The sequence below is a fragment of the Cellulomonas sp. P2_B4 genome, assembly GCF_056404795.1.
The window spans coordinates 336,138-390,013 of the sequence record NZ_JBFUDI010000005.1 but is presented as its reverse complement, the minus strand read 5'-3'; the positions used below and the strand labels follow the sequence as shown (position 1 = coordinate 390,013).

Below are 53,876 nucleotides of genomic sequence, written 5' to 3'. Positions count from 1 at the left end.
CCCACCGACCCGCACGTCCATCCGCGCGACCGGGCAGGTGAACCCCTGCGGCCCCCACCACCTGCGCACGGCTTCGGAGTCCGTCCAGGCAGCCCACAGGACGCTCGCCGGGGCGTCGAACGCCCGCCGCACCTCGAGGTCGGTCATGACGCCAGCGCCTGGTCGAGGAGGGCCATCGACGAGCGCGTCCCCGACTCCAGCCCGCCGGACGGCACCCACCGGTCACGGTCCTCCACCGACGCGAACAGCGACACCGACGTCAGCCGGCACCCGGACGCGGTGGGCTCGAACGTCTCGACGAGCAGCTGCAGGGCGCCCGGCCCGCCCTCCTCGAACTCGAAGGTCGACACCAGCCGGTGCGGCGCGCTGACCTCGTGGAACACCCCACGCATCGGGTACTCCGTGCCGTCACCGCGGGTCATCACCAGGCGCCAGCGCCCCCCCACGCGCAGGTCGTGCTCGTCGACGACGACCGCGAACCGGTCGGACCCTTTCCAGCGCGGCATCAGCTCGGGGTCGGTGTAGGCGCGGAACGCGATCTCCGGCGGCGCGTCGAAGTCGTGCACGACGACGACGTCCTGCCGCCCGGGCTCGATCATCAGCTCAGTGGTTCCCATCGAGGTTCTCCTCGTCTCTCCGCAGTGCGGCGATCTCACGGTCCAGGGCGTCGAAGCGCTGCCGGAAGGCAGCCCGATGGTGCTCGAGCCAGTCGGTGGCGTCATCGAGCGCGTCTTCCCGGAGCCGGCTCGGACGCCACTGCGCACGCCGGCCCCGCGTGATCAGGCCGGCCTCCTCGAGCACGCGCAGGTGCTTGGAGACGGCCTGGCTCGTCATGTCAAACGGTTCCGCCAGCTCGGCAACGGTCGCCTCGCCCTCGGCCAGCCGGGCGAGGATGGCCCGGCGGGTCGTATCGGCGAGGGCGGCGAACGTCGCGCTCAGCGCATCCATCTGTGAAACCTTCTGGTTGTGTAACCGGTTGGTTGGATACTGTCCCTGGCGACGGCCGTTCGTCAAGCGCATCCGGGAGGCCGGAGGCGCACCGGGTCGGGGAGTCCGCGAAGGTCCGCGGCAAGCTCGTTCTCACCGTCGGCTGACCTGCTTGACCCCGGAGGTCCTCGCTACGGTGGCCAGGTGGTTCCCCACCGGCCTGCCGCTCCTTGGTCGGCCCCACGGCTCGCGGCAGCAGTCGCCACTCTGCTCTGGCTCGGCAGCGCAGCGGTCAGCGCCTATTGGGCGCTCGGCGGGGACGGCCTGCTCGACACCGTCGGCGGCGAGATCGAGGAGTGGGGACGCCGACGGACCGCGAGCGTCGCCGTCGTGCTGTGGCTCGTCGTCGCGCTCAAGGCCGGCGTCGCGCTCGCCGCACCCGTGCTCGCCGGGCCCCCGGGCCGGTTCCCCGGCTGGATGACCGGCCGTCTCCCCCGCACGCTGGGATGGATCGCCGGGATCGTGCTCCTTGGCTACGGCGGCGTCCTCACCGCGGTCGGCCTTCTGGTCCAGGTGGGCGTCATGCACGCGAGCCAGGACAGCGACCAGCGGGCCCTGGCCTGGCACGCCTACGTGTGGGACCCGTGGTTCGCCCTCTGGGGACTGGCTCTCGTGACCAGCCTCTGGTTCAGCAGGCCCGGCGCCGCCGGTCGAGAGGTCGCCCGACGAACGTGACGCCAGCGCTCGGCGCCTTCGACGACCACGATTGAAGCTGGAATGAGTTCCGTAGGTGCAGTGACCGAGGACTTGGACACGTACATGAGACGACGGCCGTCTCACCTACTTGTCCGGTCGCAGGTCAGCGAGGTGGGCGTCGGACAACCCGGATGAGTTCCTCCAGAAACTCGCCAGCCTCTCCAGCCGCCCGGCACCGGCCCGTTGAGGGTGTTGCCACCTTGCGCGAGAATCGCGCCATGGCGCTGACCACCCGGATGCTGACGCCGGACACGTGGGACGACTTCGCTGCGCTCGTCGAGTCGAACAACGGTGTGTGGGGTGGCTGCTGGTGCATGGGATTCCATCCGGGCGGTTCCACCGGGACGCGCCAGGGCAACCGGGACGCCAAGCAGCAGCTCGTGCAGCACGGTGCCGTGCGCCAGGTACTGGTCTACGACGAGGAGAGATGTGTCGGCTGGTGTCAGTTCGGCACCCCACCGGAGCTCCCCAACATCAAGAACCGCCGCGCCTACGACGCTGAAGCGCAGGATCCGCCCGACTGGCGGATCGGATGCATCTTTACGAACTCGAAGGACCGCGGCCACGGGATCGCTGCGGCCGCCGTGCAAGGGGCCCTGGACGAGATCCACCGCGCCGGCGGCGGCGTCGTCGAGGCCTACCCGGAACAAACGGCGGATCGACCCCCGCAGCGAGGCGCATATCTCCACACCGGATCCGAAGAACTGTACGAGCGGCATGGATTTGTGAGGGACCGGCGCATCGCCAAGTGGCGGTGGGTCATGCGCGCCACCCTCTGACTCATGAGCAGCCCGCCCGTCAGAGCTCGGCAGGCGGAACCCCTCGCCAGTACCCACCGCCCCGTCACCGCGACGACGACTGCTCGCTCGGGCCGGCATGCGATTGCTCCTGCACGTCCTCGACCTCCGCCCGCTAGCGTGGGTCGCCATGTCGTCCGAGCCCGCGATCACCTTCGTCCGACCTCCGCAGCTGACGGCGCGAGCGCCTTACGCCTACGCGGCTGTTGCCCGGCCTGGCCAGCTCGTCTTCACCGCGGGAGCCTGCCCGCTCGACGCCGACGGCAGGACGGTCGCTGTGGGCGACGTCGCCGGACAGGCCGCACAGGTCATGGCGAATCTCGTCACCGCGCTGCAGGCCGCCGGCGCGCAGCTGACCGACGTCGTCAAGACGACCATCTACGTCGCGTCGTCCCAGCAGGCCGATCTCGGCATCGCCTGGCACGTCGTCCGTGGTGCCTTCGGCACCCACGACGCCCCGAGCACCCTGCTCGGCGTCAACGTCCTGGGTTACGACGACCAGCTGGTCGAGGTCGAGGCGATCGCGATCCGTCCGAGCGCGGTCTGAGATGACACGTGACCAGGCGCAGTCCAGGACTCCGGGGCGGATGGGCGGCTCGCCCGAACGACCCGCGCGCTTCTTTGACAGTCCCGAGGAGTTCGGTGCCTGGCTGGCACTGCACCACGACACGGAGACGATGCTGTGGATGGGCTTGAAGAAGAAGGGCGCGGCTGATCGCGGCCTGACCTGGGAGCTAGCGGTCGTCGAGGCGCTGTGCTGGGGATGGATCGACTCGGTCTCGCAACGCATCGACGACGAGTCCCGGCGACAGCGCTGGACCCCTCGCAAGAAGACGTCCCACTGGAGCCGGGTCAATCTCGATCTCGTCGAGAAGCTGCGCGCCGAGGGGCGGATGCAGCCGAGCGGGTTGGCGATCTGGGAGCAGCGCACCCGCGAAGAGGCGCCCTACAGTCACGAGCGACCGTGGGCCGGACTCCCGGACTCGTTTGCCGAGGAGCTGGCTGCGTCGCCGGCGGCCACCGCGTTCTGGGAGGCGTCGACTGCGACCTACCGCAAGTTCTGCGCCGTGTGGGTCACCTCAGCCAAGCAGGACGTCACCCGCGCCCGCCGGATGGCACAGCTGATCGAGTGCAGCGCCGAGGGCCAGCTCGTGCCGGGCCAACGCTACGGCGACGTTCCGGCGTGGTTGGCGCGGGCCGCCGCTGCCGCGGCTGAAGCGCGATGAAGCACAAAAGCCTGCGTCCTACGTCGTCGAGAATCCTCTTGCGGTCGGCACGCCCCACGCGCAACGGTCAGGGCGTGACCGTCCCCCCGCGCCTCGCTCCCCTGCTGGCCGAGTACGACTTCGCCAGCACCCGACTCCTGCAGCGCCTCAGCGGCCCCTGGGTCGACAGCGGCGACGACGAGCAGGTGGTGGTCGAGCCGCTCACGGACGCGGAGCTCCTCTGGGAGCCCGTCCCCGGCGCGTGGACCATTCGCCGGCAGACGGACGGGCCTGGCGGCCTCGGCGCGACGAGACTCGTCGGAGCGGGCGAGTGGGGCCACGACGGGGGCCGCCCGCACCCCTGGCCGCCGCCGGTCACGAGCATCGGCTGGCGCATCAACCACGTGGCCAAGACGCTGGCGGGCCGCGCGGACCACACCGACGGCACCCACACCCACACGGAGGCGTCCGACGAGCCGCAGGGCACAGCAGCGGGAGCCGTCGCGGGGCTGACCGCAGCGGTCGCGGCATGGCGCGCGACACTCCTGGGAGCCGACGACGCCGCCCTCGACACGGTCGGCTACAGCACCTACCCGAACGGCTCCGACTCCGAGGAGACCTTCCTCGACGTCGTCTGGTGGATGAACCAGGAAGTCGTCCACCACGGCGCTGAGATCGCCCTCCTCAGGGACCTGTACATCCGGCTGGCGTGACGCGCAGGTGCGCCCTAGTCCGCCTGGCTGAGATGCACCATGGCGTCATAGAGCTGCTCGTCCGTCATCGGCGGTTCGGGGATCGGATGTGCTCCCTCGGCGCGGTAGGCGTCGAGCATGAGGTAGAGAGGGCGCCGCCACGCCGTGGGCGCCGTGGAGCTGGTTGCGTCGATGATCCGCCCGTTGGACCAGATGAGGTTGACGATGTCGGCCCGTGTGATGTCGAGGCGTGCCGCGCCGGCTCCTTGTGCTCGGGCGAGCACGTCCTCGATCTGCTGGCACATCTGATCGTGGATGGACTCGGTGACAGCGTTGCCGGGAAAGCGTCGGGAGAGGAAGTCGTTGAATCCTCGGTCGCCCGCCTGCACCGCGAACAGGTTCTCCAGATAGGCGACGAAGCCATCCCACGGATCGTCGATCCCCATCGCCTCGTCGGCGCCACGGAGGAACTCCTCGAGCCGCGGCCTGAAGGCGGCCATGAGCAGGTCCAGACGTGTCGGGAAGTGGCGATACAGGGTGCCGATGGCGACCCCGGCGTCGCGCGCGATCTTCTCCAAGGAGGCGTCCACACCGTGCGCGGCGAACTCGCGCTGCGCCGCATCGATGAGCTTGGCACGGCGCTCGCGAGCGTCGCGGCGTAGCGGCCTCCGCGTCTGCTCGATGTCGCTGGTGCTCACCCGCCGAGTCTACGGGAGGCACCCCTCCGGAATATCCTGAGGCATCCCTCCGGTTAAGCGGGGACGGCCTCAAGGGCCAGCACCGATCCGGTATGCACGCCGGACACCACGGAGGGACGATCATCATGACCACGATCAGCATCATCGGCTCGGGCAACATGGCCACGACCATCGGCGCCCGGGCAGCGAGACACGGCCACTTGGTCGAGATCATGAGCCGGGACGCCGCCAAGGCTCGCGCGGCTGCCGACCAGATCGGCGACGGAGCCACCGTAGGGACGTTCGGCGCAAGGCCGGCGGGCGACATCGTCATCGTGGCCGTCCTGTACGCAGGCGCGGTCGACGCCGTCGCTCACTACGGCGATGCGCTGGCCGGCAAGATCCTGGTCGACATCACCAACCCGTTCAACGCCGACGCGAGCGGGGTCGTGACCACGCCCGGCAACTCGGTCTCCCAGCAGATCGCCGCCGCCGCGAAGGGTGCGCACGTCGTCAAGGCGTTCAACTCGATATTCCGCGGCGTCATTGCCGCCGACAAGCCCTTGGACGTGCTGTTCGCCGGCGACAGCGCCGACGCGAAGGCACGCTTCGCGGCCTTTCTGACGAGCTTGGACATGCGCCCCCTCGACGTCGGAGGGCTCGAGATGACTCACGTCCTCGAATGGGCCGGCATCCTCCTCATGGGCCTGGCGCGCAACGGCGCGGGCTTCGACGTCGCCTTGAGTGCCGAGGTCGGCTGAGCATGGCGGCGGGTCCGCGCCGCGTCAGTCTCTACGGGAAGAGGGGCTGACCGTCGTCGGACGGTTGTCCGCCTGCAGGTCGCGCGGTGACCCGATGAATTCCTCCAGGCCCCGCGACCGCTCCCACTGCTCCCTCGTGACCTCGTACCGGAAGCCGCCGAGCTCGGCGCCCTCGACCGCCATCATGTCCTCGGGCGTCTCCAGCGTCTGCGTGACCACCATCCCGACCTTCTCCATCACGTGCTGCGAGGCGCGGTTCAGCGCCATCGTCTCGCCCCACACCATGCGGACGTCGAGGTCGGTGAACGCCTTCGCGAGCAAGGCCGCGGACACCTCGGTGGCCAGGCCCCTGCCCCAGGCGGCCTGCCGCAGCCGGTATCCGAGCTCGGCCTCGTCCAGCGGCCCGTCGCGCTCGGGACGCAGGCAGAACCACCCGATGAACGCGCCGCCCGCCGTCTCGTACGCCGCGAAGAGGCCGAAGTCGCCGGCCCACCGGTCGTAGCCGGCGAGGATGCTCGGCATGCCGAGATCGCGGTACACCTCGAGCGCGGTCGGCTCGCCTCCGGACAGGTAGCGCATGACCGCGGGATCGCTGTCGAGCTCGGTCAGCAGGTCGGCGCCGTCGGCGCCGAAGCGGCGCAGCGTCACACGTTCGGTCTGCAGGTACGGGTCCACGGCGGCAAGGATGCCCGAACAGGACGGGGTGAGCACGGCAATTCTCGCGGTTGGCCCCGGAGCGCAAGAGGCGCCAGTGCGGAGCCCGAGTCGGTGTCGTCAACAACCGCGACCGACCGCTTGTCGGTGTCGGACGACGGTGGGAGGGTGCCCGCATGACGGAGGTCCTGCTGCTGCACCACGTCCTCGGGCTGACGGACGGGGTCCGCGCGCTCGCCGATCGCCTGCGCTCCGCAGGCCACACCGTCCACACGCCGGACCTGTGGGACGGGCGGGTGTTCGACAACCTCGCGGCCGGCATGGCGCACGAGGAGGAGACGCTCGGGTGGGACGAGATGGTCGCCAGGGCAACGGCCGCGGCCGAAGGGCTGCCCACCGACATCGTGTACGCGGGCATCTCGATGGGGGCCGTGTACTCGCACCTGCTCGTCGCGAGGCGACCGGGAGCACGCGGCGCCGTGTTCCTCGAGGCGTGCACCGGCCCGGACGACTTCGGTGGCTGGACGCCCGGCGTCCCGTTGCAGGTGCACGGCCACACAGGCGACGAGTTCTTCGGCCCCGAGGCGGTCGCCGACGCCGAGGCGAAGATCGCGATCGCGGGGTCCGGCGCCGTCTACGCCTACCCCGGCGACACACATCTGTTCGTCGACAGCTCCCTGCCCACCTACGACGAGGCGCAGACGGATCTCGTGGTGGAGCGGATGCTCGAGTTCCTGGCCGACCGCTAGGCGCGCCCGGCCGGTGCGCCGGACTCGCTGGCGGCAGTCCGGACGCTGGATACTTGCCATATTGGAAAGTTCGATCCATACTTTCCAACATGGAAAACATGGACCCCGCTGCGGCGGCCGCCGCCCTCGACGCGTCCGACCGGGCGCGGTCCGCCATCGCACGCTCGGTCCAGGTGCCACGCGGTCACGACGTGCTCATCGGCGCCGCGGTCGCGGTCCAGATCGCTACGGCGGTCATCGGGATCGCGAGTGCCGACGACGTCGGAGCGTCGGAGGGGTCCGTCCTCGGCTGGGTGGCCGCCGGTGTCGTCGTCTTCCTGGTCGCCGCGCTGGTCGAGGTCGTGCGGTTCCGTCGGCTGAACGGGGTGCGTCTCGACGGGTTCACGGGCCGGGTCGTCCTGGGCACCGACCTGTGGGCGTCGCTCTCGTACGGTGGCGCCGCGATCGTCGCCTACGTTGCCGCGGACAGCGGGCTCTGGTGGCTGGCCCTGCTGGTCTCGTCCGGGGGCGGCGCCGCCTACGCGTTGTGCGGCCGGCGCTGGATGCGCCGCTACCGGGAGGTTCCCGAGCGCGGGCTGCGGACCGAGTCGAGGGTGCTCCTCGGTCTCTACCTCGGCGTCGCGGTCGTCGCGCTGGGCCTGCTGGCCGCGAACTCCCGATGAGCGCAGCACTCGACCCGCTGATCAACCCGCCCGCGCGGCTGATGCTGCTGTCCATGCTGACCGCGGTGTCCGAGGCGGAATTCGCCACCGTGCGCGACCAGCTCGACGTCAGCGACTCGGTGCTGTCCAAGCACGTGTCCGCACTGGCCGCCGCCGACTACGTCGTGAGCCGAAAGGGAGTGCACCGCGGGCGCCGCACCACCTGGATCGCGCTCACTCCGACGGGCCGGACGGCGCTCGGCGTGCACGTTGCGGCCTTGCGCGCCGTGATCGACGGCATCCCGGCGGGCTGAGGCCCCGGCCCTCAGGCCCGTTCGACGCTGTCGGCCTGCGGTCCCCGATCGCTCTGGCGCACCTTGTAGCGGACCCGGTCGCCCTCCTCCAACGCGTCGGCGCCGCGGACGACCGACACGTGCACGAACAGGTCCGCGCCCCCGGCGTCCGGGGTGATGAACCCGAACCCGCGCTCCGCGTCGTACCGCGCGACGACTCCCTCGCCGCCGCGCACGGAGCCGGCGGACTCGCTCGGGGCGCCGTATCGACCGCGGCCMGACGGCGCGGGCGGCGCACCGCGACGTCCCGAACCGCCGACGAGCCGGACGTTGCGGGCCTGCGGTCCCTTGTCGCCCGCGGCGGCGTCGAACGTCACGCGATCCCCGTCGGACAGCTCGGTCAGCCCTCCGAGCAGCTCCCGGACGTGGACGAAGGCGTCCTCGCCTCCGGCGTCCGGGGTCACGAACCCGAAGCCCTTGTCCGCGTCGTACCAGGACACGGTGCCGTCGGCTCCGTCGGACGCCACGGCCCGTGCGGCCTGGGCCCCGAGCGGGAGCAGGTGGTCCGCCTGCGGCCCCTTCTCGCCGTCGACGACGAGGAACGCGACCCGCTGCCCGTCCGTGACCACGCCGCCGCCCACGATGGCCGAGCTGTGCACGAAGATCTCCGCGCCGCCGCCGTCGGGCGTGACGAAGCCGTACCCCTTGCCCGGCTCGTACCAGGAGACGGTGCCGAGCACGCCCAGGGGTGCATCGGGCGCGTGGTCGCCGATGACCCGGACGCGACGAGCCTGCGGGCCGCGGTCTCCCTCGCCCAGCTCGAACTCGACGACCTGCCCCTCTCGGAGAAGCCGCGGTCCGCCGTCGTCGAGGATCTCGGACGCGTGGACGAAAAGGTCCTCGGCCTCGTCCCCGAGGGAGAGGAAGCCGAAGCCTCGCTCGGCGTCGAACCAGCGGACAGTTCCCTGGGGCACGGGTCACTCCTTGTCGAGGCAGCAGGTTGCTGTCACCAGTCTCCCCCGACGAGGCCGCGGGCAGGTGCCCGACGTGGGTCCAGCTCGTCGGCAGATGCCTCAGAACATCGACGCGAGGGCATCCGTGATCGCTCGTGCGTCGCCGTCGAGGAGCGATCTCGCCCGTTCCGGCGGCTCCGACCTGAGGATCCAGCCGTCTCCGTCGAAGCGAGGGATGACGTGCAGGTGGAAGTGGAAGACCGTCTGAAACGCGGCTTCGCCGTCGCAGAGCAGGAGGTTGATCCCGTCGCAGCGCAGGGGTGATCGTCGCAATGCTCGCGCCATGTCGTGACCGACCGACCAGACGTGAGCGCTCGTGCCTCGATCGAGGTCGTCGAGGCCCGCGGCGTGGGTGCGTGGGACGACGAGAAGATGTCCGGGCGTGACGGGGTTCAGGTCCATGAAGGCGACGACGGTCTCGTCCTCGTACACCACACTGGCCTCGGCCCGTCGGGCCGCGATGGCGCAGAAGATGCACCCTTGTGCCACCGATGTCACGTCGTGCGTCATGCGTCAGCCGCCCAGCGCCGGTGGGTCAGCCTGCTGGCCCTCGCCGCCCTGCTGCAGATCGGGTCGCTCGACCGGGCCCTGCGGCGTCGGGAGCTCCGCGAACAGGTCACCGAGCTCGCCCGACGTCGGCACGCGGACCGCGTCGGCGGCCGTCCGCAGGGTCTCGGGGTCGACGCCGTCGCCCTCGAGCAGGATGTACGCCTCGCCGCGCTGGACGGAGCACCGCAGGACCGCCGCCGCGGCGTCCGGCAGCTCGGCACATCGGGCGACGCTCGGGTCGGTGTGCCGATCGGTCGTCAGCGCCACCGTGCGCCCCCCGTCCTTCGTGCCGTAGGTCGCCGACATGCCGTCGTCGCCCATGACGCCGACGGACTGCGGCCAGAGGTCAAACCCGTCGACCTCCGTGACGTAGACGAGCTCGGGCGCGATCCCGACGTACTCGGTCCGGGCGGCGATCTCGGTGGGCTCAGCGGGATCGGTCGCCGAGGCGGCTCGTCCGGCACACGCCCCGAGCGCGAGCGTGAGCATCACTGAGGCGACGGCGACGGCGACGGCGACGGGGCGGGCGTGGATCACTGAGGCAACTTATCGGGGAGTGAGTCCGTCGGCTTCGTCGAGGCACGTGCGGGCCGTCGCTGTACCGGCCACGTCGCTCGCGGTGGCTCAGGCGTACGCGACGACGACCTGGTCCCGGCCGGCGTCCTTGGCGGCGAGCAGGGCCAGGTCGGCCGCGTGCAGCGGATGGTCACCGGCGACCAGCGGCCCGACACCGACGGACACCGTCACCTCGAGGCCTGGGGCGAGCTCGCCCCAGGCACGCCGCCGCACGAACTCGTGGACGCGCCGCGCGACGGTCTGTGCGGCCAGTCCCCCGTCGCTCGGCAGGATCACGAACTCGTCGCCGCCGTACCGCGCGACGACGTCGCCGCTGCGCGACGCGGCCCGCAGGATCTCCGCGAGGGTCTGCAGGACGAGGTCCCCGACCGAGTGGGACCAGGTGTCGTTGATGGCCTTGAACTGGTCGATGTCGACGAACACCGCGTACGCGCCGTCCGCGGCCGAGGCGAACGCCTCCGGGAGGACCCGGCGGTTGGCGAGCTGGGTCAGCGGGTCCTGGCCGGCCGCCCGGCCGGCTCGAGAGGTCTCCGAGGCCAGGCGGCGCAGGTCGTGCCGGTCCCGCAGCGCGGAGTACCGAGCCTCTCGTTCGGCCCACGCGCGCCCGAGGGCCGCCTGCGCGGTCTGCCGCCACAGGTCCATCGCGGGCTGCGGGCCGTGCTCGGCGACGATGAGGTCGGCCAGCTCGGCTCGAGCGGCTCCCGCCCACACCTCGCGGCTCGGGCTCTGGGTCGCCTCGAGCACGGCGTGCAGCTGTTCGGCCGCTGCGCCGTACTCCCTCGCCTCGACGTGCGCTCGGGCCAGGACGAGCCCCAGCAGGTGGGTCTCGAGGAGCTCGGGGCGCGCCGAGAAGCCCTCAGCCGCGCCACGGGCCCGACTGAACGCCAGGTCCGGCTCGCCCAGGTGCAGCAGCGCGTACGCCTCGATGACGCCGGCGCGGGCCTCCATCGACGGCTGGGACGCCCTCTGCGCGAGCCGTCGCATGCGGCTTGCCCTGCTGGCGGTCCGCGCGAGGTGGGCGTCGGCCTCGTCCACCCGCCCCTGGGTGAGCAGTGCGGTCGCCCAGTAGGCGCTCAGCATCGCCATCTCCTGCGCGACCAGGAGCTGGAGCTCGGGCTCGTCCTGCCGGGTGATCGCGCTGAGTGCGGCCTCCGACTGCTCGACCAGGTGCGCCGACCGCATCGCCAGTGCCACCGCCATGCTCGCCGACAGATGGCCGTAGCTGTCGGCCGGGATGTCCTGGAGCAGCCAGTCCGCCTCTGCCGTCGCGGCGATCGCCACGCTGTGCTCGCCCAGGCTGTTGCTCGCCTCGGCCACCATGGCGAGCGCCTTGGCGCGCCATGTCGGCATGGCCGCCTCGCCCAGGCTCGTCAGGAGAGTCTGGGCAGCAGTCACGGCGGCCCGGTGCTCGCCGAGCTCCTGGAGGGCGATCGCCTCGATGTAGCGCAGGTAGAGCGACGTGAGCCAGTCGCCGGCGGCGTCCGTCACACACACCCACTGGCGGCACTGAGCCACGGCCCGCGTGGAGAAGCCGTCGAGGTAGCTCTGGTGCGCCACGTCGGAGAGCTCGTCCAGCGGGCCGAACTCCGACACCAGGACCAGCTCGCGGCTGGTGGCGCCCACTTCGGTCGGAGGCATGACCCTCCCGGCGAGACGATGGCTGACCGTGCGCCGGCGACGCACGAATGACTTATCGGCTCGAAGGCCCGAGCTGTTGAACGATCTCGCCCGCTCGCACGGGTGATCCACCCGCTACCCGGCGAGTTCCCGGACCGCCTCGGCGAACACCGCGAGGTGACGGTCGACGTCGGCCGCGGTCGTCGCCGGCGACATGAGCGCCATGTTGTGGAACGGCGTCAGCAGGATCCCCCTGTTGGCCAGGAAGAGGTGGAGGAAGGCGTCCAGGTCTGGGTCCGCAGCGGCGGCCGAGGCCCCGCCGTCGCGCGGCGCAGGTCGCGCGAAGCGGTACTCCGCCCGGGCGCCCAGCTGCACCACGGACCAGGGCAGGTCGTGGGCGTCGATGGTCTGCTGGATCCCGGCCGTGTAGCGGGTCGCGAGCTCCACCATGCCCTCGAACGCCTGCGCGGTGAGCACCTCCTGCAGCGTCGCCCGCATCGCCGCGAGCGACAGCGCGTTGCCCGCGAGCGTGCCGCCGACTCCCCCGACGTCCACGATGTCGGCGGTACCGCGAGCGACGCAGTCGTGGACGGCGTTCGCGACGTCGGTGCTCAGCCCGTACGCGCCGCTCGGGATGCCGCCGCCGATCGACTTCCCGATCACGACGATGTCGGGAGCGAGGCCGTCGCGCTTCGTCATGCCGCCCGGGCCGGCGGAGAACGTGTGGGTCTCGTCGATGATGAGCAGAGAGCCGTGCCGGGTGGCCAGGGCGCGCATCTCGTCGAGAAAGCCAGGATCCGGCAGGACGATGCCGATGTTGGTGAGGGCCGGTTCGGTGAGGATCGCCGCGACGTCCCCGTGGGCGAGCTCGCGGTCGAGGGCGTCGAGGTCGTTCCACTCCACGACCCGGGTGGTCGTCGTCGGATCCACCGCGGGGCCGACGTTGCCGGGACGGACCTGGGGAGTGCCGTCCGGCCCGACCACGACCAGCGACTCGTCGACCGTCCCGTGGTAGCAGTACGAGAACACGAGCACGCGCGGCCTCCCGGTCACCATGCGCGCCAGCCGGATCGCCCAGCGGTTCGCGTCGGTGGCGGTCAGCGTGAAGGACCACTGTGGGACCCCGAAGCGGTCGGCGAGCTCGGCCGCCACGGTCTCGGCGTCCTGCGTCGGCATCATCGTCGTGATGCCGCCCTGTTCGGCGATCCGTTGCTGCACCGCACGAACGGTGGGCTCCGGCGAGTGGCCCGCCATGGCGCCCGTGTCACCGAGGGCGAAGTCGACGTAGTCGAGACCGTCGACGTCCGTGATGTGCGCCCCGCCGGCCGTGCTGAACGCCAGGGGAAACCCACCTGCACCCATGTTCATCCAGGTCATGGGCACCCGGCCGAACAGGTGCTCGGCGCGATCGCGCAGCGCCGCTGACTCCGGGTGCAGAGCGCGATAGCTCTCGACCTCTCGCTCGAGCAGGGCGGCCAGGCGGGTGCGGTCGACGGTCGTCACGAGGGCACGCTATCGGTCGCGACCTGCCCGTATGCCTTCCCAGGCCACCCTCGTCGGCCGCGTTGGCCGCACCAGGGCCGGTGCGGGCTCAGGCGGGGCGATCACTCAGTCGGCCGGCCCGTCCCAGGTCCACTTCGGGATCGTCAGGCCCGCGGGCACGTCGTCGGCCGACGACTCGTAGCGGGCCATCGTCGTGGTCGTCGCCCACGCGAAGTAGTCACGCAAGGCGGCGGCCAGGCGCGGGTCGGAGGTGAGCCCGACGTCGTCGAGCGCGCCCTCGAAGCAGGCGATCGCGCAGCGGTCCATCTCCTCGTGGGGGCCGTTCCCGCTGTGCATCCGCACCACCGACGACTCGTCGCCGTACCGCTGGGAGTACTCGTCGGGACCGCCGAGCGCCTCGACCCAGTAGGCCGCCAGCCGTTCGGTGTGCTGCGGGTGGAAGCCGTGACTGAACGCGTGGCTCACCACCTCGTCGGCGAGGACACGCTCGTGCCAGGCCTCGGCGAGCCGGTAGAGCCCGTCGTGCCCGTCGGCGGCCTCGAACAGACTCGGCATAGGACCACTGTGGCACCGGCGACCGGCGACGACCAGGCACGTGTCACCACCACGCTCGGCACACCCGGTCTCGCTCCCGGGGCCGCTGCGTCGGCGCGCGAACGCAGCACGCACCGACAGTGCTGCCTTGTCGGGCCTTTCGGCCCTGTGCCGTCGTCTGGCGCCGCACGAGGATCGAAGACGTGAACGCACCTTGGTGGCGAGTCGAGATCGCGCAGACGGACGGCACGCTGAAGACGTCCGACGAACCCGACGAGGACCTGCTCCCGCCGTTCTTCGACTAGCGACGACCGCTCAGCCGCGGTCCTGCGAGTAGCGCGGTCCGGTGTCGCCGGCACCGATCCAGAAGCTCGAGTTGTCGTAGACCAGACGGACGCCGTGCGTCAGCTCGCACTCGCGCGCGAGGCGACCGACGGGGTAGCGGGTCCGGCACTCACCGCAGTGCAGCGTCGTGTCGTCCTGGGCCATGGCGCACCTCCTCCGAGGGTGGCGGCCAGCGGGGCGTCGGGCCGCTTGCACTTCATGGTGAGACCTGAGCACGCCCGATCGGGCGGAACGTGAGACAGGTCACCGTCGCGCGCGCGGTCCGGACGAGCACGTCGACGATCCCTTGAACCCCTCAACGCACGGTGGCCCGTCCTCCCCGGGTTCGGAGCGCGGAAGGGGTCAAGGGGTACCGACGGCCCCTGCCTCGACGGCTGCTGCGGGCCTAGCGTGGAGCGCATGACGATCCCCACCCTCACCCTGAACAACGGCGTGACCATGCCCGCCCTCGGCTACGGCGTCTTCCAGACCCAGCCCGACGAGACGATCGCGGCGGTGCGCTCGGCGCTGGGGGTCGGGTACCGGCACATCGACACGGCGGCGGCCTACGGCAACGAGCGCGAGGTCGGGCAGGCGCTGCGCGAGTCCGGGGTGCCGCGCGACGACGTCTTCGTCGAGACGAAGGTCTGGATCAGCGACTACGGGTACGACGCGACCCTGCACGCGTTCGACAAGTCCGCGGCCAAGCTCGGCATCGAGACGATCGACCTGCTGATCCTGCACCAGGCGCTGCCCAGCCGGTTCGACCTCACGATCGATGCCTACCGCGCGCTGGAGACGCTGCTCGCCGACGGCAGGGTCCGCGCGATCGGGGTGTCGAACTTCATGACGAACCACCTCGACGACCTGCTCGCCGCGACGACGGTCGTGCCCGCGATCAACCAGCTCGAGATCCACCCGTACTTCCGCCAGCCGGCGGTGCTGGCCGCCGACGCCTCTCACGGCACCGTGTCCCAGGCGTGGTCCCCGATCGGCGGCATCACGTTCTACCGCGACTCCGGGCACACCTCGACGCTCGAGGACCCGACGATCGGCGCGATCGCCACCGCGCACGGCAGGACGCCCGCGCAGGTCATGCTGCGCTGGCACCTGCAGCAGGGGCGCTCGGCGATCCCGAAGTCGGTCACCCCGTCGCGCATCGCGGAGAACTTCGACGTCACCGGATTCGACCTCACCGACGAGGAGCTCGCGACCATCGACGGCCTCGAGACCGGTCACCGCGGCGGTCCGGAGCCCGAGGCGATGACCCTCGAGGCCTTCGGCCGCCCGATCCCGGAGGCCTGATCAGCCCTCGAGCTCGCCCGCGAACCGGCGCACCCGCTCGGCCATCGCCGCCGGAACCTCCGCGACGGTGAAGTGGCCGCCCTCGGGCAGTCGCTCGAACACGCGCAGGTCGCGGTAGAACCGCCGCGCGACCGACTCGGGGTTGTCGTGCTCGTGCCGCTGCACGAAGACCGCCGCCGGCACCTCGACGGCTGGGACCTCGGCGTCCTGCCCGTCGAAGTACGACCGGAACGAGGTGCCGATGGTCTGCGTGACCCAGTAGAGCGTGGCCTCGGTGAGGATGCGGTCGCGGGAGATGCGCCGCTCCACCGCCGAAGGGTCGCCGGGCGGGGTGTCGCTCCACTCGACGAGCTTCTCGGCGATCCACGCGAGCAGTCCGGCGGGTGAGTCGTTCAGCGCCGCGGCGAGGACGTCCGGCCGGGTGCCCTGGACGTGTGCGTAGCCGGCCTGCTGGTGCCAGCCGTCGGCCATGCGGTCGTAGAAGGCGCGCTCGGTCGGGTCGGTCGTCGCCTCCCGCTCGTCCTGCGCCAGGAAGTGCGCGTGCGTGACGACGATCCCCGCGACCGCCTCGGGGTGCGTCGCCGCGATCAGGTCGCTGACGTTGGCGGTCACGTCCTCGCCGTAGGTGAGGTAGCGCGAGTAGCCGAGCACGTCGGTCATCAGCGCGTGCGCGAGCCCGGCGATCCGCTGCTCGGTGATCGGCCCGTCGAGCGGCGGCGAGAAGGCGAACCCCGGCAGGCTCACCACGACCACGTCGAAGTCCGGCAGCAGGTCGGCGAAGTCGAGCTGCAGGGCGAACGTGTGCGGCCAGCCGTGCATGACCAGGAGCGCCGGGGCGTCGGGGACGGCCGACCGCCGGTGGGCGAAGTGCAGCGTCGCCCCGTCGACCTCGGCGAGGAACTGCGGATGCTCGTTCAGCCACGCCTCGCGCGCACGCCAGGCGAACGACGACCACGTCGCGACGAGCTCGCTCAGGTACGCCGCGGTCATGCCGGAGGCCGGACGACGGGGCGAGTCGTCGAGCAGGCGCGTCCGCGCCAGCCGCTCGCGCAGGTCGTCGAGAACCGGCTGCGGCACGTCGATGGTGAACGGTCGGACTGTCATGGGCCGACGGTACGAGCACCCTCCGACATCCCGCTGGACACCACCCCTGCGCCTGGCACGGGTGCGCGGAGCGGCTCAGCCCTGCGCGAGCCTCGCGACGTCCTCCCACTGCTCCCACGTGGCGATCCGCGACGCGTAGTCCGCCTTGGCGGTGCCGAGCGGCGAGGCGCCGAAGAACACGCGCAGCGGCGGCTGCTCGGCGTCCACCACCCGCAGGATGGCCGCGGCCGACGAGGTCGGGTCGCCCGGGGTGCCGATGCGCCTGGCCCGCGCCTCCTGCATCTGCGCCCGGTAGTCGTCGTACTCGGCGAGCGGGGTCGCGTGCCGGGCCGACGAGCCGCCCCAGTCCGTCGAGAAGCCTGCCGGCTCGACGAGCGTCACGTGGATGCCGAAGCCCGCGACCTCCTGGGCGAGCGCCTGGCTGAACCCCTCGAGCGCCCACTTCGACGCGTGGTACGCGCCGATGTTCGGGAACGCGGAGATCCCGCCGATCGACGAGACCTGGATGATGTGCCCGGCGCCCTGCGCCCGCAGGAACGGCAGCGCGGCCTGGGTCACCCAGAAGGCACCGAACAGGTTGGTCTCCATCTGGTCGCGCAGCTCGGCCTCGCTCAGCTCCTCGATGAAGCCGAACTGCCCGTAGCCGGCGTTGTTCACGACGACGTCGAGCCGGCCGAAGTGCTCGTGCGCCCGCTGCACGGCGGCGAAGTCGGCGGCACGGTCGGTGACGTCCAGCGTGAGGGGCAGGACCGCGTCGCCGTACGTCGCGACGAGGTCGTCGAGGGTCGAGGCGTCGCGGGCCGTCGCCGCGACCCGGTCACCGCGTTCGAGGGCCGCGACCGCCCACTCCCGGCCGAAGCCGCGCGACGTGCCGGTGAGGAACCAGGTCTTCTGCGTCATGCCTCGACGCTAGGACTTCGAGTGCACTCGAACGCAAGTCGGACCGTCGAATCGACCTGGACAAGGCAGAAGGTTCCGACGACGATCGGCCGATGCCGCCGGAGAGCTGGATCGAGCACCGCCGCCCGAGCGACCGCGAGATCGTCGGGTGGATCAGCCCGGAGGGTGACGGGTTCGTCGCCCACGACGCCCTGGGACGCGCGGTGACCGGGACGGTCGACTGGCTGGACGCCGAAGAGGCGCTCGAGGAGCGCGGCCTGCGCTGGATCGCCGACCTGTGGCAGCTCGACCTGAGCGACGGCACCCGCGAGCGCGTCCGGATCGTCGAGGTGACGCCCGAGCGCGTCGTCGTCAAGGTGGACGACTTCGGGGCCGTCGACGTGGTGACGGCCAGCTACGTCCTGCCCTTCCCGGCGCCGGACACGCTGCGCCCGTTCGAGGGCGACGCGAACACGATCGACGGCGGTCTGGCCGGGAGCTAGACCAGCTTCGGGTACGCCACCAGGAACGACGACGCGACGACGAAGAGCACGAGCGCCAGCCCGAGCAGCACGTCACCGCCGCGCGTGGACTTCATCCGGCCGGAGATGGCGGCGAAGAACAGGACCGCGGCGAACGCCACCGTGAGCACCGTGTAGTTGTCGCCGCGCTGGTTGTTGGTCAGCGCCTGCTGGTACTTCGCGTCGGCACGCGCGTCGGACGCCTTGGCCAGGTCGAGCTCGGGGATCTTGTACTCGGGCAGGTCGAAGGGCGTCGCCGCGGCGTCCGGGTTCTGCAGGGGCTTGGACTCGATCCACACCGGGAACGCGGTCGCGAGCGGCTCCGGGAACCGTGCCGACAGGAACTCCGCGAGCGCCGTGTCGTTCGCCGCGTAGGCCGCGGCCCACTGGGAGAACAGCGTCGCCTGGACGCTGATCTTGCGGTTCGCGACGCCCTCGTAGCGTGTGGCCTCGATCCGCGCCGTCGACGCCTGGCTGAACGAGATCGACATCGCCCCGCCCCACTTGCTCGACTGGAAGCCGACCCACGCCGTCAGGATCGTCGTCACGGAGAGCAGCACGACCACGACGACCTCGCGCCAGTCCACGCCAGTGCTCGCCGGCGCCTCGTCCTCCATGTGCCGATCATGACGCCGCGCCGGGGGATCACGCGTCCCGACGCGCGCACGCTCACGCGTCGGCAGGCGCCGGACCCGTGGATCCGCGGACCACGAGCTCGGTCGCCTCGCCGACATCCGCCTCTACCGGTAGAGGGTGCGTGCTCGCCCGGCGGTCACTTCTGGCGCGAGGCCTTGGCCGCCGGGCGGACCTCTGCCCAGAGCTGCTCGTAGCACCGCGCGGCGCGGCTCGCCGGGGCGAACGCGGTCACGGGGGCGCGCTGCTCGGCCATCTGCTCGATGATCGAGAGCGCGGGGATCTCGGTGCTCGCGACGCGCGTGCCGTCGCGCGGGATCGACTCGATGACGTCGCGGTGCAGCCGCTTGCGGCGGTCGACCATCGAGAAGAACGCGACGAGCTCGGGTCTCGGCTTGTCCGAGTCGGCGACGAACGTGCTCAGCTGGTCGAAGGTGCGCAGCGAGAGCGTCGCGGGGATGAGCGGCACGAGCAGGGTGTCGGCGGCGTTCAGGATGTTCTCGGACATCAGCGAGATGCTCGGCGGGCAGTCGAGGAACACCATGTCGTAGACGTCGGGCACGGTGCCGATCAGCTGGCGGAGCCGCCGCGTGCGCTTCTTGGCGTCGTCGAGCTCGAGGTCCATGTTGCGGTAGCTGAAGTCGGCCGGCAGGAGGTCCAGGTCGCCGAAGTCGGTCGACCTGATCGCGTCCTCGATCGGGCGCTTGCCGGTCACCAGGGCGTGGCCGCCGCCCTTGACCCGCGGCTTGACGCGGAACATGTACGTCGCCGCGGCCTGCGGGTCGAGGTCCCACAGCAGAGTTCGGCGGCCCTCGCGCGCGGACAGGTGCGCGAGGTTCACGGCGGTCGACGTCTTCCCGACCCCGCCCTTGATGTTGTACGACGCGAAGACCTTCATCGGGTGCCTCCCTGACGGTTCGAATGTCGAAGGTCCGACGTACGCACGGTCTCACGCCCGTCGTCCCCGCGGGGCCGTACCCGACGAGCTCGCGTGCTTTCATCGAGCCATGAGCCGGCTCCCGAGGACCAGGGCATGACGAGCACGTTCGTGATGAGGACGCTGAGCGGGGTGCACCGCGCGATCCTGACGGTGAGTCGCGGCCGGCTCGGAGGCACCCTGCTCGGGCATCCGTCGCTCGAGCTCGTCACGGTCGGACGCCGCTCGGGGCGGGCGCGTACGTCGATGCTGACGTCGCCGGTCCAGCTCGGGCAGAGCCTGGTGATCGTCGCGTCGCGGGGCGGCGACGACCTCGACCCCGCGTGGTTCCTCAACCTGCGCGACCACCCGCAGGTGCGGGTCGCGGTCGCCGGCGGCCCGGCCGGTCCCATGCAGGCCCGGGTGGCGACGCCGGACGAGCGCGACCGCCTCTGGCCGCGCGTCGTCGCCGAGATGCCGCGCTACGCGCAGTACCAGGAGCGGACGTCGCGGGTCATCCCGGTCGTCCTGCTGGAGCCGACGGACGGCCCTGCCGCCCAGGTCTGAGCGGGTCAGCGCAACGGCAACCGCACGATGACCTCGCCGTTGCCGTCCTGTTCCCCGGTCGGTACGAAGCCGAGCCGCGCGTAGAACCCGGCCGGGCCGCCGACGCCCTCGACGTAGCTCGTCAGCAGCTCGGTCGCCCCCTCGGCCCGGACGAGGTCGGCGACGCGAGCGACGATCTGCGCGCCATAGCCCTGGCCCTGCTCGGCCTCGTCGACGAGCAGCTTCCACAGGAACCACGGGCCGACGATGTTCGGAGGCTCCGGCACGACGTCCCAGCTGAGCATCACGAAGCCCACGGGCCGCCCGGACACGTACACGGCCCGGTACCAGGGCCGCGCCTGTGGGTAGGCGGCGGCGTCGGACAACGCGCCGCGGACGGTCCCGACGAACTGCTCCTGGGCTGCGGACACCCGCAACGCGCACACCTCCGCCTCGTTGGCGGCTGTGATCTCGACGAGCTCGACGGGCACGGCCCGAGCCTAGGTCGCCGGGGCGACGAGGACCGCGGCGTGCACTGCCGCCAGCGCGCCGAGCTCGTCGGCGACCATGGTGACGGCCGCGATCCTGCCGTCGACGACCGTGAGCACGTCGATCACCCGGAGCGACAGCCTCTCGCCAGTGGGGGCGAGCACGCCGGCCGAGGTGGTCAGCGGTCCGACGTGCCGGCCCTCGAGGCGGAAGGCCACGGCGACCTTCGAGCCGGCGTCGCACACGTCCAGGATGTCGCGGCTCACGTCCGCGAACGCCTGCTGCAGGGTGCGCGCGCTGCGCACCAGGTCCTCGGCGCTCAGGAGCGTGCCGTTCACGCGGACCGGGTTGGCGTAGAGCCCGCGGAACGCCTCGGCGGCGTCGGAGCCGGTCGGGAGCGGCCTCGTCCACAGCTCCAGCAGAGCCGGGATGTCGACGCTCACGACGTCCCCCGAGAACGTGCCCTGGCGCGGGCCTTCGACCGGGAGCGTGCGACGCGCGCCTGGCGCAGCGCGTCACGGTCGGCGGCGAGCCGACCGAGGTGCACCTCGTGCACGCCGCGGGTGGAGCCGAGACGGTCCGACCACAGGCGGTCGTCGTGGGAGGGATGGAACTGCCGAGCAGACATGGCACGACCTCGTCAACGGTGGGGAACGCACCGCGTCCCGGTGCTGAGCCCAGGCAACCCGGTCACGCCTGCAGGACGGTTGCGAGGAGCTTGCAGCCGGGAGGGCTGAAGCGGGCTGCAGGTTTTCTGCAGGTCGGTCCCGTGACGATCCGGGCAACCGATCGAAGGACGAACCGATGACCACGCTGCTCCCGACGAGCGCCCCGACCCGTGGCTCCACCCTGCTCGAACCCGGTCCGTCCCGGACCTGGCTGCCGCCCGCGGCACTCGCCCTGGTCGCGGTGATCTGGGGCGTGACCTTCACGGTCGCCGACGACGCCGCCGCGGCGCTGCCCGCCGCAGACCTCGTGGCCTGGCGGTTCGGGCTGGGCGCCCTGGTGCTCGCCCTCGCCACCCGGTCGGCACCGCCCCTGCCGTCCGCGCTGCGCCGACGCGGGTTGGCCCTGGGCGCCCTGCTGGGATCGGGGTTCCTGCTGCAGACCTGGGCGTTGACCTACACCGACGCCCTCACGTCGGGCTTCCTCACCAGCCTGCTCGTCGTCATCGCCCCGCTCGCCGCGTGGCTGGTCTTCCGCGAGCGGCTCGGACGCGCCACCTGGGCCGGCGTCGCGCTGGCGACCGCCGGCGTCGCGGTGCTGAGCCTGCGAGGCGCCGGCCTAGGGCCGGGGGAGCTGCTGACGATGGCGTCCGCCGCGGCCTGGGGCGCCCATGTGGTCCTGCTCTCGCGCTGGTCGGTGCCTGGTCATGCGCTGCGGCTCGCACGGGTCCAGACGGTCGCGGTCGCGGGCCTCGCCCTGGTGGTCGTGGCGCTCCGCTCCGCGGCCACGGGCACCCCGCCGATGCCCGCCCTGCCGCCCGACGCGGAGGCGTGGGCCTGCGTCGGCTTCCTCGCGGTCGTCGCGACCGCACTGGCGATGGCTCTGCTGAGCTGGTCGCAGTCCCGGGTGAGCGGTACCCGCGCGGCTGTCATCCTCACGCTGGAGCCCGCCGCGGCTGGACTGACGGCCGTCCTGACGGGAGCAGCGCTGTCAGCCCGGACGGTGGTCGGCGCGGTGCTGCTGCTCGGCGCGATGTACGTGGTCGAGCTGGGTAGCCGGCGGGGCGACCGATGAGGCCGCCGACGAGCCTCGTCGAACGCCTCGGCGGCGTCGACGCCGTCCACCTCGCGGTCGACGACCTCTACCGCCGCGTCCTCGCGGACCCGGCACTGCAGCCGTACTTCGCGCACGTCGACATGGCCGCGCAGCGCCGGCACATGACCGAGTTCCTGCTCGCGGTGCTCGCCCCGCGGACGCGCCCGGCCGACGAGGCCCGGCTCACGAGCGCGCACGCGCCCCTGCACCTCACCGACGACGTGTTCGACCGCACCGCCGGGCACCTGCTCGACACCCTCGCGGCACGGGCGGTCGAACCCCGGCTGATCGACGACGTGATCGTCGAGATCGCGGCTCTGAGGTCGCAGGTCGTCGCCGTGCGCTGACGGCGTTCAGGTTCCTGCAGGCCGTCTGCAAGCGACTCCACCCAGAGTCGTCCACATCGAGCGGACCACCACGGCCGCCACCACTCAAAGGAGTTCTCATGACCACCACCCTCAGCCCGGAGCTCGTCGCCCCGGAGCAGGTCGACAAGGGCAAGCGCCTCGTGCGCCTGGCCGTCGTCAGCGCCGGCGCGGCCGTCGCCGCGATCGCCCTGGCAGGCCTTCTCGACCCCGGCTACAGCGCCCGGAGCGAGGCGATCAGCGCACTCGCGTCGGAGGAGTCGAAGTCCGCAGCCATCATGATCTTCGGGTTCGTCGCGATGGCCGTCACCCTCCTCGCGTCGGGCAGCTACCTGTTCACCCGGCTCAAGGGCAAGGCGGGCAAGGCAGGCTCCGCCCTGGTCGTCGTGGCCGGCGTGCTCACGCTCGTAGCGGGCTTCGCCCGGCAGGACTGCTCGAACCTGCAGCAGGCGTGCCTGGCGCAGGAGGAGGCCGGCCTGGTCTCGAGCCACCACGTCGTCCACAACCTGGTGTCCCTGGTCCTGTTCCTGGTCCTCATCGTCGGCACGTTCCTGCTGGCCTCCGGTGTGCGGCGTTCGGGCCAGCCCGGTCTCGGACGCCGTACCCGGTTCGCTGCGACCGCCTCGCTCGTGCTCCTGCTCTGGTTCGTCTCCGGCGCCTTCGGCTCCAACGGCGGCCTGGTCGAGTGCGCGTTCATCGCCGTGGTGTTCGGCACTCCGGTGCTCCTCGCCACACGGATCCTCGGACGCGCCCAGCCGGTCGGCTGATCGTGCGGGAGGTTGCCCGGGTCAGCCGTGCACCAGCACGGCGACCCGGGCGAACGCCTCGTCGGTGTCCAGGGCGTGGCCCTCGTCGTACCGCGCGGTCAGGTCCTCGGCGGTGATCCGCCCGGTGATCTCCCCCAGGTACGCGAGGGTCTCGACCGGGTCCATCCGCTCGGGGGCGAAGCCCACGAGCTGGCCCTGCCGGTGGGCGATGCCCGCCAACTCGGCGGCGTGACCGCTGTGCCCGCGCCGGAGCAGGACGTAGGCGGCGCTCACCACGCCGACCAACCAGGACGTGACGTCGCGGTCGGCCAGGGAGTCGCCGATGACGCGCGCCAGCCCGGCCTGGGTCTCGTCCGAGAAGTCGCCGTCCGTGATGCGCGCCTTCGACCCGATCCACAGGGACGCGACCGCGCACCACGCGTATCCGCAGGCGTCCGCCTCGGTCACGGCCGCCGCGGAGTGTCGTCGGGACTCGACGAGGTCGCCCGCGCGCAGATAGCCCGTGCTCATAGCCAGCAGCGCGTCGGCGGCCCGTTGCGGCGAGTCGATGCTGCGGGCGAGCTCCAGGGCCACCCCGGAGTCCCGCAGCGCCTGGTCGATCTGGCCGAGGTTGGCCTCGAAGAAGGCGACGGTCGAGAGCGCGTAGCTCTTGGCGGCCTCGTCCTGCGACTCGGCGGCGAGACCCGAGGCGGTCCCGAGCTCGTGCACGAGCGTCGCGTAGTCCCCTGCCAGATAGCTGAGGAGCACCCGGCCGACCGACCCGCGCAGCAACAGTGCCGGGTCCTGGGCGGCCGACAGCGGCTCGAGCGCACGCAGGCCCTCGACGATGTGCCCCCGCCGGTACCAGAACCAGACCATGCCCACCGCGATCCTCAGGTGGACCTCCGGGTCGCCGACCGGCCAGGCGAGCGCCGCCCGGATCGTGTCCTTGTCCTGGTCCAGCCGGTGCATCCACTCGCGGCTCGCCGGCCCGCGCAGCTCGACGTCCGCCCGCTCCGCCACTGCCGCGGCCCATTCGACCACCGCCTCGCGGACCCGCTGCGTCGTCTCGTCGGAACGCTGCAGTGCCGCGTACTGCCGAAGCGTCTCCAGGATCCGGTAGCGCCTCGGCGTGCCCTCCAGGACCGAGACCAGCGACTTGTCGACCAACGACAGGAGCGTCGCGAGCACGCTGCGCCCGCCGGCGATCGCCGTGGCCCCCTCCAGGTCGAAGGACCCCTCGAACACGCTGAACACCTCGAACATCGCACGCTCGTCCGCGGAGAGGGTGTCGTACGACCAGGCGATGGCCGCCGTCATGCTGGCGTGCCGTTGGTTGCCGCGACGCCCGCCGCTGAGGAGTGCGAACCGGTCGCCCAGCTGGTCGGCCAGCTGCTCGACCGACAGGGCCCGGCACTGGGCCGCGGCCAGCTCGATGGCCAGGGGCAGGTCGTCGAGTCCCCGGCACAGCCGCGCCAGCGCCTCCCGCTCGGACGCGTCGGGGTGCCACCCCGGCAGGAGGACGGACGCACGCTCGAGGAACAGCTGCTCCGCCTGGCCGCTCGGCAGCGGCCGCAGGTCGAGCACGAGCTCACCCGGAGCACCGAGGGTCTGCCGGCTGGTCGCGAGGACCCGCACGCCCGGGCACGTCTCGAGGAGGGTTGTCGCCAGCTGCGCGACGTCGTCGGCGATCTGCTCGCAGTTGTCCAGGACGAGGACGACCTGGCGCTCGCGCAGGGTGGTCGCCAGCGCGGCGGCGTCCTGCGCACCGCCGATCGCCAGCGCGGTCGCTACCGCCTCCACGAGCAGGGAGCCGTCGGCGAGACCGGCGAGGTCGACGAACCACGGCCCGTCGGCATCGCGGCGCGCGCGCGCCGCCTCGAGGGCGAGCCGGGTCTTGCCCATCCCGCCGGTGCCGACGATCGTGACCAGGCGCTGGGCGTCGAGGCGCTCCGCGAGGAGCCGCAGCTCGCCGGTGCGGCCGATCAACGGCGTGACGGACCCGGTCAGGTTGTGGTGGCGGCCGCCGTCGAGGTCGCCGCGAGGAGCCGGTCGCGGACCCGATCGTGGCAGGTCGAGGGCCGGGTCCTGGTCGAGCACCTGCGCGTGCAGCCGGCGCAGCGACCTGCCGGGCTCGACGCCGAGCTCGTCATCGAGACGCCGGCGCACCTGGTCGTAGGCCGCGAGCGCCTCGGCCTGCCTCTCGTCCCGGTAGAGGGCCAGGACCAGCAGCGCGTGCAGGCTCTCCCGGAACGGGTGCTGCTCGACGAGGGCGCTCGCGGCGCCGACGACCGCGGACGCGTCGCCCAGGCTGAGCAGCGCGGTCAGGCGCGCCTCCTGGGCCAGGAGCACGAGCTCCTCGAGACGCGAGGCCTCGGCCGCGGCGGCGTCGCCGAGCGAGTCGACGACATCGGCCAGAGGCGGCCCGGAGACGAGCGCCAACGCCGCGTCCAGACTGCGCAGCGCGGCACCGGGGTCGTCCGCCAGACCGGCGCGCGCATCCGCGAGCAGCCGGGCGAAGCGCCGGGCGTCCACAGCGTCGTCGGGCACCTCGAGGACGTAGCCCGGCGCGCGCCGCACGATCTGGGGACGCGCCCCGTCGGACCCCGGGACGTCGTCGACGAGGCTCTTGCGGAGCCGCGAGACGTACACCTGGAGCGTGGACAGGGCGGACTCGGGAGCGTCGTCGCCCCACAGCTCGTCGACCAGCCGGTCCGTCGAGACGACCTGGCCCGACGACATGGCGAGTGCCGCGAAGACGGCCCGCTGCTTGGGCGAGCCGAGCGACACCTCGTGGCCCCCGACCGTCGCGGAGACCGGGCCCAGGATCCGCACGCCGGCGGGGACGAGGTCAACCACCGGGCCCGCTCATGGCCGCAGCCTCGCGCACCCGAAGAACGCGGGTCAAGGACGGGCGTTCAGTAGCCGCCGATGCGGTCCTGGGCCGCCTTGCGGGCCGCGACGACGTCCACGACGTGCCGGGCCGACAGCGGTAGACGCTCGCGCGCGTCCGCCAGCCGCCGCACGGTCGCGCGATCACGCGCCCCCGGCACCACGCGGTGGAGCACCTCGGTCGACTGCAGCAGCAACGCGGTGACCACGGCCTGCGGGCTGGGCTCACCGACGCCCGAGCAGGCGCGCTCCACGCGGCCGAGCGCGGCGGACCGTGCCGCCTCGGCGACGTTGACGAGCGCCGGCGTGCGACCGAACGGGTGCCAGCGACCCTCGAACCGCTCGCCGACCGGGCCGAGCTCGTCCAGGACGCCGGACGGGGCGAACGTCGCCGCGTGCCGGACCCATTCCCACGGCTTCTCCGGCGCCACCTGCGCGCACCGCCGCCCCAGGCGGGCGAGCATCGCCGGCAGGTCGTCCGCGAGCGCGGCCGGTCCGGCCACGACCCGTCGTCGGTCGATCCCGAACGTCTTGGTCCCGACCATGTCGATGACGCCGAGCAGGCAGGCGTCCGCGCAGAGGCCGGCGGCAGGAAGCAGCCACTCGCTCTCGTAGCCGCGCCAGGTGCCGCGGTCGGTCACCGCCAGCAGGACGGCGTCGCCGCGTACCGACGGCAGGGTGGTGATGGTCTCCATGTCGACTCGCTCTCGTCGCGGGGCGACCCGACCGGTCGTCCCCTGCACGAGAAACCTGCCCGCCGGGGCATGCAGGCCGCTGAACGTTCCCCTGCAGGACCTACGGAGCCGACGGGACGAACGGCCGGGTCTCCTGCGTGCCTCCGCCGATGACCAGGCAGGTGGCCTCCGGAACCTCGAGCCACGCGCCGCGCAGGTCCCCCAGCGGTTCGGACACCACGATGCGCGTGTCCTCCGACAGGTCGTGCAGCACCGGGTTGTCCGGGTACTGGTGGCGCAGGACGGCGACGTCCTGGTTGTGGAACAGCGACCGCGACCGCCCCTCGGACGAGTACCGGACCGCCCAGAGCCGCTCGCCGTCGGTCGTCGCGATCGTGCCCTGGAACGGGTACTCGACGCCGCGGCGGCGCGCGACGTCCTCGACGAGCCCGATCGTCGCGGCGATCGCCTTGGGCGGGTCGTCGGTCAGCCCGAACGTCAGCGCGAGGTGGAAGAGCGTCTCGGAGTCGGTGGTGCCCTCGATCGTCGGGAAGAGCTCGGGGTCGATCTCCAGCTGGAGGTCCCGCTTGAGCTCTCCGAACCGGGAGACGAGGCCGTTGTGCATGAACAGCCAGCGCTCGTGCCGGAACGGGTGGCAGTTGGTCAGCTGCACGGCCGAGCCGCTCGTCGCCCGCACGTGCGCCAGGACCGTGCCCGACCGCACGTGCTGCGCCAGCTCGCGCAGGTTCCGGTCGCTCCACGCGGGCTCGATGCTGCGGAACAGCCCGGGCGTCGACGAGTGCTCGTCGTACCAGCCCACGCCGAACCCGTCGCCGTTGGTCGGCTCCGCGCCCAGCCGGCTGTGCCGGCTCTGCATGACCAGCGAGTTGGCGGGCTTGTAGAGCAGCTCGTCGAGCCTCACGGGCGAACCCGTGTAGGCGATCCAGCGGCACATCGTCGGCCTCCTCGCCGCGGTCCCTGCGTCCGTCCAGAGTCGCACACCGTCGACGCCCGCACGCAGGCGGCTTGCCCCGGCTCGCGGCATGTTCGTAACGTGACGGCCGACCGTCGGCCGGCAACGGCGGTCCCGAACCGGACGGAGGTGCGCGCGTGGAACGCTCGTCGGCACGTGCGCGCACGCCGTGATCGAGGGGTTCGACGACGTCCTCGCCCGCGCCCGGAAGGGCTCGGGCGACGCGTTCGCGACCATCTGGACCGACCTGTCCCGCCCGGTGGCCGCGTTCCTGCGCTCCCGGGGCGCCGACGACCCCGACGACCTGACCAGCGAGGTCTTCCTGTCCGTCTTCACCGGGCTCGACCGTTTCCGCGGAGACCAAGACGACTTCCGCTCCTGGGTGTTCACGATCGCGCACCGCCGGTCGGTCGACGCGTGGCGCCGGCGGGCGCGGACCGTCGCGGTCGCACCGCTCGCCGACGACGAGGACGGCGGGTCGGTGCCGAGCGCGGAGGACGGCGCGCTCGAGACCCTCTCGCGGGAGCGCGTGCTCGCGGTCCTGGGCACGCTGACCGACGACCAGCGCGAGGTGCTCACGCTGCGCATCGTCGCCGACCTCACCGTCGAGCAGGTCGCCGCCGTGATGGACAGGCAGGTGGGGGCCGTCAAGGCCCTGCAGCGTCGCGGTCTCGCCTCCGTCCGCCGGGCGATCGAGAGACAGGGCGTACCCCTGTGAGCCTTTTCGACGATGACCAGGACATGAGGATCCCCGACGAGCAGCTGCTGTCGGGGCAGTCCGTGCCGAGCGAGCCGGAGCTGACCTCGTTCGTCGCGACGCTGCGGGACCTGGCGGACGGGCCGGCGCCGACCCCGTCGGCGGCGCTGGCGGCCCTGTTGCGCGACGGCCTCCCGACCGCGCAGCCCGCCGCCGACGCCGACGTCGTCGACCTCGGCGCGCACCGCTCACGGCGCCGCACCCTGCGCCGCGCCGGCGCGGTGGCGGGAACGACGGTCGCCCTGAAGGTCGCGCTCGGCGTCGCCGTGGCCGCGGCCGCGGTCGTCGGCACCTCGCAGCTCGACGGCGCTCCGGACATCGTGCGCGAACCCGCGCAGGCGGTCGTCGGTGCGGTCGTCGACACGTGGCAGGCGGTGACCGGAACGGCCCCCGCGGTCGAGCCCGCCACGCCCCATCAGGTGCCCGCCGCGCCGTCGGACCCCCAGGACGGGGCTCCCGCCGTCCCGGCCGCGCCTGCGGCGCCGTGCGACGGCAGCTGCGCGGTCGACCCTGCACCGGGCCGCGGTCCCGTCGTCGTCCCCCCGGGCTCGACCACCGCTCCTGGGCAGACCGGCGAGGCCCCCGGCGCGCCCGCGGACCCGGGCCGACCGGCGGAGCCCGGGAAGCCCACGGACCCGGGTCGCTCCGACGAAGCCCCTGGCCAGGACCGCAAGGCCACCCCCGCACCGGCCGCGACGCCGGCCCAGGGCGCCCCGGCCGTGCGCCCCACGCAGGCCCCCGCGCACGGCGGCTGACGCGAATCTCGTCGCACCCGTACCCCTGCGGGCCGGTCCGGCGATGACGTGGTTGAGAGGCGCGGTCCCCACCCCACCCGGGGTGGTCCCGGGGTCGCACCGGACTCAGGAGGTACCCCATGAGCACCACGACCCTTGCCGCCGTCGTGGCGAAGCTGGCCGCACTCGGCCTGCCCGCCAAGGCTGCCGGCGTGGCCGTGGCCGTCGGTGTGATCGGCGGCGTGCCCGCCGTGGCTCACGCCGTCGACTCGTCCCACCAGACGCCGGCCGTCGTCGAGACGACGACCTCGCCGACCGGCGAGCCGACCGTCGAGCCGTCCACGGCACCGACCGACGAGCCGACCGCCATCCCGACCGACGACGCGACCGCAGCGCCGACCCCGACCGAGGAGCCGAGCGCCCCGGCGCCCGAGCCCACACGGCCGGCGTCCGACAAGGACCTGCCGGAAACGGCCTCGTTCGGCCAGTCGGTGGCCGAGGACGCCCGCGACGGCGGCGTCGACGGCCAGGAGATCGCCGAGCAGGCTCGGCAGAAGTCCGCGAGCGACACCGCTCTCGAGCACCGTCCCGACGTGACCCCGCCGACGGACAAGGCGCCTGCCGACCCGGGCGCCCACGCCGAGGACTGACTCGGCACCCCTGACGTCCGCGGGCCTCGGTACATCCCCCTCCGAGGCCCGCGGACTTTTCCGTCTCCCGCCCCGGAACGGCCCTCAGCCGGCCCTGCCGCGGGCGAGGACCAGCATCCGCTCCTCGATGGTCGCGGGCACCGGCTCGACGGTCGCGGGCAGGGCGGCGGCGGCCAGGATCCGACGCACCTCGTCCAGGTCGACGTCGGCGACGCGCACGTCGCGGCCGTCCAGCGTGACCGGCACACCGGCGGCGTTCAGCGCACCGAACACCGCGGCCCAGTCGTCGGTGCGGACCGCACCGGCGCTCGTCGACCCGACGATGTCGGCCTCGCTGCCCTCCCCGACCAGCAGCCCGTCGGACATCAGCAGGAGCCGGTCGCAGTGCTGCGCCTCCTGCATGTAGTGCGTGGTCACCAGCACGCCGGTGCCGTCGGACGCCTGCTCGCGGATGGTGTCCCACAGTGCCGCGCGCGAGAGCGCGTCGACGCCCGACGTCGGCTCGTCGAGGAGCAGGACCTCGGGAGCGTGCGAGAGGGCGACGACGAACGAGAGGGTGCGCTGCGCGCCCAGTGGCATGTCGCCGACGAGGGTCGAGGCGTACCGCGCGAGGTCGGGAGGCAGCGTCGGCACGGGGGTGCCGTAGGCGTCGGCGACGAAGCGCATGTTCTCCGTGGCCGTCATGTCGAGGTACAGCCCGAGGTTCTGCGGCACGTACCCGATCCGTCGCCTGCGCTCCCGCGACGGCGGGCCGCCGAGGATCTCGACGCTGCCCGCGCTGGTCTCGATCAGGCCGAGCAGCATCCGCATGAGGGTCGTCTTGCCGGCGCCGTTCGCGCCGAGCAGGCCGACGACCTCGCCGGGCCCGACCGCCATCGACACGTCGGAGACCGCGGTGAAGTCGCCGAACCTCCGCGTCACCGACGACGCGCGCAGCAGCACCTCGCTCATGACGGCACCCGACGCAGCAGCGACAGGGCGATGACGATGTCCTCGAGGTCCGGATCGATGACCTGCCCCGCCAACGGCGACCCGCCCTCGGGCCAGTACTCGTGCCGCTCGGTCCCGCGACGCCATGACCAGGCGTCGCGGACCGCGGAGGCCGAGCTCGTGACCGTGCCGTCGAACTGGGCGCGCACGTGCTCGTACGACCCCTGGACCAGCACGCGCCCGGAGTCCATGACCACGAGGTGCCCGGCGCGCTCGGCCTCGTCGAGGTACGTCGTCGACATGATCACCGCGGCACCGTCGGCGGCCGCCTGCGACACCATCCGCCACAGGTCGATGCGGCTCACCGGGTCGACTCCCGTGCTGGGCTCGTCCAGCACCAGCAGCGCGGGCCGGTGCACGCTGGCCAGGCAGAACCCGAGCTTGCGACGCATCCCGCCGGACAGCTGCGACGCGAGCCGGTCCTTCGCCCGGACCAGGCCGGCACCCTCCAGCAGCTCCGCCCGGCGTTGCTCGAGCCCCGGTCCGGCCAGACCGTAGATCCCCGCCACGAAGTCGAGGTTCTGCGTCACCGACAGGCCCGCCCAGCTTCCCGACGACGCGGGCAGGAACCCGATGTCCTTCTTGCCGGGCGCCTCGACCTCGCCGTCGTCGAGCCGCTGCTCGCGGACCAGCGCGCGCAGCAGAGTCGACTTGCCCGCGCCGTCTCCGCCCACCACGGCCACGACGGACCCGGCGGGCACCTCGACCGTGACGTCGTCGAGCGCGACCGTGCCGCCGAACCGCACCGTGGCGGACCGCAGCCCGTAGGTCACGCGGCCACCTTCTTCGCCGTGCGGCCGCCCGGCGCGAGGTCGCGACGGAACCGCAGGGTGGCCGCGGTGAACACCACGACCGCCATGACCGCGAGGACCGCGAACGCCAGCCACAGCGACGGGAACGAGGCGCCGCGCAGCATCACGCCCTGCGAGATCATCGTGAAGTAGGTCAGCGGCAGCAGGTACCCGATCCAGCGCACGCCGGGCGCCATCGCGTCGAGCGGGAAGATCATCCCGGACAGCAGGATCTGCGGGAACATCACCAGGAACGCGGTCTGGATGGCCTGCCCGGTCGTCTTGGAGATCGTCGAGATGAACACCCCGATCCCGAGCACGACGAACAGGAACAGTGCCGCACCCAGGGCGAAGACCGCGACGCTGCCGTTGAACGGGACGTCGAACAGCAGCATCCCGAGCACCGTCACGATGATCATGTCGATCGAGGCCAGCAGGAAGTACGGCACGATCTTGCCGAGGATCACCGAGCTGGGCTTGATCGGCATGACCGCGAGCTGCTCCAGCGTGCCGGCCTCCCGCTCGCGGACCAGCCCGATGCTGGTGACGAGGGTGCCGATGAACGTGAGGATCAGGCCGATGATCGCGGGGATCATCACCCACGACGTGGTCAGGTCCGGGTTGTAGAGGACCTCGGTCTGCACCGCGTCGCCCGCCGCGTTCAGCGTCCCGACGATCGACTGCGCCGCGAAGAGGTTGGACCCGTCGACGAGCGCGAGGACGGGCGTCTGGCCGGTCACGAACGCGACGTCGACCTTGTTGTCCTGCAGCAGCTGCTCGGCGTCGGCCTGCGTGTCCGAGGGTTCGAGGACCGTCACGTCGAAGAACTCGGGCAGCTGCGCGGCCACCTGCTCGGCCTGCGGCCCGACGACGGCGGCCTTCACGGTCGAGACGTAGAAGTTGGCCGCGTACCCGAAGATCACCAGCAGCAGCAGCGGCAGGACCACGATCATCGCGAGCGTGCGGTGGTCGCGGACGAGCTCGCGGAACTCCTTGACGATCATCGCCCTCATGGACCGAACGTAGCGCCCGGGTGCGGCGGCGGTCAGGACCTCCCGTACACCTCGAGCTCGGTGGCTTTGGCCGACAGCCACACCTCGTCGCCCAGGCCCAGCCCGAGCTCGGCGACGGCCGCCGGGGTCACGTCGACCAGCGCGGAGGGTGATCCGGCGAGGTCGAGCCGGACGCGGTCGGTGAGCATCGTCAGGCCGACGATCGTCGCCGGCCAGGTGTTGCGGACGCTCGACGCGTCGGGCCGGTGCGGGCTGACGATCACCGCGGACGGGCGCAGCGCGACGAGGACCTCACCGCGCTCGGCGTGGTCGGGGACGACGAACGCCCCGCCCGTGTCCAGAGTCACGCGTGCACCGTCCGCGGTGCCGGCGTAGAGGTTGAGCCCGACGAGCTTCGCGACGTACTCGGTGGCCGGGCGCCGGGCGACGTCGGCCGGGCTGCCCTCCTGCACGACGCGCCCCTGCTCGAGGACCAGCAGCCGGTCGGCCAGCAGGAGCGCCTCGAGCGGGTCGTGGGTGACGACGAGGCACGGACCGGCGAAGCCCGACAGGTGGCGCTTGAGCTCGGTCTGCACGTCGAGCCGCGTGCGTGCGTCGAGGGCCGACAGCGGTTCGTCGAGCAGGAGCACGCCGGGGTCGCCGGCCAGCGCGCGGGCCAGCGCGACGCGTTGCGCCTGCCCTCCGGACAGGTCGCCGGGCCGACGGTCGGACAGCTCGGCCAGGCCGAGGCGCGCCAGCCAGTGGTCGGCGGCCGCTCGCGCCTGTGCCTTTCCGAGCCCCTGGGCCCGCGGCGCGAACGCGACGTTGTCCCGCACGCTGAGGTGCGGGAAGAGCCGGTAGCTCTGGAAGACGAATCCGACGGGACGCTCGGAGGCCTCGCGGAACGCGCCCGTGCTCGCGTCGTCGAGCACCTCGCCGTCGAGCTCGATCCGGCCCGACGAGACCGGCGTGAGCCCGGCGACCGCGCTGAGCAGCGTCGACTTGCCCGCGCCGTTCGGACCGAGGACCGCGACGACCTCACCGGGCGGGACCACGACGTCGACGTCGAGCGTGAACGGCCCGCGGGTCACCTGGGCGGCGGCGACGAGGCTCATGACGCGACCCCGCCCCGGAGCCACCGGTCGCGCAGGGCGACGAGCACGACGACCGAGACCAGCAGCAGCACCAGGCTGAGCAGGATGGCCGCGTCCGGGTCGGTCTCCAGGGCGTAGTAGACGGCGATCGGCATGGTCTGCGTGCGGCCCGGGAAGCTGCCGGCGAAGGTGATCGTCGCGCCGAACTCCCCGAGCGCCCGCGCCCAGCAGAGCACGGCACCCGCGGCCAGCGACGGCGCGATCAGCGGCAGGGTGACTCGTCGGAACACCGTCATCCGACCCGCGCCGAGCGTCGCGGCGGCCTCCTCGAAGCCCTGGTTCGACGACCGCAACGCCCCCTCGACCGTGACGATCAGGAACGGCATGGCGACGAACGTCTCGGCGATGACGACGGCGGCGGGCGTGAACGGCAGCGTGATCCCGAACCACTGGTCGAGGTACTGCCCGACGAACCCGGTGCGCCCGAACGCCAGCAGGAGCGCCACACCGCCGACGACCGGCGGCAGCACCAGCGGCAGGGTGACCAGGGCGCGCACCAGCCGCAGGCCGGGGAAGTCGGTGCGCGCCAGGAGCCAGGCCAGCGGGACCCCGACCAGCAGCGAGATCGCCGTGGCGGTGGTCGACGTCCACAGCGACAGGCGCAGGGCCTCACCCGCGGCCGACCCGTGCAGGATCGTCCACGCGTCGCCCCAGGGCGCCCGGATCAGCAGACCGAGCAGGGGGACGACGAGGAAGAGGATCCCGACGAGCGCCGGGATCAGCAGCGGGACGGGCGCGGAGCGCGACCCGCCCCCGCTCGTCGTGCGGCGCGCGCGCTCGCGGGTGCTCAGCGTCGACGGCATGTGGCCCCGCGTCCCGGGCCGGTAGAGGTGTCCATGGAGGTCAGGGCAGCTCGAAGCCGGCCTGGGTGAGCACCTTCACCCCGGCGGGCGACAGGACGTAGTCGACGAAGGCCGCCGCGACCTCCGCGTTGGTGCTGTGCGCGAGCGTGGCGATCGGGTAGTCGGTCGAGGCGTTGTCGCCCTCGTCGATCAGCACGCCCTTGACGTCGTCGCCCGCCGCGACCACGTCGGTCACGTACACGAGGCCGGCGTCGACCTCGCCGAGGGTGACCTTGCTGAGCACCGCCTTGACGTCGGGCTCGAGGGTCACCGGCGTGACCGCGAGGTTCGCGTTGGTGAACACCTTGGCCGCGGTGGCTCCGCAGGGCACCTCTGGCTGGCACAGCGCAGTCTTCACCGCGGGGTTCGCCAGGTCGTTCAGCCCGGTGATGCTGGCGGGGTTCGAGGGCGGGACCGCGATCTCCATGCTGTTGGTGGCGAACACGACCGGGTCGGTCGCGTCGCCGGCCGCCACGACGTCGTCCATCGTCGTGGCGCTCGCCGACGCGAAGACGTCCGCGGGGGCGCCGTCGGCGATCTGCCCGGCGAGCGCGGAGCTGCCGGCGAAGCTGAAGGTCACGTGGACCCCCGGGTTCGCCTTCTCGAACTGCTCGCCGAGGGTCGTGAACGACTCGGTCAGCGACGCCGCCGCGAGCACGGTGATGTCGCCCTCGAGCGAGGCTGTCGTCGTGGCCGACGGCGCGCTGCTGCTGCCCGCGGCGCCGCCGTCGGAGGAGCTGCAGGCCGTGAGGCCGAGGGTGGCGGCGGCCGCGACGAGGACGAGCGCACGACGTCGACGCATGCGGAGGACTCCTGGGTCAGTGGGTGCGGGGGATCTCGACGGACACGTTCGTCGCCTTCACGGCCGCGACCGCGAGCACGCCCGGCTCGAGGCCCAGCTCGTCGGCGGCCTCGCGGCTGAGCAGCGAGACGAAGCGGTGCGGGCCGGCCTGGATCTCGACCTGGGCCATGACCGTGTCCTTCACGACGCGGGTGACCAAGCCGGTGAACCGGTTGCGGACCGACGCGGCCGCGATGTCGCCGGGTGGGACCTGGGCGGCCTCCTTCGCGAGCTCCTCGGCGAACCTCGCGAGCACGGAACCCTCGATCGCCTGACGCGCGGAGGCGTCGGTGGTCGTCTCGATCCGGCCGCTCTCGGCCCAGCGGCGGACGGTGTCGGCGCTCACGCCGAGCAGGTCGGCGGCATCCTTGATCCGGTAGGTGGGCATGCAGTAAGCGTAGCCGCAGATGCGGCGCCCTGGACGCCCAGGCAACGCACGTGCCCGTGTTCGTGATGATTCGCGCTGTACCTACGGTGCGAGCAGCCCGGCGCCCGGGCCGTCGAACCGGAACCGGTCGAAGGCGTCCTGGATGGCGACCGCGGCCGCCCCTCTCGCCCACGCGGTGAAGCTGGACTCGTCGACGTACAGCTGGACCTCCGTGGCGCGCGGGTCGCGACTCGCGGTGACCGCCGCGCGGACGCGGTCGCCCGCCACCGACATGAGCCCGATCCCGTCGCCGGCGAGCACGACCGCCGGCTGCAGCGTGAGGTTGGCGGCGAGCGCGACGAACCGGCCGAGCGCCTCGGCGGCCGAGTCGACGACCGTCCCGGCGGCCGGATCGCCCGTGCGCGCGAGCTCCAGGGCCTCGTCGTAGGTGACGGTGCGCTGCACTGCGGCGGACACCTGCGCCGCGATGGACCCGGAGGTCAGCATCGCCTGGGCGCACCCGCGGTGACCGTCCTGGCAGACCGGGCCGGTCGCGCTCAGCGGGATGTGCCCGCCGAGCCCCACACCCGCGTCCGGGGACCGGACCACCTCGCCGTGGACGACCAGGGCGTACCCGATCCCGGCGCCGATCGTGAGGACGACGAAGCCCGGGATGTCGCGGCCCAGGCCGAACCACAGCTCCGCCTCGGCGAGCGCGACGAGGTCGTTCTCGAGGACGGCCGGCACCCCGAGCTCCGCCTCGACGAGCCCGGCGAAGTCGACGTCGTGCCAGCCGAGGAACGGTGCGAACTTGACGCGCCCGTCCCGGACGGTCCCGCCGAGCGACACCCCGACCCCGGCGAGCCGGCCGACACCCAGCGCGCGGACCGCGGCCGCGAGATCGACGGCGACCTGGGCCGGCTCCGTGCCGGTCAACGCCCGCGACCCCTGTGCGAGCAACCCGGCGCGCACGTCGGTCGCGACGACGTGCACCGCGTCGCCGGTGATCTTGGCGCCCGCGAAGGACGCGAGACCCGGTGCGACGTCGAGCGGACGCGCGGGGCGGCCGACGGACCCGGACTTGTCCTCGAGCTGGACCATGAGGCCGTGGTCGAGGAACGGCTTCGCGAGGCGCGTGAGGCTCGGCGGCGAGAGGTTGAGGCGGCTGGTCAGAGCGGCACGCGAGATGGGCCCGTGGATGAGCACAGCCCGGGCGAGTGCCTTCTCGGTCTCCGTCAGCGCGGTCTCGTGCGGCTCCATTGCTTCCATCCTGGCACGAACCCCGGCCATCCCGGCCGAATACCCTGGGTGGATCTCACTCTTGCGGGCCGATTTCTTTCGTGTTAGAACTAATCGCATGATTCACCCGGACCCCGCGACCGACCGCGAAGACGCCGTCGGCACACCTGAGGCACCGACCGTCCTGCACCTGCGCCGTGGCGGCACCAGCGTCGTGCTCGACCTGGGCACCACACCGCACCCGACGATCGTGCACTGGGGCGAGGAGCTCGCCGGCTCCACCGACGAGAGCCTCGTCGACCTCGCCGTCGCGGCGCGGCCGCAGCGCGTCTCGGGCGGGCTCGACGAGTCAGCCCGTCCGACGCTCCTGCCCACCCCCGCCGGCGGATGGCTCGGCACGCCCGGGATCGAGGGTCACCGGGACGGCGCCTCGTTCAGCGTCCGGTTCGAGCTCGTCGACCTGCAGGCGAACGACCACCGTGCGCTGCTGTCGCTCGTCGACAGGGAGGCCCAGCTGGGCGCCCAGCTCGAGCTCCGGGTCGGGACGGCGGGGCTGCTGCACCAGCGGATCACCCTGCGCAACACCGGCGAGACCCCGTACACGGTCCAGTCGCTCGCCCTGTCGTTCCCGGTGCCCTGGGACGCGACCGAGCTCCTCGACACGACCGGTCGGCACCTGCGGGAGCGCGCTCCGCAGCGGCACGCGTTCACGTTCGGCACGTACGTCCGCGAGAGCCGGCGCGGCCGGCCGGGCGCGGACTCGACGTTGCTGCTGGCCGCCGGTCGCCCGGGCTTCGGGTTCGAGCGCGGCCGAGTGCACGGCATCCACGTCGCGTGGAGCGGCAACCACCGCGTCCTCGCCGAGCGGACCGTCACGGGTGACGCCGTGCTCGTCGGCGGCGAGCTGCTCGCGGCCGGCGAGGTCGTCCTGGCGCCCGGCGCCTCGGTCACGTCGCCGGAGGTCGTCGGCTCCTGGGGCGACGGGCTCAACGCGCTGGCCCACCGCTTCCACGACGAGTGGCGCCGGCGCCCCGCCCACCCGCGCCGGGCGCGGCCGGTCACGCTGAACACCTGGGAGGCCGTGTACTTCGACCAGGACCTGGGTCGTCTGTCCGCGCTGGCCGACGTCGCCGCGCAGGTCGGTGCCGAGCGGTTCGTCCTGGACGACGGCTGGTTCGAGGGTCGCCAGGACGACACCACCAGCCTCGGCAGCTGGTACGTCGACACGGACGTGTGGCCGGACGGCCTGCACCCGCTCGTCGACCACGTCCGTGCGCTCGGCATGGAGTTCGGCCTGTGGGTCGAGCCCGAGATGGTCAGCCCGGACGGCGACCTGGCGCGCGCGCACCCGGACTGGATCATGCGCGGACGCATGGGGATGCCCCCGTCGGCCCGGCACCAGCAGGTGCTCGACCTGGCCCACCCCGAGGCCTACACGTACATCGCGCAGCGCCTTCACGCGCTTCTCGACGAGTACCCGATCACCTATCTGAAGTGGGACCACAACCGCGACCTGCTCGACGCGGGCAGCGGACCGCAGGGCGTGGCCCGGGTCCGTGAGCACACACTCGCCCTCTACCGGCTGCTCGATGCCCTCAAGCAGGCGCACCCCGGTCTGGAGATCGAGAGCTGCGCCTCCGGCGGCGCGCGCGTCGACCTGGGGATCCTGGACCGCACCGACCGGATCTGGACCAGCGACACCCTCGACCCGCTCGAGCGGCTGGACAACCAGCGCTACACGGCCCTGGTCGTGCCGCCCGAGATGATGGGCATGCACCTCACGAGCCCGGTCGTGCACTCGACGGGTCGAACCGTGGACGTCGACTTCTCGGCCGCGGTCGCGCTGTTCGGCCACTTCGGCATCGAGTGGGACCTCACGGCGACCGACGACCGCACCCGGGGCCGCATCGCGTCCTGGGTCGCCTACGCCAAGCAGCTGCGTCCCCTCGTCGCGACCGGACGGACGGTCGACGTCGACCACACCGAGCCCGGGATCGACGTGCGCGGCATGGTCGCCGCCGACCGGAGCACCGCCGTCTTCACCATCACCCAGACCGCGACGACCGCGGCCTACCCGCCGGGCCGTGTCCGGTTCCCCGGGCTCGACCCGACGCGTCGCTACCGGCTCCGTGCCGTCGACGCCACCGAACCTGGGCACGACGCTGCCCAGTCCCCCCTGTCCTGGCGCACGCATCCCGTCGCTCTGACCGGTCACGAGCTCGACGCCGTCGGCGTCCGGCCACCTGTGCAGTTCCCGCAGCAGTCCACCGTGGTCGAGCTGACTGCCACGACCTGACCTGCTGCTCCATCAAGCGCGAGGAGGCGCACGATGAGACACCCCACGAGGAGACGCGGACGACCGTTCGCGGCCGCAGTCCTGGTGGCCGCCATGGCGGCGGTCGGCGGCTGCGCGTCCGGTTCGTCGGACGGCGTGACCACCCTGAACTTCTTCCAGTTCAAAGGCGAGGCGCTCGAGGACTTCGACCAGATCATCGCGGACTTCGAGGCCGAGAACCCCGACATCCGCGTCGTGCAGAACCAGGTCGCCGAGGCCGACACGATGATCCGGACCCTGCTGGTGAAGGACAAGGCCCCCGACGTCATCACGCTCAACGCCAACGGCGGCTTCGGGCGCCTCGCGCAGGCCGGGGTGTTCTACGACTTCTCCGACGAACCGGTGCTCGAGACCATCAACCCGGCGGTGCAGCAGATCCTGGCGGACCTCGGCAACAAGGAGGGCGAGGTCAACGGCCTCGGCTACGTCAACAACGCCAACGGGGTCATCTACAACCAGGAGATCTTCGAGCAGCAGGGCCTGGCGGTCCCGGAGACGTGGAACGAGTTCATCGCCGTGTGCGACACGCTGAAGGCCGCGGGCATCACGCCGTTCTACGGCACGCTCGGTGACTCGTGGACCGGGCTGCCGTCGTTCAACGCGCTCGGCGCCTACCCGGCGCAGGGGGGCTTCTTCGACAAGATGCGCGCACAGGGCGAGGACACCGGTCCCGACTCGGAGGTGTCGTTCGAGAAGGACTTCCCCGAGGCGATGGAGCAGCAGGCCCAGCTCTTCGGCTACATGCAGGACGGTTACCGCGGCAAGACCTACGACGACGGCAACGCGGCGTTCGCGAACGGTGACGCCGCCATGCTCCTGCAGGGCATCTGGGCACTCAGCCCGATCAAGGCGATCAACCCGGACGTCAAGGCGGGGATCTTCCCGTACCCGGCGACCGACAACCCCGACGACCGCGTGCTGGTCTCCGGTGTCGACGTCGCGGTCACGTTGCCGAAGAACGGCGCACACCATGACGAGGCGATGCGGTTCGTCGACTACCTGTTCCAGAAGGACGTCATCGAGAAGTTCGCCGCCTCGCAGAACATGGTCCCTTCGGTGAAGGGCGCCCAGCTCAGCGACGACCCCGCGCTCCAGTCGGTCAAGCCGTACTTCGACGACGGCCGCATCGCGGGCTTCATCGACCACCAGATCCCGCCCAGCATCCCGCTGACGGCGATCGATCAGCAGTTCCTGTTCAGCGGCGACGCGGAAGCCGCGCTCGCCACCCTCGACAGCGAGTGGCGCAAGGTCGCCGCTCGCACCATCCCCGTGACGGGAGAATGACGATGACGTCCTCGACAAAGTCCCCGCCCACGACACCCGAAGCCGGCGCGGCAGGCACGACAACCGTGCCACCCGTCAAGCTCGGCCGTGCGCAGTCCACGTACTACTGGATGGTCTGGCCGGCCGTCATCGCGTTCTTCGCGTTCCACACCGTGCCCGTCATCACGGGCGTCTTCTACTCGTTCACCAACTACGCCGGGTACGGCGACTTTAACTTCGTCGGCCTGTCCAACTACCTCAACCTCTTCAAGGACGACCGGGTCCTGCAGGCGTACGGTTTCTCGTTCCTGTTCGCCATCGTCGCGACGCTCCTGACCAATGCCGCCTCGCTGGCCATCGCGATGGGCCTGAACGCCAAGATCCTGGCCCGCAACCTGTTCCGCGGCGTGTACTTCGTGCCCTACGTGCTGGCGATCCTGGTCGTCGGGTACGTGTTCCAGTTCTTCTTCTCGAGCTCGCTGCCCAAGATCCTGTCCAACATCCCGCTGTTCCGGGACAACATCCTCACCAACGAGACGTGGGCGTGGACGGCGATCGTGCTGCTCGCGGTCTGGCAGGCCTGCGCCTTCACGATCATCATCTATCTCTCGGGCCTGCAGACGATCCCGCGCGAGCTCTACGAGGCCGCGTCCCTGGACGGCGCGAAGGCGTGGCGGGTGTTCCGGTCGATCACGTTCCCCCTGATCAGTGCGTTCTTCACCATCAACGTCGTGCTGTCGCTGAAGGGCTTCCTGCAGGTCTTCGACCCGATCGTCGCGCTCACCAACGGCGGCCCCGGCACGTCGACCGAGTCCGTGACGCTCCTGATCTTCCGTGGCGGGTTCTCCGGCGGCGAGTTCGCCTACCAGACCGCGAACGCGGTGATCTTCTTCATCGTCATCACGATCGTCTCGCTCTTCCAGTTCCGGGTCCTTCAGCGCAGAGAGGCCGACTTCTGATGACCGACGCCGCTACCACCTTCGGGCAGGCCGAGCCGGTCATGCCGACCTCGATCCGTCGCCGGACCTCGAAGAGGTCCGAAGACGACGACACCCGCAAGATCAACTGGTGGGCCACCGCGCTCATCGTGGTCTGCTCCCTGACGGTGCTCGTGCCGCTCTACCTGGCCGTGGTCGTCGCGCTCAAGACCCCCGCCCAGCTGGCCTCGGGTACCGGCTTCGAGTGGCCGAGCCCGATCCGGTGGGAGAACTTCTCGGAGGCGTGGACCCGCACGGACTTCCCGCAGGCGCTGACCAACACCGCCCTCATCGCGGTCGGGTCGGTCGTCTTCACGCTGCTGACGAGCTCGGTGGTCGCCTACGCCCTGGCCCGCAACATCCACCGACCGTTCTTCAAGGGTGTGTTCTTCTACCTGCTCGCGGCCCTGTTCATCCCGTTCCCGATCATCATGCTGCCGCTGGTCAAGCAGACGGCGTTCCTCGGCCTGGACAACCAGGGCGGCATGATCCTGCTCTACACGATCTACGGGCTGTCGCTGAACATCTTCATCTACACCGCGTACATCCGGTCGATCCCCATCGAGCTGGAGGAGGCGGCCCGCGTCGACGGCGCGAGCACCTGGCGGGTGTTCCGGCAGATCATCTTCCCGCTGCTCATGCCCATGAACGCGACGGTCGGGATCCTCACGTGCGTGTGGGCGTGGAACGACTTCATCATGCCGCTTGTCGTCCTGACCGACCCCGGGGCGCGGACCCTGCCGCTCGCGCAGTACGTGTTCCAGGGGCAGTTCAACACCGACTACACGGTCGCGTTCGCGTCCTACCTGATGGCGATGGCTCCCCTGCTGGTCGTCTACATCTTCTCCCAGCGCTGGGTGATCTCCGGCGTGACGCGAGGGTCCATCAAGTAGCGGCGGCCTCGCTCACCGGCCCGGTGCGACGATGGGCCGGTGAGCGAGGGGCGCGGTCTGGGCAACGTCGGGGTGCGGTCGGCCCTGCTCGCCGCGGTGCTGTTCGGGGCGAGCGCGCCGCTGGCCAAGCTGCTGCTCGGCGACGTCAGCCCGTGGCTGCTCGCCGGGCTGCTGTACGTGGGGTCCGGCGTCGGGCTCGGGCTGTGGCGGCTCGTCCGTCGCAGCCCGCGGGTCCGGCTCGAGCGGCACGAGGTCCCCTGGCTGGTCGGTGCGGTGGCCGCGGGAGGGGTCGTCGCGCCGGTGCTGCTGATGTTCGGGCTCGCGTCGATGCCCGCGTCCGGGGCGTCGCTGCTCCTGAACGCCGAGGCGGTGCTGACCGCGGTGATCGCCTGGGTGGTGTTCCGCGAGCACGCCGAGCGCCGCGTCGTGATCGGCATGGCCTTCGTCGTCGCCGGTGCGGTGGTGATCGCGGTGCCGTCCGGGCAGGCCGAGGTGTCGAGCCTGTGGCCGGCCGTCGCGATCGTCGGCGCGTGCGCGTTCTGGGCGCTCGACAACAACCTCACGCGCAAGGTGTCGCTGACGGACGCGACGTGGCTCGCGGCGGTCAAGGGCGGGGTCGCGGGTCCCACGAACCTCGTGCTGGCCCTGCTGCTCGGCGCGCAGCTGCCGTCGCTCGCCACCGCTGCCGGCGCCCTCGCGCTCGGCTTCGTCGCGTACGGGCTGAGCCTCGCCCTGTTCATCGTCGGCATGCGGCACGTCGGGACCGCCCGGGCCGGTGCCTACTTCTCGGTCGCGCCGTTCTTCGGTGCGGTGCTGGCCGTCGCGCTGGGCGACCCGCTGACATGGCAGCTCGCGCTCGCCGGTGCGCTGATGGCGGTCGGCGTCTGGCTGCACCTCAGCGAGCAGCACGCGCACGAGCACGCGCACGCCGCCGTCACGCACGAGCACTGGCACGCCCACGACGACGGGCACCACGACCACGACCACGCCTCACCGGTCCCGGCCGGGGTCCGGCACCGCCACGAGCACACGCATGCCGCGACCACCCACATGCACGACCACTACCCGGACGCGCACCACCGGCACGACCACTAGGGCAGGTCAGCGCCGCCAGGAGAGCATGACGAACAGGTCGCGCTCGTCGGCCGTCCCCTCGAGCACCGCCCGGGCGAGCGCCGGCTCGCCCGCCTGCTCGCACGCCCAGAGCTCGAAGTCCATGCGCTGCGACCACGCCGGGGTGAGGAATCCGAGCACCGTGTCGCCGTCCAGCACCTTGACCACGCCGTGCGACGTGCGCGCCAGCGCGACCGCGAACCCGCGCTCGGCGCGACCGGCCCGGATCGGCGCAGCAGACCCGAGGAACCCGTGCACCCGCACGGGCACGTGCCCCCCGCCGGTCGGCACGAGGCGACCGGGGAGGCGGGTCGAGGACGTCGGGTCCATGCGCGGGAAACTACTCCTTCTGTCCTCGTTCCGACATGACGAGCATCACTCGACGACCACGCGGTCGCTCGCGCCGTCGGACAGGAACGAGGCCGTCGCGGCCCCCTCGTCGACGACAGCGAGGCGCTCCGCGGCGGTCAGCTCGCGCAGCGGCGTGACGCTCACGGTGTCCGCGTCGACCTTCCAGGTCGCCGAGACGCGGCCGTCGACCAGCACGACGCGAGTGCCCGCGACGGACAGGCTGCGGTGGGCGTCGTCGACGATGCGGGTGCGGTCGTCGTAGCCGAGCAGGGCGTTGTCGAACGCGGGCAGGAACCGGACGGGTGCGGGGGTGCCGGCGTCGGGGAGCGGTGCGCCGGGGAGGTCCCACAGGACGCGGCCGCGCTCGTCGCGGAAGGTCACCAGCTCGTCGCGGATGGCCTTGAGGGCGGCCGGCAGGCCGGCGATGCCGGACCAGGAGCGGATGTCGGCGGTCGCCGCAGGGCCGTACGCGGCGAGGTAGCGGCGCACGATCGCCTGGCCGACGAGGTCGTCGTCGGGCGACAAGGGGTCGATGTCCCGGCCGAGCCAGGACGAGAGCAGCGCGACCTGCACGCCGGCCTTGACGCGCCACAGGCCGCGGGGCGGCGTCTGCGCGACCGGGACGAGGCACGCGATGGCCAGCTCGGCGTGCGCCCGCGGCCGGGCGGCGGGCCACCGGGCGTGGAGCACCTGCGCGAGCTCGCCCATGGTCCGCGGCTCGCCGTCGGAGAGGAACGCGCGCGCGACGTCGGCGAACTCGACCAGGTCCACGCCCTCCAGCTCGGCGCGGAAGATCCCGAGCATCCGGCCGCGCAGCATGGCGTCGTGGCGGGCGCGCCAGGCGAGCATGTCGGCGGACGTCACGACGTGGACGGTGCAGCGCATCAGGTGGGTGCGGACCACGTCCCGGCCGACGACGAGCGCATCCAGGTCGGCCGGGTCGAAGCCGCGCAACCGCGACCAGAGACCGACGAACGGCTCCTGGGGCTCCTGGGCCTGCAGGCCCGCGAGGTGCGAGACGGCGTCGAGCACGGGCAGGTCCGCGCGGTCGAGCAGCAGCTGGCGGGCGAGCGTGGCGCGGTTGAGGGCGCGCGGTGTCAGGACGGTCGTCATCGGACTCAGGATGTCGGGTCCGCGCCCGAGGCGTCGAGCGCCACGTAGCCTGCCGGGGTGCGTCTCCGCTCACCGCTCACGGCCCTCGTCCTGGTGGCCGCGCTCTCGGGCTGTGGCGGAGCGGGCTCCCCGGACGCGGCTGGGGCCGAGGCTGCGGAGCGGGTCGCGGCGGCCGCCCGCGCGATCGACGGCGTCGACGACGTCGCCGTGGTACCGGCCGACGACGGCGTGACCCAGGTGCACCTCGTCGTCGACGCGCGCGACGGCGCCGCCCGGGCGCGGGAGCAGGTGGACGGGCTCGTCGCCGCGTCCTCGCCGCCGGCCCGCGTCGAGATCTGGGTGGACCCGGTCACGACCGCCGACGCGGACCTCACGGTGCGCGCCTACCCCGAGGGCACCGACCCGGCGGCCGTCGGGAGCCTGTACCTGGTGGGCGCGACCCCGGGCGTCGTCAGCGCCTCCTCGGCCGGCGGAGCGCTCGAGGTGCGCGTGGGCACCGAGGAGGATCTCGCGGTCCTGGCGGACGTCATCACCGCGCGGCACCTGCTCGTGGCGAGCGCCGAGACCGTGGACGGAGCGTCGACGCTCGCCGCCCTCGACGAGCTTCCGCAGGTCGTTCCGCCGACGATCGTGCCGCTCCCGTGGCCGGCCGACCCCGGGGCGTCGGCGTGCACGGACGACGACCTGACGCTCTCGCTGGGCGGCGGGGACGCCGCGACCGGGCACCGCGCCCAGATCCTCGCAGCGACCAACACCGGGCCGAGACCGTGCTCGATGGGCGGCTACCCGACGGTGGCGTTCCGCTCGCTCGACGGCACCGCGCTCGAGGTGACGGTCGAGGACGGCGGCTCGTTCATGGCCAGCGACCCCGGACCGTCCCCCGTGGTCGTGCCGGTCGGGGCGCGGGTGCTCTCCGTCCTCGGCTGGACGGCCATGCCGACGGCCGGGGTGGACGACGTCACGTCCGAGATCGAGCTCGGCGTGGGGACGGGGCTACCGATGCATCGGCTCGCGATGACGTCGTCGGCCGACGTGTACGACAGCGGGCCGCAGACGACCCTCGACATCGTCGACGCCGGATCGGTGGCCGTCACCGCGTGGGCGCCCGAGGGCACGCGGTCCTGACGACCTATGCCCTGCGCACGTCGACGCCCGCTCGTTCGAGCTCGCTGACGACCGCGCTGTCCGGGTCGGCGTCGCTGACGATCCCGTCGACCTCGTCGAGCCCGAGCACCCGGAACGGGGACGCCGCGCCGATCTTCTCCTCGCTCGCCATGACCCACGTCTGGGCGGCCCGCCGCGACAGGGCGCGCTTCATCGCGGCCTCGTCGACGTCGCCCGTCGTCAGGCCCGTGTCCGGCCGCACGCCCGTGACGCCCATCAGGAAGAGGTCGGCGGTGACCTGGGCGGCCGCCTCGGCCGCGGCCGCGCCGGACGCGACCACGGAGTGCTTGAACAGCCGACCGCCGAGGATGAACACCTCGGCGGGGTGGTCGACGAGCGCGACGGCGATCGTCGGGCTGTGCGTGATCACGGTGACCCCGAGATCGCGCGGCAGCAGCCGGGCGACCTCGAGCGCGGTCGTGCCGCCGTCGAGGATCACCGTGCTCCGCGGCTGGATCAGCTCCAGGCAGGCGAGGGCCACGCGGTGCTTGCTCGTCGTCGCGATCTCCTGCCGGCGGGCGTAGCTGGCGGCCGCCGCCGGCACCGGGATCGCGCCGCCGTACACGCGCTGGCACAGCCCCGCGTCGGCGAGCTCGCGCAGGTCGCGGCGGATGGTGTCCTCGGAGGTGTCCAGCTCGATCGCCAGGTCCTTCGCGACGAGCCGGCCGTCGACCCTCAGCCGGTCGAGCAGGAGCTCCTTGCGCTGCGCCGCGAGCATCTGCACGTTCTCCCTTGTTTGTTCCGACTCGTGCATACTACTGCACATGACGACACCTCTGATGATTCTGATCGCCGGCCCGTACCGCTCCGGGACCGGCGACGACCCCGCCCTGATGGCCCGGAACCTGGAGCGGCTCGAAGAGGCCGCGTGGCCGATCTTCCGCAGCGGCCACATCCCCATGATCGGCGAGTGGGTGGCGCTCCCCGTGCTCAGCAGCGCGGGCGCGGACGGTCCGCTCAGCCCGCTCGCGAGCACGGTCATGTACCCCACGGCGGAGCGCCTGCTCCAGCACTGCGACGCCGTCCTGCGCCTCGAGGGCGAGTCGACCGGCGCCGACCAGGACGTGGCAATCGCGCACGAACGTGGACTGCCCGTCTACCACCGGGTCGAGGACATCCCCGGTTTCGTCGACCCGTCGCTGACGGACTGAGGCCGGGGCAGCGGCTACCGTTTTTCCATGGGGACCTGGGGATTCGGACCGTTCGACAACGACACCGCCGCCGACTGGGCGGGCCACCTGGACGAGGCCGCACCCGCGGCACGGCCGGCGCTCGTCCGCGAGGCGCTGACCACCGTCGTGAAGGCCACGGGCTACCTCGACGCCGACGACGCGATGAGCGCGATCGCCGCCGCCGCCGTCATCGCCGGGACACGTCCCGACGGTCCCGAGATCGACCCCACCTACGGCCCCGACGCGGAGACGCTGGCCGACCTGCGGCTCGACCCCGACCTCGACACGCTGGCGGCACAGGCCCTGGTGCGCGTGATGGACGAGGAGTCGGAGTGGCGCGAGCTGTGGGAGGAGGCCGACGAGTTCGACGACGCCCGTCGTGTGCTCGACGCGCTCCTCGCGGCGATCGACGGCGGCGGGGCGCCGTCCTGACGGCTCGGCTGTGGCGGCCGTCACGCCCGATCGGATGATCGTCGCAATCGCCCTCCACAGTCCGCGCACAGGCTGAGAGACTGTCCGCGCGCCGACGTCCGGGGGCTTCCGCCCGAGATGCGGCCGTGACCAGGGGGTCCCTCACATGCGTCGCTCGAGCCTGCTCGCCATCCCTGTCTCCGTCGTCCTGGCCGCGACCCTCGCGGCGTGCGGCGGCGCGTCCGAGGAGCCGCCGTCGGCGCCGAGCACGACGGCAGCCGCCGCAGAGGCGGAGGCGACGGTCGCACCGGCCGCTGACGAGCTGACCGCGGAGAACCTGTTCGCTCGCCTGGCCGCCGCACAGGCCGCCGCCCAGAGCTACGACATGGCGATGTCGATCACGGGCGCGACGTCCATGGACCTGACCGGGTCCGCAGACCTCACCGGCGGCAAGCAGAACATCGCCGCCTCCATCAACGACCCCGCGAGCGGCACCTTCGAGCTGCGGCTCGTCGACGGGATCATGTACATCAACCTCGGCGAGCTCAGCGGGGGCCTCTTCCTGCAGATCGACCCCAACGACGCCTCGAACCCGCTCGCGTCGTCGTTCGCCGGGTTCGGCGACGACATGCTCAAGTCCGGCTACGAGGGCATGGAGGGCGCGGTCACCACGCTCACCAAGACCGGCAACGCCGAGACGATCAACGGCGTCGAGGCGCAGGAGTACACCGCCGTCCTCGATACCGCGAAGCTTGCGCCGGAGGCGACCGCCGGCCTGCTGGGCGACGACCCCGCGGCGGCGCTCCCCGCGACGCTCACGTACACGTTCTGGATCGACGACCGCGACCTGCCCGTCCGCACCGTGTTCGAGGTCGCCGGCACGACGACCACCACGGACGTCTCCAACATCGGCTCCGGCACGCCCGTCGTGGCTCCCCCGGCCGACCAGGTCACCACGGAGATGCCCTTCTGAGTCGTTTGCACCGACCCCGTGACGTCGGCGATGGTCGGGGCACGAGGCATCGCGCCGAGGCCGACCCCGACAGGAGCCGACACATGACCGAGTCCATCTCAGGCTGGAAGACGTTCTGGAACAAGGGCGACTGGTGGCGGGCCGTGATCGTCACGGTCGTCTACCTTGCGCTCTACGTGGGAGCCGGGCAGCTCGTCGGCCTCCTGTTCGGTGACAAGGTCGATGCCGACGACATCTTCGCCTCCGCCCAGAGCGTCTTCTTCGGCTTGTTCCTGCCGCTCCTGCTCGGCTCGATCGTCGCGGCCGCGTTCGTCGCGTCGCTCGGCTGGTTCCCGGCACTGTTCGCGCGGCAGCCGATCCGCGGACGCTGGTGGATGTGGATCGCGCCGGTTCTCGTGCTGCTCGCGGTCGTGCTGCGGCTGCTCGGCATCGACTACGCGTCCTACGCCGAGGGCGTGGTCCTCGTGACGTTCGCCGCGGGTTTGCTCGTCGGGTTCGTCGAGGAGATCCTGACCCGCGGCATCGCGGTGAAGATGCTCCGGGACGCCGGCCGGTCCGAGTGGGTGGTCATGGTCGTCTCGTCGGCGATCTTCGCCGGGATGCACGCGACGAACATCCTCGGCGGGCAGGAGCTCTCGACCGTCCTGGCGACCGTGGGTTTCACGTTCGGGTTCGGCATCTGCATGTACCTGACCCTGCGCGCCACGGGGAACCTGATCTGGCCGATGCTGATCCACGGCCTCTACGACCCGACCCTGTTCCTCGCCACGGGCGGTATCGACGAGGTCAGGTCCGGCACCGAGAGCGTGTTCCTCACGCTCGCCGGGCCGGCGAACCTCCTGTTCATCCTGATGGCGCTCGTCGCGCTCGTCGCCGTGCGTGGACGGGTCCGATCCGGCCCCGCGTCGCGCGGGGCCGGAGCCGTCGCCTAGCGGCGAGCAACGAGATCGACCGCCCGGCTCGAGATCGACACTGTGACGTGCCGATCTCGCGCCGAACGGTCGATCTCGCGGTGTGCGCTCGCTCAGTACAGGGTCGAGGCCAGCCCTCGCGGCCACGCGAGCGTGGCGTAGAGCTGGACCGCGGCGGCCTGGTCGAGCAGCGTCGTGGACTCGGCGCCGACCGGGAACAGGTTGGTCGCCGGGTCGCGGACATCGGTCCACAGGCTGTCGGCGTAGGCCTGCTGCGCGTCGCGGTAGGTGTGCCCACCGGTCACCGACTCCAGCAGCGCCAGGTTCTTGAAGTAGATGGAGTTGAAGTAGATCGGCTGACCGGCGAGCCGGTCGTCCGTCGAGTAGAACGCCAGCGACGCCTGGGCGATCGCCTTGGCCTTCGTCAGGTACTGACGGTCACCCGTGGCCTTGTAGAGCAGCGTGTAGGTGCCGATCGGGGTGCCCTGGTTGTACGACCACTGGGTCCTGTCGATCGAGCCGTCGAGCTTGATGTTGTCCCAGTAGAGACCGTTCGGGGCGAGCAGGGTGGCGTCGGCCCACGCGACGCTGCGCTTGGCCCAGTCGAGGTAGGCCGTGTCGTGCGTGATCAGGTACAGGCGGGTGGCCAGCTCCGCGCCGGGGAACGTCGAGACCGTGTTGCGGTCCTGGCTCCACGGCGCCTGCGTCCAGAAGACGCCGCCGGGCGAGGCGTGCGACGGGTCGGTGTCCCAGCCGGACTCGACGAGCGCGAAGATCTCCTTGGCCCGGTCGAGCGACGCGCGGTCGCCGGTCTGGAGGAACTCCTGGACCTTGGCGAGCGCCACCCACTCGTTGTCGTCGTAGAACATGTCGCCGCCCTCGCCGTAGGGCGCGCGCACGTAGGAGTCGTAGCCGGGAAGGCCGGTGCTGCCGCCGGTCGCGTTCCAGTAGCGCTCCTGGCCGACCTTGCGGTCCGCCAGGTCGTCGCGGAACTCCCGTCCGGCGCGGCCCGGGAGACCGGTGAGGTCGAGCGTCGCGATGTGGGCCTGCGAGAACGGCCACTCGAACGAGTAGGTCCGGTCGTCGGCCGTCGGCACGGTGCGCTCGAGGTACAGGCTCGAGCCGTCGGTCGTGTAGAGGTGGTCCTGCATCGCCTGGTAGGCGGCGACCGCGCGGTCGGCGTTGCGTGATTGCCCGTGGCCGTCCTCGTGACCTTGCCCGGCCACCGCCGGCACGGCGCCGAGCGTGACGGCCAGCGCCGTCCCGGTGACGAGCGCCGTGGTCTGGATCAGTCGTGTCAGCTTCATTGCTCCCACTCCGTCGTAGAACCAGTCTGAACATATCGTGCGATTCTCAATATATCGAGAGTCTGGAGGAGCACAAGGTGTGCTAGATATACCCAGAGACGGCCCGGTCGCGAGGCCCGTGAGCACAGGAGCGGGGCCGTGGACGGAGCGCTCTACACGCAGGTCTACGAGGGGCTGCGCGCGCGGATCGAGAGCGGCGACGTGGCCGTCGGCGACAAGCTCCCCACCCAGCACGAGCTCGCCGCCGAGTTCCACGTCTCCGTCATCACGGTCAAGCACGCGCTCGCCCTGCTGCAGGAGGCCGGGTACATCGAGCGCCGCCCCCGCATCGGGTCGGTCGTGGTCAGCGCGGTCCCGACGACCTCCGCGCGGCACACCCTGCCGACGATCGGCTGCATCCTCACCAACTTCGACGACAGCTTCGGCACCCGGGTGCTGCACGGGCTGCTCGACGCGAGCCTCGGCGTCGCCAACGTCGTCCTGTCGCGGACCGAGGGCTACCACGAGCGCGAGCAGCTGCTCATCGCGCAGTACGAGGACCTCGACGGGCTGATCCTGCTGCCGTCCTCGTCGGACTGGATCCCGCCCGCGATCCTCGAGCTGGTCCACCAGGCGCACCCGCTGGTCATCCTCGACCGTCTGCTCGTCGGCCTGCCGATATCCACCGTCTGCTCCGACAACGTCGGCGCCGGCCGGCAGGCCACCGACCACCTGTTCTCCCTCGGCCACCGCAACATCGGGCTCGTGACGTCGGCCGGGCACGTGACGTCGCTCGACGACCGGCACACGGGCTTCGTCTACGCGCACGCGGCCCGCGGGCGCGCGTTCGAACCGCGTCACGAGTTCCGCGACGTCCGCTCGACCGTGCCGCACTCCACAGCCTCGATGGACGACGACGTCGCCGCGCTCAAGGAGTTCGTGCAGGCCAACCCCGAGATCACCGGGTTCGTCGGCGGCGAGTACTCCGTCAGCCTGCTGCTGCGCCGGGCCTGCCTGGAGCTCGGGATGCGCGTGCCGCAGGACGTCTCGATCGTCTCGCTCGACTCGCCCGACAACGCCTACGACGATGCGCTGCAGGCGTTCACGCACGTCGCGCAGGACGAGCGCGGACTGGGCCGCGCCGCCCTGTCCGGCGTCCTCGAACAGCTCGCGTCACCGGGCTCGATCGTGAAGTCGGTCCTGCCTACGGCGCTCGTCGTCGGGGAGACGACGGCCCCCCGCTGATCGGTTGCTCTGGTCCTGCGCCACCCACGGGGTTGGGGGTGTCTGGCAGGACCTCCCTCGGCGACGTCCGCGGACGTAGCGTCGCAGGCATGCACACACGAACCCTCGGACAGGGCCTGCAGGTCTCGGCGGTCGGCCTCGGCTGCATGGGGATGAGCCAGAGCTACGGACCCAACCCCGGCGATCGCGCCGACATGGTCGGCGTCCTGCGCGCTGCGGTCGACCGCGGCGTCACGTTCTTCGACACCGCCGAGGTCTACGGGCCCTTCGTGAACGAGGAGCTCGTCGGCGAGGCGCTCGCCCCGGTCCGCGACCACGTCGTCGTCGCGACGAAGTTCGGCTTCCGGTTCGAGGACGGGCGGTCGGCCGGCGTCGACAGCCGTCCGGACAGCATCCGTCGCGCCGCGGACGGGTCGCTCCGCCGGCTCGGCATCGACGTGATCGACCTCTACTACCAGCACCGCGTCGACCCGGCCGTGCCCATCGAGGAGGTCGCCGGCGCGGTCAAGGAGCTGGTCGCTGCGGGCAAGGTGCGGCACTTCGGACTCTCCGAGGCGGGCGCGTCGACGATCCGGCGCGCGCACGCCGTGCACCCCGTCGCCGCCCTGCAGAGCGAGTACTCGCTGTGGACGCGGGACCCCGAGCCGGAGGTGCTTCCCACGTGCGCCGAGCTGGGCATCGGCTTCGTGCCCTTCAGCCCTCTGGGCAAGGGATTCCTCACCGGGACCGTCGACGCGTCCACGCCGTTCGCCGCGGGGGACATCCGCACGACGATCCCACGGTTCACGGCCGAGAACCGCGCTGCCAACGAGGCACTCGTGGACCAGGTCCGCACGCTCGCGGACGCCAAGGGCGCGACACCGGGGCAGGTCGCTCTCGCGTGGCTACTCGCTCAGCACCCCTGGATCGTGCCGATCCCCGGCACGCGTCGCACGGCGCGCGTCGAGGAGAACGTCGGCGCGACCGAGGTTGCGCTCTCCGCTGACGAGGTCGCCCTCCTGGACGCGACGGCCGAGCGGATCGGCGTGCGGGGCAACCGGTACAACGCCGCCGGCATGGCGGCCGTCGGGCTGTGAGTGTCGGCGTCCGGGCGTAGCGTCGGGCCCGTTCTCGGGACGCGACGAAGGAGGCGCTGGTGACCAGGTTCGTCGTCGATGCCGCCGCAGCCTTGCGGCTGGCGGAGTCCGGGGCCGACGTCCCGGACGGGCACCAGCTCCTGGCGCCGACGCTGCTGCGCTCG

The 53,876-nt window shown here is 72.0% G+C and carries 64 protein-coding genes (2 of these 64 cut by a window edge); 31 read left to right on the top strand and 33 right to left on the bottom strand.

Annotation, left to right across the window (positions count from 1 at the left end; all coding sequences use genetic code 11):
- The 3 genes in view from AC1DZC_RS11300 to AC1DZC_RS11290 are tightly spaced (each overlapping or abutting the next) and all read right to left on the bottom strand, a layout consistent with a single transcriptional unit that may run on beyond the window.
- A protein-coding gene (locus AC1DZC_RS11300) for an SRPBCC family protein (protein WP_477043314.1) crosses the window boundary here: on the bottom strand, nt 1–147 show its beginning. It extends 303 nt beyond the left edge of the window; the window shows 147 of its 450 coding nt (coding positions 1–147); the start codon lies at nt 145–147; its stop codon lies beyond the left edge, outside the window.
- A complete protein-coding gene (locus tag AC1DZC_RS11295) occupies nt 144–617 on the bottom strand; it encodes an SRPBCC domain-containing protein (RefSeq protein WP_477037350.1) in 474 nt (157 codons plus the stop codon). The genes AC1DZC_RS11300 and AC1DZC_RS11295 overlap by 4 nt, the downstream gene beginning before the upstream one ends.
- Nucleotides 604–948: an ArsR/SmtB family transcription factor gene (locus AC1DZC_RS11290; RefSeq protein WP_477043313.1), complete on the bottom strand. Its 345-nt coding sequence runs from the start codon at nt 946–948 to the stop codon at nt 604–606. Before AC1DZC_RS11290 ends, AC1DZC_RS11295 begins: the two co-directional genes overlap by 14 nt.
- Before the next feature lie 183 nt (nt 949–1,131).
- Between AC1DZC_RS11290 and AC1DZC_RS11285 the strand changes: the two genes are divergently transcribed.
- The 5 genes from AC1DZC_RS11285 (at nt 1,132) to AC1DZC_RS11265 (ending at nt 4,398) form a co-directional block, all read left to right on the top strand.
- Nucleotides 1,132–1,662, top strand: coding sequence for a DUF3995 domain-containing protein (locus AC1DZC_RS11285; RefSeq protein ID WP_477043312.1), 531 nt, complete (start codon nt 1,132–1,134; stop codon nt 1,660–1,662).
- Nucleotides 1,663–1,901: 239 nt separating this feature from the next.
- Nucleotides 1,902–2,462, top strand: coding sequence for a GNAT family N-acetyltransferase (locus tag AC1DZC_RS11280; RefSeq protein WP_477043311.1), 561 nt, complete (start codon nt 1,902–1,904; stop codon nt 2,460–2,462).
- 148 nt (nt 2,463–2,610) lie between these two features.
- Nucleotides 2,611–3,027, top strand: a complete 417-nt coding sequence (locus AC1DZC_RS11275; RefSeq protein WP_477043310.1) for a RidA family protein — start codon at nt 2,611–2,613, stop codon at nt 3,025–3,027.
- Nucleotides 3,028–3,067: 40 nt separating this feature from the next.
- The gene (locus tag AC1DZC_RS11270; RefSeq protein WP_477043309.1) at nt 3,068–3,706 is read left to right on the top strand and encodes a YdeI/OmpD-associated family protein; all 639 of its coding nucleotides are present in this window, start codon (nt 3,068–3,070) and stop codon (nt 3,704–3,706) included.
- A gap of 74 nt (nt 3,707–3,780) precedes the next feature.
- Nucleotides 3,781–4,398, top strand: coding sequence for a DinB family protein (locus AC1DZC_RS11265; protein ID WP_477037356.1), 618 nt, complete (start codon nt 3,781–3,783; stop codon nt 4,396–4,398).
- 14 nt (nt 4,399–4,412) lie between these two features.
- On the opposite strand, the gene AC1DZC_RS11260 is transcribed toward AC1DZC_RS11265, so the two are convergent.
- Nucleotides 4,413–5,075 carry a TetR/AcrR family transcriptional regulator gene (locus tag AC1DZC_RS11260; RefSeq protein ID WP_477037357.1) on the bottom strand — a complete coding sequence of 221 codons (663 nt, stop codon included), beginning with the start codon at nt 5,073–5,075 and terminating at the stop codon, nt 4,413–4,415.
- Nucleotides 5,076–5,167: 92 nt separating this feature from the next.
- Between AC1DZC_RS11260 and AC1DZC_RS11255 the strand changes: the two genes are divergently transcribed.
- Entirely contained in the window at nt 5,168–5,815 is a 648-nt protein-coding gene (locus tag AC1DZC_RS11255; RefSeq protein ID WP_477043308.1) for an NADPH-dependent F420 reductase, read from the top strand.
- 24 nt (nt 5,816–5,839) lie between these two features.
- On the opposite strand, the gene AC1DZC_RS11250 is transcribed toward AC1DZC_RS11255, so the two are convergent.
- Nucleotides 5,840–6,490 (bottom strand): GNAT family N-acetyltransferase, encoded by a 651-nt coding sequence (locus AC1DZC_RS11250; protein ID WP_477043307.1) that lies wholly within the window; start codon nt 6,488–6,490, stop codon nt 5,840–5,842.
- Between the two features lie 155 nt (nt 6,491–6,645).
- Between AC1DZC_RS11250 and AC1DZC_RS11245 the strand changes: the two genes are divergently transcribed.
- The 3 genes from AC1DZC_RS11245 (at nt 6,646) to AC1DZC_RS11235 (ending at nt 8,173) form a co-directional block, all read left to right on the top strand.
- Nucleotides 6,646–7,218, top strand: coding sequence for a dienelactone hydrolase family protein (locus AC1DZC_RS11245; protein ID WP_477043306.1), 573 nt, complete (start codon nt 6,646–6,648; stop codon nt 7,216–7,218).
- A gap of 89 nt (nt 7,219–7,307) precedes the next feature.
- Nucleotides 7,308–7,880, top strand: coding sequence for a hypothetical protein (locus tag AC1DZC_RS11240; RefSeq protein ID WP_477043305.1), 573 nt, complete (start codon nt 7,308–7,310; stop codon nt 7,878–7,880).
- Entirely contained in the window at nt 7,877–8,173 is a 297-nt protein-coding gene (locus AC1DZC_RS11235; protein WP_477037362.1) for a transcriptional regulator, read from the top strand. The genes AC1DZC_RS11240 and AC1DZC_RS11235 overlap by 4 nt, the downstream gene beginning before the upstream one ends.
- 11 nt (nt 8,174–8,184) lie before the next feature.
- On the opposite strand, the gene AC1DZC_RS11230 is transcribed toward AC1DZC_RS11235, so the two are convergent.
- From AC1DZC_RS11230 to AC1DZC_RS11200, 7 genes are all read right to left on the bottom strand, one after another.
- On the bottom strand, nt 8,185–9,126 hold the full coding sequence (locus AC1DZC_RS11230; protein WP_477043304.1) for a cold-shock protein: 942 nt from the start codon (nt 9,124–9,126) through the stop codon (nt 8,185–8,187).
- Nucleotides 9,127–9,225: 99 nt separating this feature from the next.
- A complete protein-coding gene (locus AC1DZC_RS11225) occupies nt 9,226–9,654 on the bottom strand; it encodes an HIT family protein (protein ID WP_477043303.1) in 429 nt (142 codons plus the stop codon).
- Nucleotides 9,655–9,678: 24 nt separating this feature from the next.
- Entirely contained in the window at nt 9,679–10,251 is a 573-nt protein-coding gene (locus tag AC1DZC_RS11220) for a hypothetical protein (RefSeq protein ID WP_477037365.1), read from the bottom strand.
- A gap of 87 nt (nt 10,252–10,338) precedes the next feature.
- The gene (locus AC1DZC_RS11215) at nt 10,339–11,928 is read right to left on the bottom strand and encodes a GGDEF domain-containing protein (RefSeq protein WP_477043302.1); all 1,590 of its coding nucleotides are present in this window, start codon (nt 11,926–11,928) and stop codon (nt 10,339–10,341) included.
- Nucleotides 11,929–12,042: 114 nt separating this feature from the next.
- Nucleotides 12,043–13,410, bottom strand: coding sequence for a transaminase (locus AC1DZC_RS11210; RefSeq protein ID WP_477043301.1), 1,368 nt, complete (start codon nt 13,408–13,410; stop codon nt 12,043–12,045).
- A gap of 105 nt (nt 13,411–13,515) precedes the next feature.
- Complete coding sequence (locus AC1DZC_RS11205) at nt 13,516–13,965, bottom strand: group II truncated hemoglobin (RefSeq protein WP_477043300.1); 450 nt, start codon at nt 13,963–13,965, stop codon at nt 13,516–13,518.
- Nucleotides 13,966–14,259: 294 nt separating this feature from the next.
- A complete protein-coding gene (locus AC1DZC_RS11200) occupies nt 14,260–14,433 on the bottom strand; it encodes a hypothetical protein (protein WP_477037369.1) in 174 nt (57 codons plus the stop codon).
- Nucleotides 14,434–14,688: 255 nt separating this feature from the next.
- Between AC1DZC_RS11200 and AC1DZC_RS11195 the strand changes: the two genes are divergently transcribed.
- Nucleotides 14,689–15,573 carry an aldo/keto reductase gene (locus AC1DZC_RS11195; RefSeq protein WP_477043299.1) on the top strand — a complete coding sequence of 295 codons (885 nt, stop codon included), beginning with the start codon at nt 14,689–14,691 and terminating at the stop codon, nt 15,571–15,573.
- Here AC1DZC_RS11195 and AC1DZC_RS11190 read toward each other — a convergent pair whose 3' ends face one another.
- The gene (locus tag AC1DZC_RS11190; protein WP_477043298.1) at nt 15,574–16,677 is read right to left on the bottom strand and encodes an epoxide hydrolase family protein; all 1,104 of its coding nucleotides are present in this window, start codon (nt 16,675–16,677) and stop codon (nt 15,574–15,576) included. It lies immediately after the preceding gene.
- A gap of 75 nt (nt 16,678–16,752) precedes the next feature.
- Nucleotides 16,753–17,577 carry an SDR family oxidoreductase gene (locus AC1DZC_RS11185; RefSeq protein WP_477043297.1) on the bottom strand — a complete coding sequence of 275 codons (825 nt, stop codon included), beginning with the start codon at nt 17,575–17,577 and terminating at the stop codon, nt 16,753–16,755.
- A gap of 92 nt (nt 17,578–17,669) precedes the next feature.
- Here AC1DZC_RS11185 and AC1DZC_RS11180 point away from each other — a divergent pair, with 92 nt between their 5' ends.
- On the top strand, nt 17,670–18,059 hold the full coding sequence (locus AC1DZC_RS11180; RefSeq protein ID WP_477043296.1) for a hypothetical protein: 390 nt from the start codon (nt 17,670–17,672) through the stop codon (nt 18,057–18,059).
- Here AC1DZC_RS11180 and AC1DZC_RS11175 read toward each other — a convergent pair.
- Both AC1DZC_RS11175 and AC1DZC_RS11170 read right to left on the bottom strand, forming a co-directional pair.
- Nucleotides 18,056–18,694, bottom strand: a complete 639-nt coding sequence (locus tag AC1DZC_RS11175) for a hypothetical protein (protein ID WP_477037374.1) — start codon at nt 18,692–18,694, stop codon at nt 18,056–18,058. The two genes, AC1DZC_RS11180 and AC1DZC_RS11175, sit on opposite strands and share 4 nt — an antisense overlap.
- Nucleotides 18,695–18,849: 155 nt before the next feature.
- Complete coding sequence (locus AC1DZC_RS11170) at nt 18,850–19,608, bottom strand: ParA family protein (RefSeq protein ID WP_477037375.1); 759 nt, start codon at nt 19,606–19,608, stop codon at nt 18,850–18,852.
- Nucleotides 19,609–19,743: 135 nt separating this feature from the next.
- On the opposite strand from AC1DZC_RS11170, the gene AC1DZC_RS11165 reads away from it, so the two are divergent.
- Nucleotides 19,744–20,193, top strand: a complete 450-nt coding sequence (locus AC1DZC_RS11165; protein ID WP_477043295.1) for a nitroreductase/quinone reductase family protein — start codon at nt 19,744–19,746, stop codon at nt 20,191–20,193.
- Between the two features lie 5 nt (nt 20,194–20,198).
- Here AC1DZC_RS11165 and AC1DZC_RS11160 read toward each other — a convergent pair whose 3' ends face one another.
- Complete coding sequence (locus tag AC1DZC_RS11160; protein WP_477043294.1) at nt 20,199–20,663, bottom strand: GNAT family N-acetyltransferase; 465 nt, start codon at nt 20,661–20,663, stop codon at nt 20,199–20,201.
- A gap of 9 nt (nt 20,664–20,672) precedes the next feature.
- Nucleotides 20,673–21,104, bottom strand: a complete 432-nt coding sequence (locus AC1DZC_RS11155) for an ester cyclase (RefSeq protein WP_477043293.1) — start codon at nt 21,102–21,104, stop codon at nt 20,673–20,675.
- Between the two features lie 361 nt (nt 21,105–21,465).
- Here AC1DZC_RS11155 and AC1DZC_RS11150 point away from each other — a divergent pair, with 361 nt between their 5' ends.
- The 3 genes from AC1DZC_RS11150 (at nt 21,466) to AC1DZC_RS11140 (ending at nt 23,554) form a co-directional block, all read left to right on the top strand.
- Nucleotides 21,466–22,401 carry a DMT family transporter gene (locus AC1DZC_RS11150; protein WP_477043292.1) on the top strand — a complete coding sequence of 312 codons (936 nt, stop codon included), beginning with the start codon at nt 21,466–21,468 and terminating at the stop codon, nt 22,399–22,401.
- Entirely contained in the window at nt 22,398–22,769 is a 372-nt protein-coding gene (locus AC1DZC_RS11145; protein WP_477037380.1) for a group I truncated hemoglobin, read from the top strand. Before AC1DZC_RS11150 ends, AC1DZC_RS11145 begins: the two co-directional genes overlap by 4 nt.
- Nucleotides 22,770–22,867: 98 nt before the next feature.
- Nucleotides 22,868–23,554, top strand: coding sequence for a DUF998 domain-containing protein (locus tag AC1DZC_RS11140; RefSeq protein ID WP_477037381.1), 687 nt, complete (start codon nt 22,868–22,870; stop codon nt 23,552–23,554).
- Nucleotides 23,555–23,575: 21 nt separating this feature from the next.
- On the opposite strand, the gene AC1DZC_RS11135 is transcribed toward AC1DZC_RS11140, so the two are convergent.
- From AC1DZC_RS11135 to AC1DZC_RS11125, 3 genes are all read right to left on the bottom strand, one after another.
- Entirely contained in the window at nt 23,576–26,392 is a 2,817-nt protein-coding gene (locus tag AC1DZC_RS11135; protein WP_477043291.1) for an AfsR/SARP family transcriptional regulator, read from the bottom strand.
- 59 nt (nt 26,393–26,451) lie between these two features.
- Complete coding sequence (locus tag AC1DZC_RS11130) at nt 26,452–27,120, bottom strand: hypothetical protein (RefSeq protein WP_477043290.1); 669 nt, start codon at nt 27,118–27,120, stop codon at nt 26,452–26,454.
- A 100-nt stretch (nt 27,121–27,220) separates the two neighbouring features.
- Nucleotides 27,221–28,054, bottom strand: a complete 834-nt coding sequence (locus AC1DZC_RS11125; protein ID WP_477043289.1) for a class II glutamine amidotransferase — start codon at nt 28,052–28,054, stop codon at nt 27,221–27,223.
- Between the two features lie 187 nt (nt 28,055–28,241).
- On the opposite strand from AC1DZC_RS11125, the gene AC1DZC_RS11120 reads away from it, so the two are divergent.
- From AC1DZC_RS11120 to AC1DZC_RS11110, 3 genes are all read left to right on the top strand, one after another.
- On the top strand, nt 28,242–28,790 hold the full coding sequence (locus AC1DZC_RS11120; RefSeq protein WP_477043288.1) for an RNA polymerase sigma factor: 549 nt from the start codon (nt 28,242–28,244) through the stop codon (nt 28,788–28,790).
- Between the two features lie 23 nt (nt 28,791–28,813).
- Nucleotides 28,814–29,584, top strand: coding sequence for a hypothetical protein (locus AC1DZC_RS11115; RefSeq protein ID WP_477043287.1), 771 nt, complete (start codon nt 28,814–28,816; stop codon nt 29,582–29,584).
- Between the two features lie 119 nt (nt 29,585–29,703).
- A complete protein-coding gene (locus AC1DZC_RS11110) occupies nt 29,704–30,213 on the top strand; it encodes a hypothetical protein (protein WP_477043286.1) in 510 nt (169 codons plus the stop codon).
- Between the two features lie 84 nt (nt 30,214–30,297).
- On the opposite strand, the gene AC1DZC_RS11105 is transcribed toward AC1DZC_RS11110, so the two are convergent.
- The 8 genes from AC1DZC_RS11105 to AC1DZC_RS11070 form a co-directional block, all read right to left on the bottom strand.
- Nucleotides 30,298–31,164, bottom strand: coding sequence for an ABC transporter ATP-binding protein (locus tag AC1DZC_RS11105; RefSeq protein WP_477043285.1), 867 nt, complete (start codon nt 31,162–31,164; stop codon nt 30,298–30,300).
- Nucleotides 31,161–31,976 (bottom strand): ABC transporter ATP-binding protein, encoded by an 816-nt coding sequence (locus tag AC1DZC_RS11100; protein WP_477043284.1) that lies wholly within the window; start codon nt 31,974–31,976, stop codon nt 31,161–31,163. Before AC1DZC_RS11100 ends, AC1DZC_RS11105 begins: the two co-directional genes overlap by 4 nt.
- On the bottom strand, nt 31,973–33,007 hold the full coding sequence (locus tag AC1DZC_RS11095) for an ABC transporter permease (RefSeq protein WP_477037390.1): 1,035 nt from the start codon (nt 33,005–33,007) through the stop codon (nt 31,973–31,975). Before AC1DZC_RS11095 ends, AC1DZC_RS11100 begins: the two co-directional genes overlap by 4 nt.
- Nucleotides 33,008–33,039: 32 nt before the next feature.
- The gene (locus AC1DZC_RS11090; protein WP_477037391.1) at nt 33,040–34,101 is read right to left on the bottom strand and encodes an ABC transporter ATP-binding protein; all 1,062 of its coding nucleotides are present in this window, start codon (nt 34,099–34,101) and stop codon (nt 33,040–33,042) included.
- The gene (locus AC1DZC_RS11085) at nt 34,098–34,943 is read right to left on the bottom strand and encodes an ABC transporter permease (RefSeq protein ID WP_477037392.1); all 846 of its coding nucleotides are present in this window, start codon (nt 34,941–34,943) and stop codon (nt 34,098–34,100) included. Before AC1DZC_RS11085 ends, AC1DZC_RS11090 begins: the two co-directional genes overlap by 4 nt.
- Before the next feature lie 40 nt (nt 34,944–34,983).
- A complete protein-coding gene (gene modA / locus AC1DZC_RS11080; RefSeq protein WP_477037393.1) occupies nt 34,984–35,784 on the bottom strand; it encodes a molybdate ABC transporter substrate-binding protein in 801 nt (266 codons plus the stop codon).
- A 16-nt stretch (nt 35,785–35,800) separates the two neighbouring features.
- A complete protein-coding gene (locus AC1DZC_RS11075) occupies nt 35,801–36,211 on the bottom strand; it encodes a TOBE domain-containing protein (protein WP_477037394.1) in 411 nt (136 codons plus the stop codon).
- Between the two features lie 81 nt (nt 36,212–36,292).
- On the bottom strand, nt 36,293–37,450 hold the full coding sequence (locus AC1DZC_RS11070) for an ROK family protein (protein WP_477037395.1): 1,158 nt from the start codon (nt 37,448–37,450) through the stop codon (nt 36,293–36,295).
- A 97-nt stretch (nt 37,451–37,547) separates the two neighbouring features.
- On the opposite strand from AC1DZC_RS11070, the gene AC1DZC_RS11065 reads away from it, so the two are divergent.
- From AC1DZC_RS11065 to AC1DZC_RS11045, 5 genes are all read left to right on the top strand, one after another.
- A complete protein-coding gene (locus AC1DZC_RS11065) occupies nt 37,548–39,725 on the top strand; it encodes an alpha-galactosidase (RefSeq protein WP_477037396.1) in 2,178 nt (725 codons plus the stop codon).
- A 33-nt stretch (nt 39,726–39,758) separates the two neighbouring features.
- Nucleotides 39,759–41,048 (top strand): ABC transporter substrate-binding protein, encoded by a 1,290-nt coding sequence (locus AC1DZC_RS11060; protein ID WP_477037397.1) that lies wholly within the window; start codon nt 39,759–39,761, stop codon nt 41,046–41,048.
- 65 nt (nt 41,049–41,113) lie between these two features.
- A complete protein-coding gene (locus tag AC1DZC_RS11055) occupies nt 41,114–41,986 on the top strand; it encodes a carbohydrate ABC transporter permease (RefSeq protein WP_477037398.1) in 873 nt (290 codons plus the stop codon).
- Nucleotides 41,986–42,897, top strand: a complete 912-nt coding sequence (locus tag AC1DZC_RS11050) for a carbohydrate ABC transporter permease (protein ID WP_477037399.1) — start codon at nt 41,986–41,988, stop codon at nt 42,895–42,897. The genes AC1DZC_RS11055 and AC1DZC_RS11050 overlap by 1 nt, the downstream gene beginning before the upstream one ends.
- A 39-nt stretch (nt 42,898–42,936) precedes the next feature.
- Nucleotides 42,937–43,992, top strand: a complete 1,056-nt coding sequence (locus tag AC1DZC_RS11045; protein WP_477043283.1) for a DMT family transporter — start codon at nt 42,937–42,939, stop codon at nt 43,990–43,992.
- A 6-nt stretch (nt 43,993–43,998) separates the two neighbouring features.
- On the opposite strand, the gene AC1DZC_RS11040 is transcribed toward AC1DZC_RS11045, so the two are convergent.
- Both AC1DZC_RS11040 and AC1DZC_RS11035 read right to left on the bottom strand, forming a co-directional pair.
- Complete coding sequence (locus AC1DZC_RS11040) at nt 43,999–44,340, bottom strand: hypothetical protein (RefSeq protein ID WP_477037401.1); 342 nt, start codon at nt 44,338–44,340, stop codon at nt 43,999–44,001.
- Nucleotides 44,341–44,385: 45 nt separating this feature from the next.
- Nucleotides 44,386–45,474, bottom strand: coding sequence for a winged helix DNA-binding domain-containing protein (locus AC1DZC_RS11035; RefSeq protein WP_477043282.1), 1,089 nt, complete (start codon nt 45,472–45,474; stop codon nt 44,386–44,388).
- Between the two features lie 57 nt (nt 45,475–45,531).
- Between AC1DZC_RS11035 and AC1DZC_RS11030 the strand changes: the two genes are divergently transcribed.
- Nucleotides 45,532–46,599 carry a DUF4232 domain-containing protein gene (locus AC1DZC_RS11030; RefSeq protein WP_477043281.1) on the top strand — a complete coding sequence of 356 codons (1,068 nt, stop codon included), beginning with the start codon at nt 45,532–45,534 and terminating at the stop codon, nt 46,597–46,599.
- A 4-nt stretch (nt 46,600–46,603) separates the two neighbouring features.
- Here the strand turns inward: AC1DZC_RS11030 and AC1DZC_RS11025 are convergent, their stop codons facing one another.
- Nucleotides 46,604–47,404 carry a DeoR/GlpR family DNA-binding transcription regulator gene (locus AC1DZC_RS11025; RefSeq protein ID WP_477043280.1) on the bottom strand — a complete coding sequence of 267 codons (801 nt, stop codon included), beginning with the start codon at nt 47,402–47,404 and terminating at the stop codon, nt 46,604–46,606.
- Here AC1DZC_RS11025 and AC1DZC_RS11020 point away from each other — a divergent pair.
- The 4 genes from AC1DZC_RS11020 to AC1DZC_RS11005 all read left to right on the top strand — a co-directional run bounded on the left by AC1DZC_RS11020 (nt 47,403) and on the right by AC1DZC_RS11005 (nt 50,126).
- Nucleotides 47,403–47,789, top strand: a complete 387-nt coding sequence (locus AC1DZC_RS11020; protein WP_477037405.1) for a DUF4406 domain-containing protein — start codon at nt 47,403–47,405, stop codon at nt 47,787–47,789. The genes AC1DZC_RS11025 and AC1DZC_RS11020 overlap by 2 nt on opposite strands.
- 27 nt (nt 47,790–47,816) lie before the next feature.
- Nucleotides 47,817–48,242 (top strand): DUF4259 domain-containing protein, encoded by a 426-nt coding sequence (locus AC1DZC_RS11015; protein ID WP_477043279.1) that lies wholly within the window; start codon nt 47,817–47,819, stop codon nt 48,240–48,242.
- A gap of 145 nt (nt 48,243–48,387) precedes the next feature.
- The gene (locus AC1DZC_RS11010) at nt 48,388–49,194 is read left to right on the top strand and encodes a LolA-like protein (protein WP_477043278.1); all 807 of its coding nucleotides are present in this window, start codon (nt 48,388–48,390) and stop codon (nt 49,192–49,194) included.
- Nucleotides 49,195–49,277: 83 nt separating this feature from the next.
- Complete coding sequence (locus AC1DZC_RS11005; RefSeq protein WP_477043277.1) at nt 49,278–50,126, top strand: lysostaphin resistance A-like protein; 849 nt, start codon at nt 49,278–49,280, stop codon at nt 50,124–50,126.
- 92 nt (nt 50,127–50,218) lie between these two features.
- On the opposite strand, the gene AC1DZC_RS11000 is transcribed toward AC1DZC_RS11005, so the two are convergent.
- A complete protein-coding gene (locus AC1DZC_RS11000; protein ID WP_477043276.1) occupies nt 50,219–51,412 on the bottom strand; it encodes a glycoside hydrolase family 76 protein in 1,194 nt (397 codons plus the stop codon).
- Nucleotides 51,413–51,550: 138 nt separating this feature from the next.
- Here AC1DZC_RS11000 and AC1DZC_RS10995 point away from each other — a divergent pair, with 138 nt between their 5' ends.
- From AC1DZC_RS10995 to AC1DZC_RS10985, 3 genes are all read left to right on the top strand, one after another.
- Entirely contained in the window at nt 51,551–52,636 is a 1,086-nt protein-coding gene (locus AC1DZC_RS10995) for a LacI family DNA-binding transcriptional regulator (protein WP_477043275.1), read from the top strand.
- 89 nt (nt 52,637–52,725) lie between these two features.
- Nucleotides 52,726–53,712, top strand: coding sequence for an aldo/keto reductase (locus AC1DZC_RS10990; protein ID WP_477043274.1), 987 nt, complete (start codon nt 52,726–52,728; stop codon nt 53,710–53,712).
- A gap of 59 nt (nt 53,713–53,771) precedes the next feature.
- Nucleotides 53,772–53,876: the 5' end (the start) of a type II toxin-antitoxin system VapC family toxin gene (locus AC1DZC_RS10985; protein ID WP_477043273.1), read on the top strand. Its footprint extends 303 nt past the window's final position; only the first 105 of its 408 coding nucleotides appear in the window; its start codon is at nt 53,772–53,774; the stop codon falls past the right edge of the window.

Coding starts and splice junctions, on each gene's coding strand:
- AC1DZC_RS11295 (WP_477037350.1), bottom strand. CDS start 617: ATGGGAACCACTGAGCTGATGATCGAGCCCGGGCGGCAGGACGTCGTC.
- AC1DZC_RS11290 (WP_477043313.1), bottom strand. CDS start 948: ATGGATGCGCTGAGCGCGACGTTCGCCGCCCTCGCCGATACGACCCGC.
- AC1DZC_RS11280 (WP_477043311.1), top strand. CDS start 1,902: ATGGCGCTGACCACCCGGATGCTGACGCCGGACACGTGGGACGACTTC.
- AC1DZC_RS11275 (WP_477043310.1), top strand. CDS start 2,611: ATGTCGTCCGAGCCCGCGATCACCTTCGTCCGACCTCCGCAGCTGACG.
- AC1DZC_RS11270 (WP_477043309.1), top strand. CDS start 3,068: ATGGGCGGCTCGCCCGAACGACCCGCGCGCTTCTTTGACAGTCCCGAG.
- AC1DZC_RS11255 (WP_477043308.1), top strand. CDS start 5,168: ATGCACGCCGGACACCACGGAGGGACGATCATCATGACCACGATCAGC.
- AC1DZC_RS11245 (WP_477043306.1), top strand. CDS start 6,646: ATGACGGAGGTCCTGCTGCTGCACCACGTCCTCGGGCTGACGGACGGG.
- AC1DZC_RS11240 (WP_477043305.1), top strand. CDS start 7,308: ATGGAAAACATGGACCCCGCTGCGGCGGCCGCCGCCCTCGACGCGTCC.
- AC1DZC_RS11235 (WP_477037362.1), top strand. CDS start 7,877: ATGAGCGCAGCACTCGACCCGCTGATCAACCCGCCCGCGCGGCTGATG.
- AC1DZC_RS11215 (WP_477043302.1), bottom strand. CDS start 11,928: ATGCCTCCGACCGAAGTGGGCGCCACCAGCCGCGAGCTGGTCCTGGTG.
- AC1DZC_RS11205 (WP_477043300.1), bottom strand. CDS start 13,965: ATGCCGAGTCTGTTCGAGGCCGCCGACGGGCACGACGGGCTCTACCGG.
- AC1DZC_RS11200 (WP_477037369.1), bottom strand. CDS start 14,433: ATGGCCCAGGACGACACGACGCTGCACTGCGGTGAGTGCCGGACCCGC.
- AC1DZC_RS11195 (WP_477043299.1), top strand. CDS start 14,689: ATGACGATCCCCACCCTCACCCTGAACAACGGCGTGACCATGCCCGCC.
- AC1DZC_RS11190 (WP_477043298.1), bottom strand. CDS start 16,677: ATGACAGTCCGACCGTTCACCATCGACGTGCCGCAGCCGGTTCTCGAC.
- AC1DZC_RS11185 (WP_477043297.1), bottom strand. CDS start 17,577: ATGACGCAGAAGACCTGGTTCCTCACCGGCACGTCGCGCGGCTTCGGC.
- AC1DZC_RS11180 (WP_477043296.1), top strand. CDS start 17,670: ATGCCGCCGGAGAGCTGGATCGAGCACCGCCGCCCGAGCGACCGCGAG.
- AC1DZC_RS11175 (WP_477037374.1), bottom strand. CDS start 18,694: ATGGAGGACGAGGCGCCGGCGAGCACTGGCGTGGACTGGCGCGAGGTC.
- AC1DZC_RS11170 (WP_477037375.1), bottom strand. CDS start 19,608: ATGAAGGTCTTCGCGTCGTACAACATCAAGGGCGGGGTCGGGAAGACG.
- AC1DZC_RS11165 (WP_477043295.1), top strand. CDS start 19,744: ATGACGAGCACGTTCGTGATGAGGACGCTGAGCGGGGTGCACCGCGCG.
- AC1DZC_RS11150 (WP_477043292.1), top strand. CDS start 21,466: ATGACCACGCTGCTCCCGACGAGCGCCCCGACCCGTGGCTCCACCCTG.
- AC1DZC_RS11145 (WP_477037380.1), top strand. CDS start 22,398: ATGAGGCCGCCGACGAGCCTCGTCGAACGCCTCGGCGGCGTCGACGCC.
- AC1DZC_RS11140 (WP_477037381.1), top strand. CDS start 22,868: ATGACCACCACCCTCAGCCCGGAGCTCGTCGCCCCGGAGCAGGTCGAC.
- AC1DZC_RS11130 (WP_477043290.1), bottom strand. CDS start 27,120: ATGGAGACCATCACCACCCTGCCGTCGGTACGCGGCGACGCCGTCCTG.
- AC1DZC_RS11125 (WP_477043289.1), bottom strand. CDS start 28,054: ATGTGCCGCTGGATCGCCTACACGGGTTCGCCCGTGAGGCTCGACGAG.
- AC1DZC_RS11115 (WP_477043287.1), top strand. CDS start 28,814: ATGAGGATCCCCGACGAGCAGCTGCTGTCGGGGCAGTCCGTGCCGAGC.
- AC1DZC_RS11110 (WP_477043286.1), top strand. CDS start 29,704: ATGAGCACCACGACCCTTGCCGCCGTCGTGGCGAAGCTGGCCGCACTC.
- AC1DZC_RS11105 (WP_477043285.1), bottom strand. CDS start 31,164: ATGAGCGAGGTGCTGCTGCGCGCGTCGTCGGTGACGCGGAGGTTCGGC.
- AC1DZC_RS11095 (WP_477037390.1), bottom strand. CDS start 33,007: ATGAGGGCGATGATCGTCAAGGAGTTCCGCGAGCTCGTCCGCGACCAC.
- AC1DZC_RS11090 (WP_477037391.1), bottom strand. CDS start 34,101: ATGAGCCTCGTCGCCGCCGCCCAGGTGACCCGCGGGCCGTTCACGCTC.
- AC1DZC_RS11085 (WP_477037392.1), bottom strand. CDS start 34,943: ATGCCGTCGACGCTGAGCACCCGCGAGCGCGCGCGCCGCACGACGAGC.
- modA (WP_477037393.1), bottom strand. CDS start 35,784: ATGCGTCGACGTCGTGCGCTCGTCCTCGTCGCGGCCGCCGCCACCCTC.
- AC1DZC_RS11075 (WP_477037394.1), bottom strand. CDS start 36,211: ATGCCCACCTACCGGATCAAGGATGCCGCCGACCTGCTCGGCGTGAGC.
- AC1DZC_RS11070 (WP_477037395.1), bottom strand. CDS start 37,450: ATGGAGCCGCACGAGACCGCGCTGACGGAGACCGAGAAGGCACTCGCC.
- AC1DZC_RS11065 (WP_477037396.1), top strand. CDS start 37,548: ATGATTCACCCGGACCCCGCGACCGACCGCGAAGACGCCGTCGGCACA.
- AC1DZC_RS11060 (WP_477037397.1), top strand. CDS start 39,759: ATGAGACACCCCACGAGGAGACGCGGACGACCGTTCGCGGCCGCAGTC.
- AC1DZC_RS11050 (WP_477037399.1), top strand. CDS start 41,986: ATGACCGACGCCGCTACCACCTTCGGGCAGGCCGAGCCGGTCATGCCG.
- AC1DZC_RS11040 (WP_477037401.1), bottom strand. CDS start 44,340: ATGGACCCGACGTCCTCGACCCGCCTCCCCGGTCGCCTCGTGCCGACC.
- AC1DZC_RS11035 (WP_477043282.1), bottom strand. CDS start 45,474: ATGACGACCGTCCTGACACCGCGCGCCCTCAACCGCGCCACGCTCGCC.
- AC1DZC_RS11020 (WP_477037405.1), top strand. CDS start 47,403: ATGACGACACCTCTGATGATTCTGATCGCCGGCCCGTACCGCTCCGGG.
- AC1DZC_RS11025 (WP_477043280.1), bottom strand. CDS start 47,404: ATGTGCAGTAGTATGCACGAGTCGGAACAAACAAGGGAGAACGTGCAG.
- AC1DZC_RS11015 (WP_477043279.1), top strand. CDS start 47,817: ATGGGGACCTGGGGATTCGGACCGTTCGACAACGACACCGCCGCCGAC.
- AC1DZC_RS11010 (WP_477043278.1), top strand. CDS start 48,388: ATGCGTCGCTCGAGCCTGCTCGCCATCCCTGTCTCCGTCGTCCTGGCC.
- AC1DZC_RS11005 (WP_477043277.1), top strand. CDS start 49,278: ATGACCGAGTCCATCTCAGGCTGGAAGACGTTCTGGAACAAGGGCGAC.
- AC1DZC_RS11000 (WP_477043276.1), bottom strand. CDS start 51,412: ATGAAGCTGACACGACTGATCCAGACCACGGCGCTCGTCACCGGGACG.
- AC1DZC_RS10990 (WP_477043274.1), top strand. CDS start 52,726: ATGCACACACGAACCCTCGGACAGGGCCTGCAGGTCTCGGCGGTCGGC.